Genomic DNA, 40,874 nt, shown 5'->3' with positions numbered 1-40,874 from the left:
CACCACCCATTCAATAAATCTGAGTGGTGTTGGCAGATTTAGTTCCGGGAGCTTAAAAACTCTTTGGAATAAGCCCGCTCCCACATTCCCTCATTAATGCGCTTCATCCCAGTTGTTGCCCACGCCTACTTCAACCACTAGCGGCACATCCAGCTTCGCCGCTTCGCTCATGTGTATCCGCACTTCATCACGCACCTGGTCCACCAGGTCTTCGCGCACTTCTAGCACCAGTTCATCGTGTACCTGCAGGATGACGCGGGCATCGAGGCCTGAGGCGCTGAGCCAGTTATCCACAGACACCATGGCTTTTTTGATGATATCGGCTGCCGTGCCCTGCATCGGTGCGTTGATTGCCGTGCGTTCGGCGCCTTTGCGCAGCGCCGGGTTTTTCGCGTTGATTTCCGGCAGGTACAAGCGACGACCGAAAATGGTCTCGACATAGCCTTGCTCGGCAGCCTGGGTGCGCGTGCGCTCCATGTAGTCCAGCACGCCCGGGTAACGTGCGAAATAACGGTCGATATAGGCTTGCGACTGTTTGCGGTCGACGCCGATCTGTTTGGCCAGGCCAAAGGCGCTCATGCCGTAGATCAGGCCGAAGTTGATGGCCTTGGCACTGCGGCGCTGGTCGGTGGTGACGTCCGCCAGATCAACCCCGAACACCTCGGCAGCGGTGGCGCTGTGCACGTCCAGATTGTTGCGGAAGGCATGCAGCAAACCTTCGTCCTTGGCCAGGTGGGCCATGATCCGCAGCTCGATTTGCGAGTAGTCGGCCGCCAGCAGTTTGTAGCCTTTAGGGGCCACAAAGGCCTGACGGATCCGACGACCTTCGGCGGTACGGATCGGAATGTTCTGCAAGTTTGGATCACTTGAAGACAAACGACCGGTCGCCGTGACGGCCTGGTGGTAGGAGGTGTGGATACGGCCCGTACGCGGGTTGATCTGCTCAGGCAGGCGATCGGTGTAGGTGCTTTTCAGCTTGCTCATGGAGCGGTACTGCATCAGCACCTTGGGCAGCGGGAAGTCCTGCTCGGCCAGTTCCGCCAGCACGGCTTCGGCAGTCGAAGGCTGGCCTTTGGCCGTTTTGCTGATGATTGGCAGACCGAGTTTTTCATACAGGATCACACCCAGTTGCTTGGGTGAGCTCAGGTTGAACTCCTCACCGGCAATGGCAAAAGCCTCACGCTCCAGCGCAACCAGCTTGTCACCCAGCTCAACACTCTGGATACCCAGCAGGTTGGCATCCACCAGCGCGCCCTGGCGTTCAATACGCGCCAGTACCGGCACCAGCGGCATCTCGATGTCCGTCAATACGCTGTTGAGGCTAGGGATCGCTGCGAGTTTTTCGTGCAGTACATGGTGCAGGCGCAAGGTCACGTCGGCATCTTCGGCCGCATACGGGCCGGCCTGCTCCAGGGAAATCTGGTCGAAGGTCAGTTGCTTGACGCCCTTGCCGGCAATGTCCTGGAAGCTGGTGGTGGTGTGGCCCAGGTATTTGAGGGCCAGGCTGTCCATATCGTGGCGGCTGCCCGTGGAGTCGAGCACATAGGACTCAAGCATGGTGTCGAAGGCAACGCCCTGAACCATGATCCCGCAGGATTGATCGCCACCGATGGCGCAGTTGGCCAGAATATTCATGTCGTACTTGGCGTGTTGTCCGACCTTGGCTTTGCTCGGGTCTTCCAGCAGCGGCTTGAGGGCACGCAATACCGTGTCGCGATCCAGTTGCTCGGGTACGCCCATGTAGGAATGGGTCAATGGAATGTAAGCCGCTTCGCCAGGCTTGACCGCGAACGACAGGCCCACCAGCTGCGCTTGCTGCGCGTCCAGGCCGGTGGTTTCGGTATCAAAGGCAATCAATTTGGCGTCGTTGAGTTTTTTTAGCCACACATCAAAGCGAGCCTGATCGAGGATGGTCTCGTACTGTTGCTCCGCTTCGGCGGGCGCTTCAGGAGCCTCATGCACAATCACCTGCCCGGCACGCTTGGCCTCGCGCTCAACTTCGGCAATCCAGCTTTTGAACTCAAGTTCGGTGTACAGCTCAATCAACTTTTCGCAGTCAGGCGCCTTGAGGTGCAAGTCTTCCAGGCCGATATCCAGCGGCACATCGATCTTGATCGTCGCCAATTGATAGGACAAAAACGCCATTTCGCGATGTTCTTCGAGTTTGGCAGGCAAGTTTTTGGCGCCGCGAATGGGCAGGGTCGGCACGATATCGAGCTTTTCGTACAGATCGACCAAACCACCGCCTACACCCACCAGCAAGCCGGACGCTGTCTTGGGACCAATACCAGGTACGCCTGGAATGTTGTCAGACGAATCGCCCATCAGCGCGAGGTAGTCGATGATCTGCTCGGGCGATACGCCAAATTTCTCTTTAACGCCCTCAATGTCCATCACGCTGCCGGTCATGGTGTTAACCAGCGTGATGTGGCCATCAACCAGCTGGGCCATGTCCTTGTCACCGGTGGAGATGACCACTGGTCGGTCTGCCGCGGCGCTGCTGCGGGCCAGCGTGCCGATGACATCATCGGCCTCCACGCCTTCAACGCACAGCAAGGGGAAACCCAGCGCAATCACACTGGCGTGCAATGGCTCGATTTGCACCCGCATGTCATCGGGCATGCTCGGGCGGTTGGCCTTGTACTCGGCGTACATGTCATCGCGAAATGTCCCGCCCTTGGCATCGAAAACCACCGCGAACGGGCTGTCCGGATACTGCTTGCGCAGGCTTTTGAGCATGTTCAATACGCCCTTCACGGCGCCTGTCGGCAGCCCTTTGGACGTAGTCAGCGGCGGCAGCGCGTGGAAGGCGCGGTACAGATATGAAGAACCGTCCACCAGGACGAGGGGAGCTTGGCTCATGAGCAGGATCAACCTTTTCGGCGAGTCCGGCGCTAGAATGTCCGGACCAATGACGACAAAGGGACAAGGTTATCATGCGCACACTCAATCGCCTGTTGCTGACCGGTTTGTTTGCATTCACTCCGCTGGTAACCTTCGCAGCAGATGAAGCAGTCACCGCCGATCCAGATGTAACCATTCGCACGGAAGGCGATAAAACCATTCAGGAGTACCGTCAAAACGGTTTCCTGTACGCCATCAAGGTCACCCCAAAAGGGGGCAAACCGTACTTCCTGGTACGGGCTGATGGTACTGATGCCAATTACATCCGTTCCGACCAGCCGGATATGCTGATTCCTTCGTGGAAAATCTTCGAATGGAAGTAGCGTCTTAACTTTAATTGGCGCCGCCTTGCGCGGCGCCCGTACTGGCAATTTAAATCATGTCTGTATTCACCCCACTGACTCGCAGCGAGTTGGAAACCTTCCTTGCGCCTTATGAACTCGGCCGTTTGCTCGATTTCCAGGGGATTGCTGCGGGCAGCGAAAATACCAACTACTTCATCAGCCTGGAGCGCGGTGAATTTGTCCTGACCCTGGTTGAGCGTGGGCCGGTCAAAGAGATGCCGTTCTTTATCGAGCTGCTGGATGTGCTGCATGACGCCGACCTGCCGGTGCCATTCGCCTTGCGCACCGTTGACGGCCAGGCCCTGCGCGAACTCAAGGGCAAGCCGGCGCTGCTGCAGCCGCGCCTGGCGGGCAAGCATATTCGTGAGGCCAACGCCCAGCATTGCGCCCAGGTTGGGGAACTGCTCGGCCACTTGCATACCGCGACCCGCAACAACGTACTGGAACGCAAGACAGACCGCGGCCTGGACTGGATGCTGGCTGAAGGTCCTGCCTTGATGGCTGGTTTGTCGCCTGATTCAGCAGATTTGCTGCAAAAGGCGCTGCAGGAAATTACTGCGCGTAAGGCGCAGATTCTGGCACTGCCCCGGGCGAACCTGCATGGCGACCTGTTTCGTGATAACGCGATGTTTGAAGGCACTCATCTGACCGGGCTGATCGATTTTTACAACGCCTGCTCGGGCCCGATGCTGTACGACGTGGCCATTGCCCTGAATGACTGGTGTGCAGACGAAGACGGTCAGATCGATGCTCCCCGCGCCCGTGCGCTGCTGGGTGCCTATGCCGCCCTGCGTCCGTTCACTGCCGCCGAGGCCGAGTTGTGGCCGACCCTGTTGCGCGTTGCTTGCGTGCGGTTCTGGCTGTCGCGCCTGATCGCAGCCCAGACCTTTGCCGGTCAGGACGTGCTGATTCATGATCCGGGCGAGTTTGAAAAACGCCTGGCTTTGCGTCAGACGGTGACCGTACAGCTGCCGTTCGCGTTGTAACAAACACTGAAATCAATTGTGGGAGCGGGCTTGCTCGCGATTGTAGCGACGCGGTGTATCTGAACAACCGCGTCGATCCAATCGCGAGCAAGCCCGCTCCCACAGAGGTTCTGGCAAGCCGCAACTTTTGTGAATGTCACACAATCTGTGGGAGTCGGCTTACAAGCTTTCCAGACACCCCGCCAGGTCATTGCCGAGTTTTTCCAGCAACTGCTCATACCCCTGCGCCGTCGCCGGGGTGTAGCCACCCAGGGCATCCAGCTCCGCCAACTTGACCGGCAACCCGGCCGTCAGGGTGTCAGCCAGGCGCGGACGCAGCGGCGGATCGCTGAATACACAGGTCTTGCCCACTTCCTGCAGACGCTTGCGCATGGCGGCTACGTGCTGGGCGCCCGGCTGAACTTCCGAAGCCACACTGAAGGTGCCCGTGTGCTTGATGCCGTAAGCGCTTTCAAAATAGTCGTAGCCTTCGTGGAAGACGAAGAACGGTTTGTCGGCAATCCCGGCCAGTCGCGTTTTGAGGCGCGCATTCAACGCATCCAGGCGTTCATTGAAGGCCTTGAGATTGCTTTGATACCTGGTCGCATTGGCAGGGTCTTTTTCACTCAGGTCCGCCGCCATTTTCGCGGCGATCACCCGCGCATTGTCCGGAGCCAGCCACAAGTGTGCATCCAGGGTGCCGGGACGATGATCGTGATCATGTTCGGCGGCATCTTCTTCGTGCGAATGGCTATCTTCGGCGAAATGACGCAATTTCAAGCCCGGCAGGGTTTGTACCGTAACCGATGGCAGGGTGCGGCCCTTGATCACTCGTGGCAGAAACCCTTCCATGTCCGGACCGATCCAGTACAAAAGATCCGCCGACTGCACGCGCCGTACGTCGGATGGGCGCAGCGCATAGTTATGTGGTGAGGCATTGGGCGGTAAAAGCACCTCCGGATGCCCCACGCCGTCCTGCACGGCAGCGGCAATCAGTTGCAGGGGCTTGATGCTGGTCAGCACGTTGACCTCGGCCCGGGCCGGGCTGATCACAAGCAAACTGGCGCTTAGAGCAAGAAAAAGGGAAAAAAGACGGGGCACGATAAGCACTCATGATGGCTGAAACAGGTAACATAATAACGTCTCTCTCAATAATCGTCGCCGCCCATGCCTATAACACCGCTTGCCAGCCGTCCCCACGACCATTCTCATTGTGTCCATAGCGCCCTGACCGAGGCCGATGCCTTGTGTGCGCAAAAGGGCCTGCGCCTGACCGCCTTGCGTCGACGGGTGCTTGAGCTGGTGTGGCAAAGCCACAAGCCGCTGGGTGCCTACGACATTCTTGCAGTACTGAGCGAGCAGGATGGCCGTCGCGCTGCGCCGCCTACCGTTTATCGGGCTTTGGACTTCCTGCTCGACAATGGCCTGGTGCACCGCATTTCCTCACTCAACGCTTTTGTTGGCTGCAGCCACCCCGAGCACCCGCACCAGGGCCAGTTCCTGATTTGCCGCAACTGCCACGCCGCCATCGAGCTTGAGCAAAAGTCCATCAGCGACGCAATTATCAATAGCGCCCGGGATGTCGGCTTTACTGTCGAAGGCCAGACTGTCGAAGTGGTCGGTTTGTGTTCGGGTTGCCGGGAGGCCTGATGAGCGCTGCACTGATTCGCCTGCAACATGTCACTGTGACCTATGCCGGGCAAAACGTACTCGACAATATCGAGCTGAGCGTTGAACCGGGCCAGATCGTGACTCTGATCGGCCCCAACGGCGCCGGCAAGACCACGCTGGTCAAAGCCGTGCTCGGCCTGCTCAAGCCCACCAGCGGCAGCGTATGGCGCAAGCCCAAGCTGCGCGTGGGCTATATGCCGCAAAAGCTTCACGTTGACCCGACACTGCCATTGTCCGTGTTGCGCTTTTTGCGCCTGGTGCCCGGTGTAGACCGTGCCCAGGCCCTTGAGGCGCTAAAGGAAGTCGGTGCTGAAAAGGTCATCGATAGCCCGGTGCAAAGCGTGTCCGGTGGTGAAATGCAGCGCGTGCTGCTGGCCCGCGCCCTGCTGCGCAAGCCCGAATTGCTGGTGCTCGACGAGCCGGTGCAAGGCGTGGACGTGGCCGGTCAATCGGAGCTGTATGCCCTCATCACCCGCCTGCGCGACCGCCACGGCTGCGGCGTGCTGATGGTCTCCCACGATTTGCATCTGGTGATGAGCACCACCGATCAGGTGGTATGCCTCAACCGCCACGTCTGTTGTTCGGGCCATCCCGAGCAGGTGAGTGGTGACCCGGCTTTCGTTGAGCTATTTGGCAAAAACGCACAAAGCCTGGCGATTTATCACCACCATCACGACCATGCTCATGACTTGCATGGCTCAGTGGTTAGCGAAAATAACCCGGCGGCATCCGCCCACGTTCATGGAGAAGGCTGCAAGCATGGCTGATTTTCTGCTTTACGCCCTGCTGGCAGGTCTGGCTTTGGCAATAGTTGCAGGCCCTTTGGGGTCATTCGTGGTGTGGCGGCGCATGGCCTACTTCGGCGACACGTTATCGCACGCAGCCCTGTTGGGCGTAGCCCTGGGGTTCCTGCTGGATATCAGCCCGACCATTGCCGTGACCGTGGGCTGCCTGTTGCTGGCGGTGCTGTTGGTCACGCTGCAGCAGCGACAGTCGCTGGCATCCGACACACTGCTCGGAATTCTCGCCCCCAGCACCTTGTCCCTCGGGCTGGTCGTACTAAGCTTCATGCATGAAGTGCGGATCGACCTGATGGCGTATTTGTTTGGTGACCTGCTGGCCATCAGCCCAACCGACCTGATGTGGATCCTGGGTGGCAGCGCGACGGTTCTGGCCTTGCTGGTTGCACTGTGGCGACCATTGCTGGCGATCACCGTGCATGAAGAGCTGGCCATGGTTGAAGGCCTGCCCGTGGCGGCGTTACGATTGGCCCTGATGCTGTTGATTGCGGTGGTGATTGCCGTGGCGATGAAAATCGTCGGCGTGTTGCTGATTACCTCCTTGCTGATTATTCCGGCGGCCGCGGCCCAGCGTCATGCTCGCTCGCCGGAGCAAATGGCACTGGGCGCCAGCGCACTGGGCATACTGGCCGTAGTGGGTGGCCTTGTGCTGTCATGGTTTAAGGACACGCCAGCAGGCCCGTCGATTGTGGTGTGTGCCGCAGCACTGTTTTTGTTGAGTTTTGTTCTACCCCGTCGAGGGGTGTAGACTTGCTTGTTTTTTGCGCACTTAGAGAGCCGCAGGAATGAAGCTGTTCAACTCCCGTTACTTGCTCCTGGCCGCATTTTCCCTGCTGCTGGGCGCCTGCCAAAGCACGCCGTCGGCCGACACTACTGCCGCCGCCGCACGCGCTACGGCCATCGCACAGCTGGAGCAAAACCTGGCCAGCAGTGAACTCGCGACCGCTGAAGATCAATTGAGCGCCTTGCAGGCGCAAACCCCGGATGATCCGCAATTGGTGCAATACCAGCGCCAACTGGCCGAGGCCTACCTGCAACGCAGCCAGATCGTCCTGCAAAAGGGTGATGTCAACGCGGCAGCTACCGCCCTGAGCCGTGCCCGCGCCCTGATGCCCAAGGCCCCTGCACTGACCGGTGGGGTCAATAGCGCCATTGCCCAGGCCCGCAAGGCCGAGCTGGACAAGGCTGAAGCCGCCCTCAAGGCTGCCGAGGCCCGACCACCGGCCAAGGTGATCGACCCGGCAGCCGAGAGCACCACTGTTGCACTGAATATCAACGATATTGCCAAACTTCGCCATCAACTGGATTTGATCGCGCAAGATATCGTCAATTATCAGTGCGCCGTCAGCCTGCAGGTTCCGCGTACGGCGGATTATCCATGGCTGGCCACACTGATCAGCAAGCGGGTTAAAAAGATCGACCCCGGGTTTGACCTCAAGCTGAACCGTCAAGTCATTCGCCACGTACCCGCACAAATGGTGCTGATCCCCAGCAAACCGGAATAAAACATCCGGGCATGAAAAACCCGTAGCAGCCAAAGGCTGCTACGGGTTTTTTGTTTTCGGCTAGGCCGGTATTGCCTTGGCCCTGGCCTCCCGTGACCACACGCGGTGTTGCCCGATGGCTGCAAAAAAGGCTTTTAGATCCTGGGCATCCTTGATCGCCAGCAACCCTTCATCTGCCTGTAGGTGCAGCACGTCCAGCAGTTGTCTGGCATCACCCTGCAAGGCGATGGCCTTGAGGTGCTTGTACGCTTCCAGCAGGTAGTGCAAGGCCACTCCGTCGCCGCTCAGTGCCTTGATCGACGCCGCGCCACCCGGTACGTACACCGCGTCGAACGCCACCGAAGGCAAGCCTTCCATCGACGCATCCACAGCCAGCAATGTGCCGTCAGCGGTTTTCACCGGGGCTGACGTCGGCCCCAGCAATTTGGCGTGGGCACCCTCTGCTGCAAGCGCCTGTTTCAGCGCATCGATCGCTTTGCCATCCACCCCGTTGGCCGCCAGGATCGCCACTTTGCGGGTTTTGATATTCCCCGCCAGCAGATTGGCCTGGCTCAGGGCCGGCGACTGGGTAAAGCGAGTCTTGCGCTCAGCTACCGTACCGGCCTTGGGTGCGGGCAAGCCCAGATTTTCGGCGACGCGCCTGGCCAGGCCCAAATCAATATTGGCCAGAATCTCATTCACCTGCCGCGCACGGATAGACTCGCGCTCAACTTTACCCAGCTCAAAGCTGTAGGCAGCAATGATGTGCTCTTGCTCATGGTTGCTCATGCTGTTGAAGAACAGCCGCGCCTGGGAGAAATGGTCACCGAATGATTCGCTGCGCTGACGGATTTTGTTGGCGTCGATGCGTTCCGGGTAACTCTCAAAACCGCCGTCACTGGCCGCCGGTGGGGTTTCTTTTGGCCAGCCGCCATCGATCGAGTTGGGTTCGTAGGCTGCACGCCCCTTGTGGAGGGTGCTGCGGTGCTGGGCATCACGCTGGTTGTTGTGGAATGGCGCCACCGGACGGTTGATCGGGATCTCATGAAAATTCGGCCCGCCAAGGCGACTGATCTGCGTATCCGTATAGGAAAACAGGCGCCCTTGCAGCAACGGGTCATTGGAAAAGTCTATCCCTGGAACAATGTGGCCAGGGCAGAAGGCGACTTGTTCGGTTTCTGCGAAAAAATTGTCCGGGTTGCGGTTGAGGACCATTTTTCCCAATGGCGTAATCGGTATCAGTTCTTCCGGGATCAGCTTGGTCGGGTCAAGGATATCGAAATCAAACTTATGCTCATCTTCCTCCGGGATGATCTGGACACCGAACTCCCACTCCGGGTAATCGCCCGTCTCAATGGCGTCCCACAGGTCACGGCGATGGAAGTCCGTGTCTTTGCCTGCGAGCTTCTGCGCTTCGTCCCACACCAACGAGCAAGTGCCTACACTTGGGCGCCAGTGAAATTTGACGAAGTTAGACTGGCCTTGCGCGTTGATGAAACGAAAGGTGTGCACGCCAAAGCCCTGCATGCTTCTCAGGCTTTTCGGAATGGCCCGGTCGGACATGGCCCAAATGACCATGTGAGCGGATTCCGGAACCAGTGAGACAAAGTCCCAGAAGGTGTCATGGGCCGAGCCGCCAGTAGGGATTTCATTGTGTGGCTCAGGTTTTACAGCATGTACAAAGTCTGGAAACTTCACCGCATCCTGTATGAAAAATACCGGCATATTGTTCCCGACCAGATCGAAGTTACCTTCGTCGGTGAAAAACTTGACCGCGAAACCGCGAACATCACGCACCGTATCCCCGGAGCCCCGCGGGCCTTGCACGGTGGAGAAACGCACGAATACGGGGGTTTGCTTGCCGGGGTCCTGCAAGAATCCTGCTTTGGTCAGTGCGCTGTGGGACTTGTACGCCTGAAAATAGCCATGAGCACCAGTGCCTCGCGCATGCACGATGCGCTCGGGAATACGTTCATGGTCAAAATGCGTGATCTTCTCGCGCATGATGAAGTCTTCGAGCAGCGACGGCCCGCGCGAACCGGCCTTGAGGGTGTTCTGATTGTCAGCAATCTTCACCCCTTGGTTGGTTCGTAAGGCCTGATCGGTGGCGTCGTCGCGAAAGGTTTCAAGGCTTTCCAGTTTGACGTTGGTGTTACCACGATCCAGGGTGTCGGTGCCGGCCATCTGGCTCTTGTTGGAAGACGGTTTTTTGCTGCTCATCAGACTAAACTCCTTGTATGCGAAAGCCCTGTGATAAGGGCTTTGTAGACAAATACCGCCCAAGCGGATGCGAGTTGCCTAAGTACTGACGTCTGGCCGTTACCGTCGTTCCTTTTTTCTGACCTTTAGTCGTCTTATTGCCAAATCAAAGGTTTGTGCGCAAATAAATGCTAAGTGCATCTATACGGACAGGCTAAAATGCGCGCCCGGCTTACCGCTGAACTTCTATTTACGCGCCCACAAGGTTCGCTACGTGATTGAGTTTCATAACGTTCATAAAACTTACCGGGTTGCCGGTAAGGACATCCCCGCGCTGCACTCCACCACTTTGCGTGTTGAGAGCGGCCAGGTGTTCGGCCTGATAGGCCACTCCGGTGCGGGTAAAAGTACATTGCTGCGCCTGATCAACCGCCTCGAAACGCCGAGCGGCGGCAAAATCATCGTCGATAACGAAGACGTAACCGCGATGGACGCCAACGGCCTGCGCCGTTTCCGTCAGCAGGTAGGCATGATTTTCCAGCACTTCAACCTGCTGGCTTCCAAGACCGTGGCCGATAACGTCGCGATGCCTCTGACACTGGCCGGTGAATTGTCCCGCAGTGCCATTGATAAGCGCGTTGCAGAGTTGCTCGAGCGCGTGGGCCTGTCTGATCACGCCAAAAAATACCCGGCGCAACTTTCAGGCGGCCAGAAACAGCGTGTGGGCATTGCCCGTGCGCTGGCCACCAAGCCAAAAGTGTTGCTGTGCGACGAAGCCACCAGCGCCCTCGACCCGCAAACCACCGCCTCGGTGCTGCAATTGCTGGCCGAGATCAACCGTGAGCTGAAGTTGACCATCGTGCTGATCACCCACGAGATGGATGTTATCCGTCGCGTGTGTGACGAAGTGGCAGTGATGGACGCGGGGGTGATCGTTGAGCAAGGCCCGGTGGCCGATGTATTCCTGCACCCCAAGCACCCGACCACCAAGCGTTTTGTGCAGGAAGACGAGCAGATCGACGAGAGTGAGCAGCGCGACGATTTCGCTCATGTACCTGGTCGCATCGTACGCCTGACCTTCCAGGGCGAAGCTACCTACGCACCACTGCTGGGCACCATCGCCCGCGAAACAGGTGTGGACTACAGCATCCTGGCCGGTCGTATTGACCGCATCAAAGACACCCCTTATGGGCAATTGACCCTCGCCATCACCGGTGGCGATATGAAAGCGGCGTTCGCCCGCTTCGTTGCCGCTGACGTTCATATGGAGGTGCTGCGCTAATGGACGCTTTCTTGAGTTTTTTCTCCAATATCGACTGGCTGGAAATCTGGCTGGCTACCGGCGACACCCTGATGATGCTCGGCGGTTCGCTGCTGTTTACCATCGTGTTGGGCCTGCCGCTGGGCGTGCTGCTGTTTTTGTGCAGCCCGCGCCAACTGTTTGAGCAAAAGGCGGTGTATGCCTTTCTGTCGCTGGCGGTGAATATTCTGCGTTCGCTGCCGTTCATCATCCTGCTGATTGTGATGATCCCCTTCACGGTACTGATTACCGGCACCTCGCTGGGCGTTGCCGGCGCCATCCCACCACTGGTGGTCGGCGCCACGCCGTTCTTCGCCCGTCTGGTGGAGACTGCCTTGCGTGAAGTGGACCGCGGCATCATCGAGGCGACCCAGGCCATGGGCGCCAGCACGCGGCAGATCATCACCAGCGCCCTGTTGCCTGAGGCGCGCCCTGGTATCTTTGCGGCGATCACCGTGACCGCCATTACCCTGGTGAGCTACACCGCGATGGCCGGTGTGGTGGGCGCAGGTGGTCTGGGCGATCTGGCGATCCGCTTCGGTTATCAGCGCTTCCAGACCGACGTGATGATCGTCACGGTGGTGCTGCTGCTGATTCTGGTGCAGATTCTGCAAACCGTTGGCGACAGGCTGGTGGTGCATTTTTCGCGCAAGTAAGTACGCCCCGGATTAATAAACGTAACCGCCAGCCTGTGGCTGGCAGATACCTGATTTCAGGTATTCCCAAGGAGTTGCTGCATGAAGAAGTTATTTGCTGCTGTGGCCGCTGTTGCGGCGTTCTCGGCCCACGCGGGCGATCTGTCGGTTGCGGCCACCCCAGTGCCTCACGCCGAAATCCTGGAGTTCGTGAAACCTGCACTGGCCAAAGAGGGTGTAAACCTCAAGGTCAAGGTGTTCACCGACTACATCCAGCCAAACGTGCAGGTGGCCGAAAAGCGCCTGGACGCCAACTTCTTCCAGCACCAACCGTACCTGGATGAGTTCAACAAGGCCAAGGGCACCCACCTGATCAACGTTGCAGCCGTTCACCTGGAGCCGCTGGGCGCTTACTCGAGCAAGTACAAAAAGCTGGATGAAATCAAAGACGGTTCTACCGTGGTGATCCCGAATGACGCCACCAACGGCGGCCGTGCGCTGTTGTTGCTGGATAAGGCCGGGCTGATTACGCTCAAGGACAAGACCAACATCCTGTCGACACCCAAAGACATTACCGCCAACCCCAAGAAGCTGAAGTTCCGCGAGTTGGAAGCAGCCACCATTCCACGGGTGCTGACCCAGGTTGATCTGGCGCTGATCAACACCAACTACGCGCTGGAAGCCAAGCTGAACCCGGAAACAGACGCACTGGTCATCGAAGGCAGCGACTCGCCTTACGTGAATATTCTGGTAGCTCGCCCGGATGACAAGGACTCGGCTGACATGCAAAAGCTGGTTGCAGCCCTGCACAGCCCGGAAGTGAAAGCGTTCATTCTTGAGAAGTACAAAGGCGCCATCGTTCCGGCGTTCTGACACCCACTGTCGGAGCAATCCCGCCCCTCTGTGGGAGCGGGCTTGCTCGCGATGGCATCATTGCGGTTTGTCTGAAAGACCGTGTCGCCTGCATCGCAGGCAAGCCAGCGCCCACCCAGTAACCTGCAGCCCCCCTCCTTACTTGCGTTCAACCAATCCCGGCAACTGGGCAACCATCTTCTGGTTGTTGAACGGTGCGCGGATAAACCCTCGCTGAGTGCCGTCCGGCCCGATCAGCGCAAGATTGCCACTGTGATCCACCGTGTAGTTCGCCTTGCTGGTATCGGCGGGAATAAACGGGATGCTCACCGCGTTGGCGAGTGTCTGCAGCTCTTCAATGGAGCCCGGCGTCAGCCCCACAAACTGCGGGTCAAAGTAGCCCAGGTATTGCTTGAGCTGCTGCGGCGTGTCGCGATGGGGATCAACGCTGACCAGCACGATCTGCAGCTTGTCCTGTACCTCTTTGGGCAGCTCGCTTTTGATCTGGCGCAGCTGGGCGAGGGTGGTCGGGCAGATGTCCGGGCAGAAGGTGTAGCCAAAAAACAGCATGCTCCACTTGCCTTTCAGTTCATTCATCACCACCGGCTGACCATCCTGGTTGGTCATCGTCACGTCCGGCAGTTGGCGGCTTTGCGGCAGCAAAATGATCCCGGCATCGATCAGCGACGTGTTATCGCCCTGGTTTTTACCCGACATCATTTTGTTAAACGTCAGGCCCATGACCAAGGCCACCAGCGCAACGAGAATAAAGACGGTCTTTTGAATTTTAGTCATAGGTTCAACATCAGATAGTGGTCGACAAGCAGCGCGATAAACAGCAGGAACAGGTAGTAGATAGAGTACTTGAACGTGTTGATCGCCGCGTGCGGCTGGGTGCCACGGTACAGCACCCACGCCCAATGCAGAAAGCGTGCGCCCAACCCTAGCGCACAGCCCAGATAGAGCAAGCCGCTCATATGGATCACAAACGGCAGCAGACTCACTGCCAGCAGGGCACAGGTGTACAGCAGGATATGCACCTTGGTGTAGTGTTCGCCGTGAGTGACCGGCAGCATCGGAATATCGGCCTTGGCGTATTCTTCCTTGCGATGAATGGCCAGGGCCCAGAAATGCGGCGGGGTCCAGGCGAAGATGATCAACACCAGCAGCAACGGCTCGGCGGTGACCTGCCCGGTAACCGCCACCCAGCCCAGCAGCGGTGGGGCAGCCCCGGCGAGCCCCCCGATAACGATATTTTGCGGTGTGGCCCGTTTCAAAAAACCGGTGTAGATCACCGCATAGCCGAGCAACGACGCCAGCGTCAGCCAGGCTGTCAGCGGATTGGTAAACACCAGCAGCAATCCCATGCCCGCCAGCGCCAGCAACAGAGCGAAGGTCAGCGCAGCAACCGGCGACACTCGCCCCTGTGCCAGCGGGCGCTTGTGGGTGCGGGCCATGACGGCGTCAATGCGCCGGTCCACTACATGATTGACCGCGGCCGCAGCACCGGCACACAGGCTGATGCCCAGATTGCCGAAGATCAGCACCGGCCAGGGCACGCCGGCGCGGGTCGCCAGGAACATGCCCACCAACGACGTAATCAGCATCAAGACCAGCACCTTGGGCTTGGTCAGCTCCAGATAATCGCGCCACAACGCCCGCTGTGCCTGCTCGCCCATCAAGGTCGCCACGGTTGTTCTCCTTTGAGGCTGTAGGTCCAGCGGGAAAATCGTGGCGCCCGGGCCCGTACCAGCACTGCGCGTGCGTGGTAATTGACCAGCACCAGGGTCAGCAGCAAAGCCGCCCCCCCGGCGTTGTGGGCCACCGCCACTGCCAGCGGCAAGCCAAACAGCACATTGCTCAGGCCCAGGCCGATCTGTGCCGCCAGCGCCACCAGCAGTAACCCCGCAAGACGGCTCATGCCGACCTTGCGCAATTGCCAGGCCAGACCCAGCAGCACGCCGGTCAGCAGCATGGCGCCCAAACGATGGGTGAGGTGAATCGCCGTACGGGCTTCGCTGTCCAGTTGCCCACCCAGATAGTTGGGGCCAATGTGCTGAGTCAGATGAAAACCATTGGCGAAATCGGCTTCAGGCCACCATTGGCCATGGCAGGTCGGCACATCAACACACGCCACGGCGGCATAGTTGGAGCTGACCCATCCCCCCAATGCGATCTGCAGGATTGCCAGCATCAGCCCGGCGCTGGCCCAACGTTGCAAACGCCGCGGTACCGCCAGCGCGGGCAATACGCCAGAGAGGCGCAAGGTCAGCAAAAACAGCAAACTCAAGGTGGCAAAGCCGCCGAGCAGATGCCCGGTGACAACCTGCGGCCATAGTTTGAGCGTCACCGTCCACATGCCAAAGGCCGCCTGGGCGATCACCACCAGCAGGATAAACAGCGGCAGCTTGAGCGGCTGATCGGGCAAGTGCCGCTGCCGCCATGCACGGGCTGCCAGGAGTACGATCATCAGGCCCAGGGTGCCCGCGAAGTAACGATGGGTCATCTCACTCCAACCTTTATCGGCCTCCACCGGGGTATCGGGAAAATGCAGCTCGGCATGGGCCAGTTGCGCCTCGGTCTTGGGCACGCTGATAAAACCGTAGCAGCCCGGCCAGTCAGGGCAGCCCAGCCCTGCATGGGTCAGGCGGGTGTAGGCGCCGAGCAGCACCACCACCAGCGCCAGCAAGGTGGCAAGCAAGGCGAGACGAAATCCGGCTTTGGCCATGGCGTAGCCCTCTATCCGATATTGGACAGCTTCAGCAGCAGGCGCAGGTCGTTGAGCACGTCCTTGCCGATCACCCCGTAGGCGTAGCGCAGCACCAGATTGCCGTGGGGGTCGATGATCCACAGTTGCGCTGCACCGTTGCCCTCGGCACCCTGCGTATAAGTTGGCAGGTCCAGGGCGTAGCGCTGCAGTTGCGGGTATTCGAGTTGCAGCTTGGCCGCGTAGGCCGCATCTACGGGGTGTGCCGCTGCCAGTGCGTGGGTTGCGCGGGAGGCATCGCGACCCAGGCCGATCTGCAGCTGGCGGGCCAGGTACACCAGTTGCTGGCAATCCGTAGCGCAACCCTGAGGCGCGGTCACCAGCAGCTGCCAGCGTTGTTCATCGGCCGTCACCCCAAGGGCAGCGCGGCTTTGCCCGTTGCCGATTAGCTCGCCGTGGTAGCTGCGGCTTTCGGGCAGCCAGAATTTGAGTTGGTACATGCACGTGGCCAGCACCATGGGGCCGATAGTGAGCAGCAGGATAAGGATCAGTTGCAAGCGCCCGCGCCGTCGTGTGGTCGGGGGCAGGGTGCGTGTGCTTTCAGGCGGATTGATGGCCGTTCCCATGGCGTTTCTCCTGAGCAGTGTGCCAGCCGAGATACAGATAAAGACCGAGTAACGCCAGTGCCATGGCGAACCATTGCACGGCATAGGCAGTGTGTTTTTCCGGGCCCATGCCCGTGGAGATCAGTGGCCAGTCGGCCAGATACGCTGCGGGCCCGGGGGCGATGCGCACCTCGTCGGCAAAGCCTTCACGGCCCAGTTCGGCCCACAGTTTGGCTGGCATCACAGCCGTCACCAGCCGTGGCCAGGGCGCGCCCAGCGGGTCGGGGTGCAGCTGGAAGGGCGCTCCCGGTGATTCGTAGACCCAGGCCTGAATATCCAGTATCTGCTCCGGGGTGCTGAACTCGGGTGGCTTAAGGCGGCTCGGCCATGGCAACCAGCCGCGATTAAGCCACAGCCACTGGCCGCTGGCCTGATCCTGAAAGGGTTGCAGCAACTCCACACCGACCTTGCCATCGCGCATGCGGTTGTCCAGGAGCAGGCTGTGTTGACCGTCGAAATGGCCGCGCAGCTGCACGCGGCGAAAGGCCGGATCATCGAAGGTGAGTAATTGCCCGACGGTCACCGGTGCAGCCACCTGACGCTCGGCGTAGTGGTTGAGCAACTCACGCTTTTGCTCGCCCCGGTCAAGCTGCCAGAAGCCCAGAAACACCAGCAGCGGCAGCACCGCCAACACCACCAGCGTGGGGGCAAAACCAGGGCGAAAGCGCGTCATAGCACGTAAACAAACAAGAACAGGCCGAGCCACACAACATCAACAAAATGCCAGTACCAGGTTGCGGCCTGGAATCCGAACTGGTGCTCGGCATTGAAGTGACCGCGCACAATACGGATCAGCATGATCAGCAAAATCAGCGCGCCGATGGTCACGTGGGCACCGTGAAAACCGGTGAGCATAAAGAAGGTCGCACCATAGATGCCTGAGCCCAGAGTCAACCCCAGCTCTTTGTAGGCGTGAACATATTCCTCGGCCTGGAACCCCAGGAAGCCTGCACCCAGCAACACCGTCAGCCCCAGCCAGAACTTCAGCGCGCCGCGATGGCCTTTGTTCAATGCATGGTGGGCGATGGTCAGGGTGACGCTGGAACTGACCAGCAATACGGTGTTGAGCAGCGGCAAGCCCCACGGGCTGATGGTCCCTTTGGGGGGCGGGTACAGGGCAGGGTCGGGGGTGTGCAGCAGTGGCCAGGTGAACTGAAAGTCGGGCCACAGCATATGTGCCACTGCCTTGCTGCCTTCGCCCCCCAACCACGGGCCGGCAAAGTGGCGTACATAAAACAGCGCACCAAAAAAGGCGAGAAAGAACATCACCTCGGAAAAAATAAACCAGGTCATGCCCCAGCGAAAGGAGCGGTCGAGCTGCGAGCTGTAAAGCCCGGCGCGACTCTCTTTGATCACCGCGCCAAACCAGCCGAACATCATGTAGGCAACGATCAGACCGCCGACGAAAAAGATCAGCGGCCCGTGGGATTCAGGCCGCGCCGCCTTCAGATCGTTGAACCATGTCCCCAGTCCGTACACCGTGACCAGCAAGCCAATGGTGGCAATGATCGGCCACTTGCTTTGCGCCGGGACGTAGTACTGATCGTGAGTTGCCATGGGGCGTTCTCCTTATCGGGAAGGCTGGTCAGCGGCCTTGCCGGCGATGGCGGCGACGGGCGGATGGCGAGCGGTGATATCGAACAGCGTGTAAGCCAGCGTCAGGTGTTTCACATCCTTGGGCATGGCCTGATCGACGATAAAGCGCATGGGCATTTCGATCCGTTCACCCGGTTGCAGCACCTGTTGGGTAAAGCAAAAGCACTCGGTCTTGTGGAAGTACCGGGCCGCTTCGGCGGGCGAAATGCTCGGCACTGCCTGCGCCGACATCGGTTGACCGGTAGGGTTGTAGGCAACAAAGACCATCTCGTTGACCGCGCCCGGATTGACCACCAGTTGATCGCCCTTGGGGTAGAACTCCCACACCATGTCGATGGCATTGGTAGACAGGAATTGCACCCGTACCTGACGGCTCGGGTCGACCACTTGCTCCCCTTCGTACTGCCCGGCGGTCTTGCCATTGATGCCAAAGGCCCTGCACATCACGTCGTAAATCGGCACCAGGGCAAAGCCGAAGGCAAACATCACCACCACCAGCAGCGACAGGCGCAGGACCAGGCGTTTGATGGGGGTTGAGTTGTTCACGCTTGATCTCCTTGGAGCAAAAGCCCCTCTCCCAAAGGGAGAGGAGACTGACCGCACGCGGCCTCAAGAGCACCGCCAATCTGCTCCCTCTGCCTCTGGGAGAGGGTTGGGGTGAGGGGCCTTTGGCCTTTCACTTGATTTCCGGCGGCGTGGTAAAGGTGTGGTACGGCGCGGGCGAAGGCACGCTCCATTCCAGACCTTCGGCGCCGTCCCACGGCTTGGCCGGTGCTGGCGGCCCACCGCGGATGCATTTGATGACAATAAACAGGAACAAAAACTGCGTCGCTCCAAACATGAACCCACCAATCGACGACACCATGTTGAAATCGGCAAATTGCAGGTTGTAGTCCGGAATCCGCCGCGGCATACCCGCCAGTCCGACAAAGTGCATCGGGAAGAACGTCAGGTTCATGCCCACAAAGGACAGCCAGAAGTGCAGCTTGCCCAGGGTTTCGTCGTACATGTGACCGGTCCATTTCGGCAGCCAGTAGTAGGTCGAAGCGAAGATGCCAAAGATTGCCCCCGGCACCAGCACATAGTGGAAATGCGCCACCACAAAATAGGTGTCGTGGTACTGAAAGTCCGCCGGGGCAATGGCCAGCATCAACCCGGAAAACCCGCCGATGGTGAACAGAATCACAAAGGCCACGGCAAACAGCATCGGCGTTTCAAAGGTCAGTGAGCCTTGCCACATGGTGCTGGCCCAGTTGAACACCTTGACCCCGGTGGGCACCGCGATCAGCAGCGTGGCGTACATGAAGAACAGCTCGCCCACCAGCGGAATGCCCACCACAAACATATGGTGCGCCCATACGATAAACGACAGGAAGGCGATGCTGGCCGTGGCGTAGACCATCGAGGTGTAGCCAAACAGCGGCTTGCGCGAGAAGGTTGGAATGATCGCGCTGACGGCACCGAAGGCCGGCAGGATCATGATGTACACCTCGGGATGGCCGAAAAACCAGAACACATGCTGGAACAGCACAGGGTCACCGCCACCTGCGGCGCTGAAAAAGCTGGTGCCGAAGTGGATATCCATCAGCATCATCGTCACCACACCCGCGAGCACCGGCATTACCGCAATCAGCAGAAAGGCGGTGATTAACCAGGTCCAGACAAACAGGGGCATTTTCATCAGGGTCATGCCGGGGGCGCGCAGGTTGAGGATGGTGGCGATCACGTTTATCGCGCCCATGATCGAGCTGATGCCCATCAAATGGATTGCAAAAATGAAAAAGGTCACGCTTTCGGGTGCGTAGGTCGTGGACAGCGGCGCGTAGAACGTCCAGCCGAAGTTGGGCCCACCCCCGGCGGTGAATAGCGTCGAAATCAGCAGTAAAAATGCGGCGGGCAACAGCCAGAAGCTGAAGTTGTTCATCCGTGGCAAGGCCATGTCCGGTGCGCCGATCATCAGCGGGATCATCCAGTTGGCCAGGCCGACAAACGCCGGCATCACCGCGCCGAAGACCATGATCAGACCGTGCATGGTGGTCATCTGGTTGAAAAAGGCCGGGGCCACGATCTGCAGGCCGGGCTGGAACAGCTCGGCGCGAATCACCATGGCAAACGAGCCGCCAAGCAGAAACATGCAGAAGCTGAACCACAGGTACAAGGTGCCGATGTCCTTGTGGTTGGTGGTCAGCACCCAGCGCATCAGGCCTTTGGCCGGGCCATGGGCCTGACCGTCTGCATGGCCGTGGTCATCGATAACAGCACTCATGTCCTGACTCCTGCAAACAGCTGGACCAAGAAGCCAGTGGCAGATTGCCCCCGACCGTTACGTGCACACATCCCCGGGCGGCTCATTTGCCTTGTTCCTGCTTGAGCGCCAGCACGTCTTTTGGTGTCACCATGTCGCCCTTGTTGTTGCCCCAGGCATTGCGCTCGTAAGTCACCACCGCAGCGATGTCGACTTCCGACAGTTGCTTGCCGAAAGCGGCCATGGCGGTCCCCGGTTTGCCGAAGAACACGCGGTGCAGGTGGTCGGCGGCAGGGCCGGTGGCAACAGGAGAACCCTTGAGTGCCGGGAACATCGGCGGCAGGCCCTGGCCCTGAGCCTGGTGACAGGCCACGCAGGCGGTGTGATAGACCTTGTCGCCACGCGCCACCAACTCCTCGAGGGTCCACTCTTTACTGGTCAATTCCTTGAGTTGCGCGGCCTGGGCCTTGCGTTCGGTCAACCAGGCGTCGTAATCGGCCCTGGTTTTGACATCAACCACTATCGGCATAAAGCCGTGGTCCTTGCCACACAGTTCGGCGCACTGGCCGCGGTAAAGGCCAGGCTTCTCGACGCGGGTCCAGGCCTCGTTGATAAACCCCGGAATGGCGTCACGTTTGACTGCAAAAGCCGGCACCCACCAGGAATGGATGACATCGGCCGAGGTCACCAAAAACCGCACCTTGGCGCCTATGGGCAAAACCAGCGGTTCATCGACCTCGAGCAGGTAATGCTCGCCCTTGGGGGCCTGGTTGTGGATCTGGTCGGCGGGGGTGGCCAGGTTGCTGAAAAACTCGACGTCCTGGCCCAGGTATTTGTAATGCCATTTCCACTGATAGCCAGTGACCTGGATATCCACATCCGATTCACTGCTGTCATAGATATGGATCAGGGTGCGGGTCGCTGGCACCGCCATGGCGATCAGGATCAGCAGGGGGATGACTGTCCACAGGATTTCGACTCTGGTGCTCTCATGAAACTTGGCCGGTTCCTGGCCGGTGGAGCGACGGTGAACGATCATCGACCAGAACATGGCCCCGAAGACGATGATGCCGATCACCACACAGATCCAGAAGATGGTCATGTGCAGGTCGAAGACCGCATGACTGACTTCGGTTGCACCTGGCGTCATATTCACGGTCCAGGCCGCTTGTGCCTGGCTGAACACTGACCACAACAGCAGGCCCATCCATAACTGTGGATGTCGCATCGCGGTGTTCCCCTTTATTTTTCTTGTTATTGCGCCGGTCTGCATCTGTACACGGGCAGCGCTACAAGGGGGCGGTGTTCCAACCAGCTGTTCCTTACCGCCGAGCCTCGTCTGCTCAAGCAGTCGGGCGTCATCGAATAACGGTTACAAAAACGAGTATAGACACAGGGCCCGGCCCCGCAATATAAGGGGCCAAAACAATGAAATAAGGGGCCATCGACAAATGGCACTCACTGCCCGGTCACAAAATGAATGACAATACTCCCCCTGAAAAACCCCTCTCCTTGACCTGAGAGGGCTACTTTTTTAAAAGTACCCCCCTGTCTAGCACCCCCCTGGAGTTCCCATGAACACCGCCGCCATCCGCGTGCAGATCTCGCGTGCCCAAGACCATGAGGCTGAAACGGGCCTGCTCGCCAAGCATCTGGCCGCTCAATTGCCACACCTTCACACCGCCATCCAATTGCCTGAAGTCGACCGTAATGTGGTGATGACGCGTTTCGTCAGCGCCTATATCGACCAGGTGCCCGACTTGCTCGATGCGGCCAATGAAGTCGCTCGCGAGGCCGGTATCGAGTCGCAGATCAAGCCGATCCTGAAAATCGCCGAGCAATTCTTTGCCCAGCCATTGCCGCTGCTCGTTGGCCACGAAGGGCTGGAGGGTTTGCTGGACGAAGCGTACCTGGCGCACCGCCTGGTCGAAGAGGTCAACGACCTCTATATCAAGCACTTCCAGCAGCCGTTGATTCCGCTGGACATGACCGTGGCCAACCTGATCGCCCACCAGTTGATTGGCGAAGACTTTGCCAACCAGCTGGATGCCGCCGTGCATCATGCGGTTGACCTGATGCTCAACGAAGAGAGCTTTGCCCTGGAGTCGGTCGAAGCCTATCGCGAGCGCCTGACCAGCCCTGAAACGGGCGCAGCCTGGAAGCGCTGGCCGTGCCTGTCCAAGCAATTGGGCGTTGGCCTGGCGTTGTAAGATTTTTGCAGGCTTTTTGTGGGAGCTGGCTTGCCTGCGATGCAGACGCTGCGGTTTAACTGACATACCGCGCTGATGCAATCGCGAGCAAGCCCGCTCCCACCGCTCATGCGCGTTTAAAACCGCGCTTTGGGCGTCGCGCTCGGGATCGGGCTGGTGCCGTCCAGTGGCAGGAATTCGCCCTTGTCGGCGTCGTAGGCCTTGATTGCGCTGGTTTCGATGTCGTAGACCCAGCCATGGATAAACAGATGCCCATTGGCCATACGCGACGCTACCGACGGGTGCGTGCGCAAGTGCTGCAGTTGGGCAATCACGTTCTCTTCCGTCAGCACGTGCATGCTTTCAGATTCATTGGCGCAGTTGCAGTTGTCCTGCACCATGGTCTTGGCCACTTCCACGTGGTGCAACCAGGCCTTTACCGTCGGCATTTTTTTCAGGCTGGCGGGGTTGAGCACGGCGCGCATCGCGCCACAATCGGAATGCCCGCAAATGATGATGTGCTGCACGCCCAGTGCCAGTACCGCGTACTCGATCGCCGTGGAAACACCACCGTTCATCTGACCGTAAGGCGGTACAACGTTGCCGACGTTACGGGTCACGAACAGATCGCCCGGTGCGCTCTGGGTGATCAGCTCCGGCACGATGCGCGAATCGGCACAGGCAATAAACATCGCACGGGGGTTTTGCGCCGTGGCCAGCTTTTTGAAAAAGGCTTCTTGTTCAGGGAAGATTTCGTGATGAAAGTGCAAAAAACCATCAACGATATGGTGCAGTGCTGAATCGGCACTTTCAGCTGCGGCCGAGGGCTGCGATTTAGGCTTGTCAGTCATCGTTGTATCCCTGGGCAATGTGATGACGGATATTACCTGAACTCATTTCTGCGTCAAAACACCCAGTGCTTTGGCCGCTTCTTCGAGCTCCAGCTCACTGAATACCTGCACCCCTGCACGGGTCAGCAAGGCTGCAGTCACGCCCTGCCCCTCGACTTTGACACCCCTAAAGCTGCCGTCATAGGTCAGTCGATTGCCGCAGGACGGGCTGTTGGCCTTGAGAATGGCAATGCGGATGCCGTGGCGCTCAACCAGCGCCAGTGCCTGACGCGCGCCGGACACAAACGCCTCGGTTACGTCTTCGCCTTCAGTGGTAATGACTGCAGCCTTGCCCGCGAGCACCTCGACCCCTTGGCCGCCGGGGATCTCTGCTGCAGCGCGTGGCGTGGGCAAGCCGCCCGCCACTTCCGGGCACAAGGCAATCACCCGGCCTTCGGCCTGCCATTGCGCCAGTAGTGCATAGGGGCCGCTGGCGCCGCCGTCGTAGCGTACGCGATGCCCCAGCAGGCAGCGACTGACCAGTACTTTGGGGCTCATACAAACACCTCGGTGGCACGGCGGCGAAACCAACCGGTCAACGACAGACGGTCACGGGTCGCAGGCATGACTTCATGAGGGATTTCGCCCGAGAGAAAGACCACCAGACACCCGCCGGTCGGCAACACGTCATAGTCGATATCGCCGTCCAGGTACATGCGCAAATGCCCACCATGCTCGGGCAGCCAGCCCTGGTTGAGATAGACCACGGCCGAAACCATGCGCCGGTCATCATCCCGAAAGCGGTCCAGATGCTTGAGGTAAAACGCACCGGGCGGGTAGAGCGCAAAGTGGCTTTCAAAGTCCTCCAGGCCCAAAAAAAGCCTGCGATTCATGGCGATTCGCAGGCTTTCCATTAACCCCAGGTAACTGTCGCAAGCCAGCGCCTCTCCCGGCTCCAGCCATTGGATATGGTCACCGCGTATTCCCTCGCGTACCTCCTGAGTCACACCGCGGCCGACCGCTGCCGGGGTCAGTTCGCCTTCAGCTGAACGTTTATGGCACTCAGCCGCCAGTTCGAGGGTCAGAGCCTCGGGCAGGAAAATATTTTGCTGTGACCATCCCTGCGTATACAGGTCGTCGACGATGCGTAGCAACAGCGGGTGATCAGAGGGTATTTGCATGGCGCGCATAGTATCGAGCCGCCTCAAAATCTGACAGCTCCGTCTGGCTGGCAATGTCGAAATAAATCACCTGCACGCTTTAATGCCCATATGAGCGAGACGAATTCTCGACAAGTCCTACGCCACACCCGGACAATAGCGCCCTGCAGACAGGAGCCCCTCATGCGCCGCTTGTTTTTACTGTTAATGATGTTTTGTACGTTACCCGCATGGGCAGACAACCTTGATGATCTGTTTACGGTCGCCGGCTGGCCGCAACAACGTGAGCACTTCAATGATGCGCTGGGCGCTGCTCAGGAGCGTTATCGCAACAATTTGCCGCCAGCGGTCTACCAGGCGTTGGTCAACAACAGTAGCCAGCGTTTTGCACCTGCGGCGATGGATAAGCGGGCCAAGGAACAGATGCGTAGCAACTTGCCTGATCCGAAGCCGGCGCTGGTGTTTTTCCGCTCGCCATTGGGCGGCAAAATTGTCGCCGCCGAGCTGTTGGCCACGCGCCGCGATCAATTGGCCATGCATGCGCAGGGCCTGCCGCGCATGGACGCCGACGCTACCCGCCAGTTGCTGATCAATCATTTGTCTCGCGCACTGCCTGCCCGTGAAGCCGGGGCCGAAGTCAGCCTGGCGATTGCCGGTGTTGCCGCGGACAGCTTGAGTTCGATGATCCCGGGGCTACTGGGTGGCGGGCAAGCGCAGAGCATGTTGAACGGGCAGCGCCAGCGGTTGATGGATCAGATCGGCGGCGAGCTGGATAACACCTTGCTCTACGTGTATCGCGATCTGTCTGACCCGGAGCTGGAAGAGTTCGTTACCTTTGCGCAATCGCCTGAAGGCAAGACCTATTATCAAGCAGCCCTGGCAGCGGTTCGCGCCGGGCTGGCAGTGGGGCAAAGCACTGCCAACCTGAACCCATAGGACAGCGCCCTTCAGGGTCTCAGAAATACTTGTCCAGAAAAGCGAAATATCGCTCACGTATCTCGGGCGTTTCATTCGCCAGATGGTGCCGGGCTTCAGGCAACAGCAGTGTCTGCGGCTGATTGAACTTGGCCTTGAGCACCTCAAGGTTATGCTGCCAATCCACCGTTTTATCGTCCTGACCCTGAATCACCAGCGGCTGACGCGCACTTGGTGCCGCGCCTTCAATTCGCGGGATCCAGCGCGCCAGGGCACCCACCCAGGCCGTCGGCAAGCGCACCGGTTGCAGAGGGTCGGCTTGCAGAAACGGCAAAAAAGCCGGGTCGTTGGAGTTTTCGCTAAAACGCCGGGCAATGCCTTTGACGAACGGGCGCAGCAGGTAGTAGCTGAGTTTCGACCAGCTCCAGCCCTTGGGTCGCACCAGGGGCGAAAGCAGTATTGCCTGGCCCTGTGCCGGGCTTTGCGCACCGCAGCGCAACAGGTGATCGAGCACAATCGCTCCCCCCGTGCTTTGCCCGCACAGATGCCAGGGCTGCGGCAACTGCAATGATTGCGCTTCGATAAACAGGCCTTGCAGCACCGCCTGGTACCGCGCGAAATCGTCGATACTGGCCCGCTCGCCACTGGACAGCCCGTGCCCCGGCAGATCACAGGCGATCACTACAAAACCGCGGTCCAGCCCCCATTCGATCACATGCCGGTAAAGCCCCATATGATCGTAAAACCCGTGAATCACAAACAAGGTCGCCACGGGTGACGAGGCTGGCCACCACACCTGACTGACGATCTCGTAACCCCCCGCAGTGAAGCGCCCCAACTGACGTTTGACTGGCGCCTGACGATGGGGAAAATCCAGACCGTAATAACGCTGATACGCCAGGGCTTCACTCGATAATGGCTGGCCCGCCGCCAGCGGCTGCAGGCTGGCGCGCAAGGAATCGGGAGAAAACAGGGCAGGCATAGAGGCTTCCAGACAGGGCGCAGGCGCGCAAAACAGGCTTTATAGACCTTCAATATTCATCTGTCAGGTCAAGCATGGCAAGCTACGCGGCCTTCAAGGAGCTTTCCAATGCCGGTGCCCCCGTTCAAAACCCTGTTGGCCTGCCTGCTGACGCTGATCTGCGCGGTGGGGTTGTGGACGGCCTACGACTGGTTCCAGGGCCGCTATATCCGTGCCTTCAGTGATCAGGCCGCTTTGTTCTCCGGAGATGTACTGAGCCTGCCCGCCGAACTGTCGGGTCCGGGTGCCATTCGCGTGGTGCACTTCTGGGACCCGGCGTGCCCCTGCAACGTTGGCAACCAGCAGCACCTCAGCGAGCTGCTGGCTCATTACGCGCCCCAAGGCGTCGAATTCTACTCACTGCAAAAGCCCGGCACTCACGGTCAATTACCCGCCACCCTGGGCGCGATCAAGGCGCTGGCCAGCCTGCCCGGCGCCGAGCATCTGAGTGCCAGCCCGGCCGTGGCCATCTGGGACCGCAGTGGCCAACTGGCCTACTTTGGCCCCTACAGCGAAGGGGCCACCTGCAACGCCAGCAACAGTTTCATAGAACCCATCCTGCAAGCCCTGAGCGAAGGTCGCCCGGTCAAGGCCACCCATACCATGGCGGTGGGCTGTTACTGCTCCTGGCAAGATAAAAGCGCCGCCCACTGATATCGCCCCGGCGCGTACGACCAGAACAAGGAGTTGCTTCATGAATCGCAGCCTGACCGTTATCGCCGTTGCCATTGTCGTCCTTGCAGGCGGCGGGGCCTGGTACGTGCAGAGCAAACTGCCCGTACGCCAGGGGCAAGTGGCGCTTGCAGCGTTGCAGGGGCCGGTCACGGTGCGTTATGACGAGCGCGGTGTGCCGCATATTCGTGCAGGCAACCAGGCGGATATGTACCGGGCCCTGGGCTACGTTCAGGCACAAGACCGGCTGTTTCAGATGGAGATCATGCGCCGCCTCGCCCGGGGCGAACTGGCCGAGGTGCTGGGCCCCAAGCTGGTCGATACCGACAAGCTTTTTCGCAGCCTGCGCATCCGTGAGCGGGCTGCGAGTTACTTGACTGAGCTGGATCACCAGTCCCCGTCATTTCTGGCCTTGCAGGCGTACCTGGACGGGATCAATCAATACCAGGCCAACAACCCCAAACCCGTGGAGTTCGACCTGCTGGGCATCGCCCCCCGGCCCTTTACCGGCGAAGATACCATCAGTGTCGCCGGCTACATGGCTTACAGCTTTGCCGCCGGCTTTCGTACCGAACCGCTGCTGACCTATATACGTGACCAACTGGGCAGCGATTACCTGAAAATCTTCGACCTCGACTGGCAGCCCGAGGGCGTATTGTCTCCTGCACTGGCGGCCAGCGACTGGGAAACCCTGGGGGCGCTGGCCCAACTGAGCGATCAGGCCCTGAGCCAGGCGGGCTTGCCGCAGTTTGAAGGCAGCAACGCCTGGGTGGTGTCAGGCAAACGCACACAAAGTGGCAAGCCACTGCTGGCGGGTGACCCGCATATCCGTTTTGCGGCACCGTCTGTGTGGTACGAAGCGCAGCTGTCGGCACCGGATTTCGACCTGTATGGCTACCATCAGGCGCTGGTGCCGTTCGCTTTTCTGGGCAACAACCCCGATTTTGGCTGGAGCCTGACCATGTTCCAGAACGACGATCTGGACCTGATCGCCGAGAAGACCAACCCCGATAACCCCAATCAGGTCTGGTATCACGGCCAATGGGTCGACATGACCCGCAGCGAACAGCAGATTGCCGTCAAGGGCGAGGCGCCGGTGACCCTCACTCTGCGCCAGTCGCCCCACGGGCCGATTATCAATGACGTGTTGGGCGCTACCGCGGGCAACACGCCGATTGCCATGTGGTGGGGCTTCCTGGAGAGCAAGAACCCGATCCTCGAAGGCTTCTACCAGCTCAACCGTGCTGACAGCCTGAGCAAGGCGCGTACCGCTGCGACCTATATTCAGGCGCCCGGTCTGAATCTGGTGTGGGCAAACGCCAAAGGTGATATCGGCTGGTGGGCAGCGGCGCAACTGCCCAAGCGCCCGGCCGGAGTCAATCCGGCGTTTATCCTCGACGGCGGCACAGCACAGGCCGACAAAGACGGTTTTTACCCGTTCAGCGCCAACCCCCAGGAAGAAAACCCGGCGCGGGGCTATATCGTGTCGGCCAACTTTCAGCCGCTGTCGCCTGCCGGCATCGAGATTCCCGGTTATTACAACCTGGCCGATCGCGGCCAGCAGCTTGATCGCCAGCTCAGCGATGCCAGCGTGAAGTGGAACCTGAAAAACAGCCAGGCCTTGCAGTTGGGGACTGCCACGGGCTACGCGCAGCGTGTGCTCAAGCCCCTGTTGCCGGTGCTGCGCGAAGTGGTCACGGACCCGGGCGAACGCAAACTGGTGGAGCAACTGGCACAGTGGAAGGGCGATTATCCGCTGGACTCAACTGCGGCGACCTTGTTCAACCAGTTTTTGTACAGCCTCACAGAGGCCACCATGCGCGACAAACTGGGCGACAGTTTTTTTGATGCCATGCTGACTACGCGTGTGATCGATGCTGCCTTGCCGCGCCTTGCGGCCAGCCCGGATTCACTGTGGTGGGACAACCGCAGCACCGCGCGCACAGAAACCCGCGCCGATACGGTCAAGGTGGCGTGGCAGGCCAGCATCGCCCATTTGAAGGCCACCCTGGGTGACGACCCCGGGCAATGGCGCTGGGGCGTGGCCCACACCCTGACCCATGAACACCCGCTGGGGCGGCAAAAGCCCCTGGACTGGCTGCTCAACGTCGGCCCCTTCGCCGCCCCCGGCGGCCACGAAGTGCCCAACAACCTCAGCGCCAAACTGGGCAATGCCCCGTGGCCAGTGAGCTACGGCCCGTCTACCCGGCGCCTGATCGACTTTGCCGAGCCGTCCCACGGGCTGACCATCAACCCGGTCGGGCAAAGTGGCGTGCCGTTCGACAAGCACTACCGCGACCAGGCCGAGTCCTACATCGAGGGTGATTACGACAAACCGCATATGGACGAAAACGAAATCCAGCTCAATACCCGCAGCACCTTGCGGCTGGTGCCAGCGGGGTAAGGCCGATGTGGGAGCGGGCTTGCTCGCGACTGGATCGTCGCGGTCTTGCAGCGCCACCGCGCTGTCCGCATCGCGAGCAAGCCCGCTCCCACAGGGGTTGGGTCAGCGTTGAAAAAACTCGCGGGGCAGGGGCTCAAGCCACCGCATAATTGAGCACGATCCCCACAAAAATCGCCAACCCTGCCCAGTGGTTGTGCAGGAAGGCCTTGAAGCAGCGCTGCGGATCACGGTCGCGGGTGTACCAGAATTCCCACACAAAACAGCCCGCCGCCGCCAGCAGGCCAAGGTGGAACCAGCCGCCCAGCTCAAAGTGCGACCCTGCCAGCAGCAGGCAACCCAGGGCCAGACCCTGCAGGCTGAGGATGATCACGCGGTCGGCATCGCCAAACAGGATGGCGGTGGATTTAACCCCGATCTTGAGATCATCTTCGCGGTCGGTCATGGCGTAGTAGGTGTCGTAGGCCACTGTCCACAGCAGGTTGGCGATGTACAGCAGCCAGGCCGCAGCCGGCAGGCTGCCGGTCTCGGCCGTAAAGGCCATCGGTATGCCCCACGAGAACGCTGCGCCCAGCACCACTTGCGGGTAGTAGGTGTAGCGCTTCATGAACGGGTAAGTGGCCGCCAGTGCCAGCGCGCCAAATGAAAGCCAGATGGTCGGAGCATTGGTGCACAGCACCAGCAGGAAGCTGACCCCCATCAACAGCGCAAAGAACACCAGGGCTTCTTTGCTGCTGATTTTGCCACTGGCCATAGGCCGTTGTTCTGTTCGTTTGACATGACCATCCACCTTGCGGTCGGCAAAGTCGTTGATCACGCAGCCGGCAGCACGGGTCAATACCACGCCTAAGACAAAAATCAGCAGGTTACCCAGCGAGGGTACGCCTTTGGCGGCCACCCACAATGCCCACAAGGTCGGCCACAGCAGCAGGTAGATGCCGATGGGCTTGTCCATGCGGGTCAGCTGGATAAAGTCCCAGGCACGGGGGTTGAAACGGTTGAGTGATTTGAGCAGGCGCGTGTACATCAATTGTTCTCCGACCGGGCACCGAGGGCGGCCCACAGTTTGGGTAAAAACACTTCGGCCACCAGCACGCTCAGTTTGCCACGCACAAAGCGCGAGCGGCGTGCCCACAGGTGATCGACCTGATCAGCCTGCGGCAACCAGTTACGCGGGTAGTGGCACACCTGCAGGGCTCCGCGCTCAAAGGCCTGGTCGCTGAACAGCAACTCCCCCAGCGAGCGGTTGCCCAGTTCGTCCATGTTCAGGCCACCCTCTTGCAGTGAGCTTTTACCCGCGACACTGCGTGCAAACACCCAAGGCTCACCGTGCCCGCGCAAATACACTTCGCGCACCCAGCCCTGAACGCCTTCAGGCAGGTCCAACGCAGCGCATTCATCCGGGCGCAGTACTTGCCAACCTTCATAAAGTGGAAGCACGCTGAAGGCATTATCTGAAATTGCAGTGAGACGCCGAGTCAGAGAGCCCTCGTCAAATAGCCAGTCCAGGGTCTGTGTGTCAGGCAGCGCAGGAAGTTGGCCTTGTTCAAGCCAGACAGGGGGGATAAGCGGAGAAGTTATGTGCGGCACGGTGGGTCATAATTGGCAGCCATTGAGGTCGGCGAGCTTATCACGCGGATCCTCGAATGAGCGTCCAAGGGACTTTTGCCCGTATTGGTGCTTGCATCTGCGGGTGGTCATCAGTACAAAACGCCCTGAATTTGACGAGTAACACGGCGCCTGTTGATAAGTCCGTGGCCTTGTCCAAGCCTGAACCTTTAGGAAATACCCAGATGAAGAAGTGGCAATGCATTGTATGTGGACTGATTTATAACGAAGCCGACGGCTGGCCGGATGATGGCATCGCCCCCGGTACCCTGTGGCAGGACGTACCTGAAGACTGGCTGTGCCCGGATTGTGGCGTCGGTAAAATGGATTTCGAGATGATTGAAATCAACTGATCAACCCTTTTAAAACCTGATTCAACTTCTGGAGATTGGCATGAACGCACCTGTCGTGATCGTTGGCACCGGGCTGGCCGGCTATAACCTGGCCCGTGAGTTTCGCAAGCTGGACAGCGAAACCCCGCTGCTGTTGATCACCTCCGATGACGGGCGCTCTTACTCCAAGCCAATGCTGTCTACCGGCTTTGGCAAAAACAAAGAGGCTGACGGCCTGAGCATGGCCACGCCCGAGGCGATGGCCGAGCAGCTCAAGGCCCAGGTGCGTATCCATACCCGCATCAGCGGTATCGACCCGGGCCACAAGCAATTGTGGATCGGTGAAGAGGCGGTGCCCTATCGTGACCTGGTGCTGGCCTGGGGTGCGCAAACGGTGCAGGTCCCGGTGGAGGGCGACGCCCAGGATGCGATCTTCCCGATCAATGACCTGGAAGACTACGCGCGTTTTCGCGCAGCTGCCGCAGGTAAACGCCGCGTCCTGATCCTGGGCGCGGGGCTGATCGGCTGCGAATTTGCCAACGATCTGATCGCAGGCGGTTATGAGGTCGATCTGGTCGCGCCCTGCGAGCAAGTGATGCCTACCCTTTTACACCCCGCTGCTGCAGCGGCGGTGCAGGCTGGCCTCGAAAGCCTGGGCGCACGCTTTCATCTGGGCCCGGTGTTGACCCGCCTGCAACGTACCGACAGCGGCCTCGAGGCGCATTTGTCGGATGGCAGTGTCGTTCCGTGCGATGTGGTGGTGTCCGCCATCGGTTTGCGCCCTCGCATTGATATGGCCGCCGCTGCGGGGATCAAGGTCAATCGCGGGGTTGAGGTGGATCGTCAGCTTAAAACCTCTCACTCCCATATCTACGCGCTGGGCGATTGTGCCGAGGTCGACGGCCTTAACCTGCTGTATGTGATGCCGTTGATGAGTTGCGCCCGGGCGCTGGCGCAAACCCTGGCAGGCAACCCGACCGCGGTCAGTTACGGAGCCATGCCCATTACGGTGAAAACCCCGGTTTGCCCGCTGGTGGTGTCACCTGTGCCGCGTGGCTACGAGGGTGTGTGGACCGTGGAAGGCCAGGGCGCCGATATCAAGGCGCTGTGCCGCGACGCAGACGGCAAGTTGCTCGGTTATGCGCTGACGGGTGAGGCTGTTCGAGAAAAACTCGCGCTAAACAAAGAGCTGCCTGCACTTTTGGCGTAAAAGCGGCTCATTCTGTCGCATATGCCATTGCCTTGACTCAACAAAGCCTGTGCAGAGGCTGGCGCCGACCTTGGTCGCGTGCCATTCTCACACGGGTCTGCCGCAGTTTAGAGCCTGCGGCGCCTTGGGCGCTGTTCCGTAGAGAGCAGCACGGACATAACAACAAAAAACCGTCAATGAGGCTTCATCATGCGTAAACCCGATCTCGCCGCAGCTATCGCTGAAAAGGCTGACCTAACCAAAGAACAAGCCAACCGCGTTCTCAATGCGGTGCTGGAAGAAATCACCCAGGCCCTGCATCGCAAGGACAGCGTCACGCTGGTCGGCTTTGGCACCTTTATCCAGCGCCACCGCGGTGCCCGTACGGGGCAAAACCCGCAAACCGGCCAGCCGGTCACCATCAAGGCCAGCAACACGGTGGCGTTCAAACCGGGCAAATTCCTCAAGGACAGCGTGAATCCTTAAGGCACGGGCTACATGAAGAATGGGCAAGCTGGCCTTGCCAGCGGCCCGTTCTTGAGAAAACACGGGCCGATTGTGCGGCCATAAGTGGCAAAACCTAGCCCATCTACGCCTAACTCTGCAGAAATATGGCGTTCTTCGCTCAAATCGTTACACTGCGCCGGCCATTTTTTATTTCCCCGAGGCCGCGTACATGAAATTTCGTTTTCTGCTCTGGATGCTGGGCTTTTTGATGGGCAAAGCCAGCCGCAACAATCCTGCTTTCCAGCAACAATTGGTGGACAAGGATCTGGTGTTCCAGCTGCAAACCCTCGACGGCAAAGTGGCCCGTCATTTCAAGGTCAAAGACCAGCGCATCACCAGCCACGGCGGCCTGTACCCCGAGCCGGCGTTTGCCATCGCCTTTAAAGATGCCGCCTACGGCTTCGCTACGCTGCAGGCGAAGAACAAGCAACTGGCGTTCATGACAGGGATTCAGGACAAGTCGATTCAGATCAAGGGCAACCCGGCGCTGGTGATCTGGTTCCAGGGCCTGACCAAGTACCTCAAGCCGCGTAAAAAGGCCAAGGCTTAAGATCAAGAGCCCCTCACCCTAGCCCTCTCCGAGAGGGAGAGGGATGGGGCTTGTGCTTTTAGCTATTCAAGCCTGACCGAACTGCGCTGCCATCTCGCGCAGCAACACTTCAGCCTCCAATACTTTGCCCACCACCGCCTCAGCCTTTTCTCGTGGCACGCCAAGACGCTCGAACAACGCATCCGGCAACGGCGCACACGCACCGTGACCGACTCCGCGGCTGCGCAGCAAGCCCAGCGCCACACACACCAGGTTCGGATACTGCGCATCCACCCCCACATAAGCCGGGTCGTGTTGATAGCGTACGGCAATCGCCAACTCATCCGGCATCCCCCAAAAGCGCATCAGCCAGGCGCCCATCTGTTCACGGCTGATACCCAACAGGTGCTGCTCGATCAGGCTGTGGCTGACGTGGGGGTTTACCTCAAGATGCCGGCAGATCAGCGAAAAATGCGGCGGAAATACATGGGCCAGCAGCAGGTAACCAAAATTGTGCAGCAACCCGCCCAGGTAAGTCATGCCGACTTCGGGGCGCTGCTCCCGAGGCATGGCCCGGGTCAGCCCTTCAATCACCGCCGCGGTGTAGATCGACTGCTGCCAGTAAGGAGTGCTCGATTGCGGATGGTCCTTGGGCAGGCTCAGGGTTTTGCCCAGCGACAGGCTGAGTGCCAGGTTGATCACCAGATCAACCCCCAGCACGCGCACAATGGCGTCTTCGACCGAGCGAATCTTGCTCTGCGAGGCGTAAAACGATGACGAGGCCCAGCTCATGACCTGCGCCGCCAGCGCCGGGTCAGTTTCCACCACGCTGGTGATTTCATCGATGGTTACGTCAGGGGCGGAGCGCAGCCGCATGATTCTGCGCACGCTCTCGGACAGCGGTGGCAGTTCGATGGTGGCCTCCAGCCGCTGCTGGATGCGCCGCGCCGTGAAGGCCTGCACTGCCCGGGTGATGGCCTCGCCATCGTCCCCGCCGAGATCAGGTGTGATGGCGCCCAAGGGCTCGCCAAAACGGCCGGCGCTGGCGTTTTTGAGCAGGGGCTTGAAGTCTTGCTGGGCAATCTCCAGCCACAGGCCCGGTTCACCCGTGCTGATTAGCAGCGAGGGTTGTTGCAGCAAGTGTTCTTCGTACAGGCAGGGCGAGTTGACCAGCGCCGGCAAGCCCGGCAGCTGGCTCAGGCCATGCTTGTCCAGCAAGACCTGCAGGCGCTCCGGCGCAACGGCGGTCATGCGCCGCCCGGTCAAGTCGGCCAGACGGTTCAGATCAAGTAAATGATTCTGGGTGAACAGCACCAGCAGGGGACCGATCGAATCGTCGAGCAGTACGGCGTGCACCTTGCGCGCAGGGTCGAGCCCCGGGTGATCCGGGACTTTGCGATAGGCAACAGCCAGGTCACCGAGCAAGCGCCCGATAACGGACGGCGTGCTCGCAGCAACAAGGGCACTGGCAACTTCAGTCATGGTCTGCATCCGTTCTGTACAACTTGATTTTGATTAGCTCTTGATCGGCCGCCGGGCCATTTACTGAATGGTCTTTTACACCTGACCATATTGCTGACCGTGGCGCAGCCAGCGATCAAGCAGGGGGCTGACATGGCTCGGCCAGCGTTCGATCAACGCCTGGGCGGCCTCGCGCACGGCGGGCAGCAGGTCGGCATCGCGCATCAGGTCGGCGACCTTGAATTGCAGAAGACCGGTCTGGCGGGTGCCGAGCATTTCGCCGGGGCCGCGCAGTTCGAGGTCTTTTTCGGCGATCACAAAGCCATCGTTGGTCTCGCGCATGATGCCCAGGCGCTGACGGCCGATTTGTGACAGCGGCGGGTGATACAGCAGCACGCAATGGCTGACGGCGCTGCCCCGGCCCACGCGACCGCGCAACTGGTGCAGCTGGGACAGGCCGAGGCGCTCGGGGTTTTCGATGATCATCAAGCTTGAGTTGGGCACGTCGACGCCCACCTCAATCACCGTGGTGGCCACGAGCAATTGCAGCTCGCCAGCCTTGAAGCGCGCCATGACTTCAGCTTTTTCAGCGGGCTTCATTCGCCCGTGAATCAACCCGACGCGCAGCTCACCCAAGGCGCTGGAGAGGTCTTCAAAGGTGGTTTCGGCAGCCTGGCAGGTCATTTCTTCAGACTCTTCGATCAGGGTGCACACCCAATACGCCTGGCGCCCTTCAGCGCAGGCGGCGCGCACCCGCTCGATCACTTCGAGACGCCGCGTATCGACCACCAGTACCGTATTAACCGGAGTACGGCCCGGCGGCAGCTCGTCGAGGATCGAGGTGTCGAGGTCGGCATAGGCGCTCATGGCCAGGGTGCGCGGGATCGGCGTGGCAGTCATGATCAGCTGGTGCGGGCACATCACCCCGCCCACGCCCTTGTTGCGCAGGGCCAGACGTTGCTGCACGCCAAAGCGGTGCTGTTCGTCGATGATCACCAGCGCCAGGTTTTTGAACTGCACGTTGTCCTGGAACAGAGCATGGGTACCGACCACCATCGGTACGCCGCTGGCGATTTGCTCCAGCGCACTGACCCGGGCCTTGCCCTTGAGCTTGCCGGCCAGCCACGCCACTTCAAGGCCCAAAGGCTCGAGCCAGCGCTTGAAGTTGATGAAGTGCTGCTCGGCGAGGATTTCCGTGGGGGCCATCAGGGCAACCTGATAACCCGCCTCAAGTGCTTGTAACGCTGCCATCGCCGCAACCACGGTCTTGCCGGAGCCCACGTCGCCCTGAATCAGGCGCAACATGGGTTCGGGCTGACTGAGGTCGTAGGCAATCTCGTTGCCAACCCGGGTCTGCGCGCCCGTCGGCGGGAAACCCAGATTGGCGAGGAACTGCACTGGCAGTTTTTTCGCCTTGGGCAACGCCGGGGCTTGTTGTGAACGCAGGCTCTCGCGCAGTCGCTGTTGCGACAGCTGGTGAGTCAGCAGCTCCTCAAAGGCCAGGCGGTGCTGGGCCCAGTGATGGCCCAGGGCGAGTTCTTCAACATCAGCATTGGCAGGCGGCTGATGCAGATAGCGAATGGCTTCATCCAGCGGGGCCAGTTGATAGTCCTTGGCCAGCTCCGGCGGCAACCAGTCGGGCAGGCTGCGCGGGCCGAGCATGGCCAGGCTTTGCTGGCTGAGCTGACGCAGGCGCTGTTGGGTCAGGCCTTCGGTGGTGGGGTAGATGGGCGTCAGCGTGGTGTCGACAGGTGGCGGTTCGTCGCCGGTAATGGCGCGGTATTCGGGATGGTAGATCTCCAGTCCCGAAGCGCCGGGGCGGGCTTCGCCATAGCAGCGCACTTCGGTGCCACGTTTGAGGCTTTCCTTCTGCGCATTGCTGAAGTGGTAGAAGCGCAGACTCAGGCCGCCGGTGCCATCGTTGATGCGCACCAGCAAGCTGCGGCGCTTGCCCATGACCACGTCGGCGCCAATGACCCGGCCCTCGACAACGGCATCCTGACCGGGGCGCAAAGCGCCAATCGGGACAACGCGGGTGCGGTCCTGATAGCGCAACGGCAAATGGAACAGCACGTCCTGGACGTTTTCCAGTCCGACCTTGGCCAATTTTTCGGCCATGGCCTCACCGACGCCCTTGAGCGCGGTGACCGACACTTTCGACAACTCGGTCATTGCAGTGGCACTTAGGTCGCGGCAGGCGGCTTGGCCACCGAGCACAGGCGGATCGAGTCTGCGAGGATTTCAATCGCCTTTGGCCGCGGGAAGCTGGCGCGCCAGGCGATGGCAACGGTGCGGAACGGTACCGGCGGGGTCAGCGGACGCACAGCCAGGATGCCCGGGGCATAGTGATGACTGTCGACAGCCGACAACGGCAGGATCGAGATACCCAGGCCGGAAGCGACCATGTGGCGGATGGTTTCCAGCGAGCTGGATTCGACCGTGGTGTGCATGGCGCCATCATTGCCTTTGGCCACAGTCGGGCAGGCTTCCAGCACCTGATCGCGGAAGCAGTGACCTTCGCCCAGCAACAGCAGGCTCTTGTCGTTGAGCAGGCTGGCGTCGATGGTGTCTTTTTTGGTCCACGGGTGCTCGCTGGGCATGAGCACGTAAAACGGCTCGTCATACAGCGGCATGGTCAGCACGTCGGCTTCCTGGAACGGCAGGGCGATGATGATTGCATCCAGCTCGCCGTTGCGCAGTTTGTCGCGCAGCACATGGGTGAAGTTTTCTTCGATATACAACGGCATCTGCGGGGCAACCCGGTGCAGTTGCGGGATCAGATGCGGGAACAGATACGGACCCACGGTATAGATCGCGCCTACTTTAAGCGGAGCGGTCAGCTGGTTCTTGCCGGCCTGAGCCAGTTCGCGAATGCCCTGGGCCTGCTCCAGCACCTTTTGCGCCTGGGCCACGATGGCTTCGCCCACGGGGGTTACACGCACGGCACTTTTGCTGCGCTCGAAAATCAGCACACCGAGTTCGTCTTCCAGTTTTTTCACACCCACCGACAGGGTCGGCTGGCTGACATGGCAGCGCTCGGCGGCGTGGCCGAAGTGCTGCTCTTGGGCGAGGGTAACGATGTAGCGTAATTCTGTAAGCGTCATAGCGTGCGTCCCTGTGGTTGCGGGCCAAGCATAGCGGCTGCAATCGATAGACGCACGTTATCAGACATTACCCTCAGAGCTACAGTAGCCAATCAAGGTATGACTGGTTTTTTATCCAGACCGCAGATGCACAAAGGGCACCCTGAGGTGCCCTTTGTGGTGTTAGCGCCGACGTTTATCGATGGAATAAACGAAGGGTGCCACGATCTCGATGCTGCCATTGGTCAGCATTTCAGGCGGCGGCTTGGGCAAGGGTTGTGCCCGGCGAATCATTTCCAGGGTGGCCCGGTCCAGATCGGCGTTGCCAGAGCGCCCTACCAGTTCGTAGGACAGTACCTTGCCTTCGGCGTCTACCACGAAGCGCAGACGGTTCAAGCCTTCCTTGCCACGGGATTGCGCAGCAGGCGGGTACTTTTTGTACTTGCCCAGGTGACTGAGCAAAGTGCCTTCCCAACTGGCCTTGGCCGCCAGTTGTTGCGCCGACGGCCCCGGTGCCGGTGCAGCGGATTTCTCGCTGGTATTTTTGGTCGGCGTTGCGTCGCTCGGTTTCTCTTCTGAAGGTTTCTCTTTGACCGGGTCCGGTTTTTCCACAGGCTTGGGCGGTTGAGGCTTTTGCTTGGGCTTGACCGGTTTGGGTACAGAAATCTTCGGCTTGGGCGCTTCGGCCAGCTTGGGTATCGGCAACTCTTCCACCGGCGCCGGGGGTTGTGGCGGTGTCACCACTTTGGGCGGTGCTGGCGGTGGCGGTGCTGGCAACGGCGCCAGGTCAACCATCATCGCTTGCGGCGGAAGTTCGATAGCGCGCGGGTTGGACCATTGCAGGGCCAGAATCACGGCCACTGCATGGATGGCCAACACCGCGGCCAGGCTGATTGCGTAACGCGTCATCTTTTGGCGCGCTATGGTCATTTCTTGGCTGCCGTCTCAAGTCCGACCAGACCCACCTTCAAATAACCCGCTGCGCGCAAAGCATCCATCACGCTCATCAGGTCACCGTAGTCCACGCCCTTGTCGGCCTGGAAGAAGATCGTCGTGTCTTTGTTGTTGTGGGTCCTGGCATCCAGGGTCGGGCCCAGGGCTTCAACCGTGACCGGCTCTTCGCCCAGGTACAGGCGCTGATCAGCCTTGACGCTGAGGAACACCGGTTTCTCAGGGCGAGGCGCCGGTTTGGCGCTGGAAGCAGGCAAGTCAACCTTGATATCCACAGTGGCCAGCGGTGCTGCCACCATAAAGATGATCAGCAGTACCAGCATCACGTCAATAAAGGGGGTGACGTTGATTTCATGGTTTTCGGCGAGATCGTCATCGCCTTCTTTTAAATGCAGGCCCATGGCCGATTACCCCACTTTCACCATGTGCGGTTGCGAGCTGCGCTCGGGCGGCAGGTGATCGAGGTCACGGCTAACCAACAGCAACACTTCCGCAGACGCATCCGCCACCTGGGCCTTGTAGCCGGTGATGGAGCGGGCGAAGACGTTGTAAATCACTACCGCAGGGATCGCTGCGACCAGACCCAGTGCCGTGGCCAGCAGGGCTTCGGCAATACCCGGCGCAACAACTGCCAGGTTGGTGGTCTGGGTTTTGGCGATGCCGATAAAGCTGTTCATGATGCCCCATACGGTACCGAACAGACCGACGAACGGTGCTGTGGAACCGATGGTGGCGAGTACGCCAGTGCCGCTGCTCATGTTGCGACCGCACGCTGCAACCAGACGCTCAAGACGGAAGCTTACACGCTCCTTGATGCCTTCTTTTTCACGGCTGTTGGCCGACAGGCGCATTTCTTCAAGGGCGTCCTGCACCAGCAAGTGGGCCAGGGTGCCTTCTTTGCCAGCCGTCTCGCTGGCTTCTTTCAAGGTGCGAGCTTTTTTCAGTTGGGCAATTTCACTGCGCAGACGACGCTTGGCACCCAGGACTTCAAAGCCTTTGGCAATCCAGATCGTCCAGGTGATGATCGAAGCAATAGCCAGGCCGATCATTACGATTTTGACGATGATGTCTGCGTTTTTGTACATGCCCCAAGGCGACAGGTCATGGGCCATGCCCAGGCTGTTGTCTTCTTCGGCGACTATTTGCGGCGCGTTATCGGCTGGCGCAGCAGCGCCTTCAACCAGTGTAGGATCAGTCGTACCCGGTGCAGCAACAGGTGCCGGGGCAGCTGCTTCAGTGGCCGCGTGCACGGCCGGGGCAGCAGGCTCGTCGGCAAATGCCGCAACAGGTGCCAACATCAAGCTGAACATCAGCGCCGCAACCCCACGCCAGACGCGTGCAGGGCTCGAAGGCTGGGTTGGCGAAGCGGTGGGATGATTGCGTGTCATGCTAGCCGGACCTGAGAAAAGTAATGAGGTAATGCCCTACAACGCGTTGTAAGACCAAGGGCAAAATGATGGGTTATTATTGCAAGTAATTCTTGTTAACAAAAGCAATAGCATCTGTTTTTTTCGGAAGTCACGACTTTGGTCGTGCCAAATTACGTCTTTTTGTAACTTTTCATTAGGATTTTTGCGATGCCCAAAGCCTCTGTATTGATCGTCGGATGCGGTGATGTCGGCAGCCGTCTGGCGACTCAACTGCTCGACCAGGATTGGC

The 40,874-nt window shown here is 59.7% G+C and carries 42 protein-coding genes (1 of these 42 cut by a window edge); 18 read left to right on the top strand and 24 right to left on the bottom strand.

Features of this window, described 5'->3' with window-relative positions:
• Positions 1 to 93 precede the first annotated feature (93 nt).
• Positions 94 to 2,862, bottom strand: a complete 2,769-nt coding sequence (polA, locus tag QN377_RS02670; RefSeq protein ID WP_094999676.1) for a DNA polymerase I — start codon at positions 2,860 to 2,862, stop codon at positions 94 to 96.
• 74 nt (positions 2,863 to 2,936) lie between these two features.
• On the opposite strand from polA, the gene QN377_RS02665 reads away from it, so the two are divergent.
• Together QN377_RS02665 and QN377_RS02660 are read left to right on the top strand one after the other, a co-directional pair.
• Complete coding sequence (locus tag QN377_RS02665) at positions 2,937 to 3,227, top strand: DUF2782 domain-containing protein (protein ID WP_019828138.1); 291 nt, start codon at positions 2,937 to 2,939, stop codon at positions 3,225 to 3,227.
• A 56-nt stretch (positions 3,228 to 3,283) separates the two neighbouring features.
• Positions 3,284 to 4,234: a homoserine kinase gene (locus tag QN377_RS02660; RefSeq protein ID WP_322213859.1), complete on the top strand. Its 951-nt coding sequence runs from the start codon at positions 3,284 to 3,286 to the stop codon at positions 4,232 to 4,234.
• Positions 4,235 to 4,393: 159 nt separating this feature from the next.
• Here QN377_RS02660 and QN377_RS02655 read toward each other — a convergent pair whose 3' ends face one another.
• Positions 4,394 to 5,314, bottom strand: coding sequence for a zinc ABC transporter substrate-binding protein ZnuA (locus QN377_RS02655; RefSeq protein ID WP_095017886.1), 921 nt, complete (start codon positions 5,312 to 5,314; stop codon positions 4,394 to 4,396).
• Positions 5,315 to 5,380: 66 nt separating this feature from the next.
• Between QN377_RS02655 and QN377_RS02650 the strand changes: the two genes are divergently transcribed.
• From QN377_RS02650 to QN377_RS02635, 4 genes are read left to right on the top strand one after another with little or no spacing between them, the layout of a single operon-like run.
• Positions 5,381 to 5,863: a Fur family transcriptional regulator gene (locus tag QN377_RS02650; protein WP_094999679.1), complete on the top strand. Its 483-nt coding sequence runs from the start codon at positions 5,381 to 5,383 to the stop codon at positions 5,861 to 5,863.
• Positions 5,863 to 6,651: a zinc ABC transporter ATP-binding protein ZnuC gene (gene znuC, locus QN377_RS02645; protein WP_094999680.1), complete on the top strand. Its 789-nt coding sequence runs from the start codon at positions 5,863 to 5,865 to the stop codon at positions 6,649 to 6,651. Before QN377_RS02650 ends, znuC begins: the two co-directional genes overlap by 1 nt.
• Entirely contained in the window at positions 6,644 to 7,432 is a 789-nt protein-coding gene (znuB, locus tag QN377_RS02640; RefSeq protein ID WP_322213856.1) for a zinc ABC transporter permease subunit ZnuB, read from the top strand. The genes znuC and znuB overlap by 8 nt, the downstream gene beginning before the upstream one ends.
• A 37-nt stretch (positions 7,433 to 7,469) precedes the next feature.
• Entirely contained in the window at positions 7,470 to 8,189 is a 720-nt protein-coding gene (locus QN377_RS02635; RefSeq protein ID WP_094999682.1) for a PA5502 family lipoprotein, read from the top strand.
• 60 nt (positions 8,190 to 8,249) lie between these two features.
• Here the strand turns inward: QN377_RS02635 and katE are convergent, their stop codons facing one another.
• Complete coding sequence (katE, locus tag QN377_RS02630) at positions 8,250 to 10,442, bottom strand: catalase HPII (RefSeq protein WP_254925214.1); 2,193 nt, start codon at positions 10,440 to 10,442, stop codon at positions 8,250 to 8,252.
• A 199-nt stretch (positions 10,443 to 10,641) separates the two neighbouring features.
• On the opposite strand from katE, the gene QN377_RS02625 reads away from it, so the two are divergent.
• The 3 genes from QN377_RS02625 (at position 10,642) to QN377_RS02615 (ending at position 13,175) form a co-directional block, all read left to right on the top strand.
• Positions 10,642 to 11,649 carry a methionine ABC transporter ATP-binding protein gene (locus QN377_RS02625; protein ID WP_094999684.1) on the top strand — a complete coding sequence of 336 codons (1,008 nt, stop codon included), beginning with the start codon at positions 10,642 to 10,644 and terminating at the stop codon, positions 11,647 to 11,649.
• Positions 11,649 to 12,323 (top strand): methionine ABC transporter permease, encoded by a 675-nt coding sequence (locus QN377_RS02620; protein WP_094999685.1) that lies wholly within the window; start codon positions 11,649 to 11,651, stop codon positions 12,321 to 12,323. Before QN377_RS02625 ends, QN377_RS02620 begins: the two co-directional genes overlap by 1 nt.
• Before the next feature lie 81 nt (positions 12,324 to 12,404).
• Positions 12,405 to 13,175 carry a MetQ/NlpA family ABC transporter substrate-binding protein gene (locus QN377_RS02615; protein ID WP_094999686.1) on the top strand — a complete coding sequence of 257 codons (771 nt, stop codon included), beginning with the start codon at positions 12,405 to 12,407 and terminating at the stop codon, positions 13,173 to 13,175.
• 138 nt (positions 13,176 to 13,313) lie between these two features.
• Here the strand turns inward: QN377_RS02615 and QN377_RS02610 are convergent, their stop codons facing one another.
• The 9 genes from QN377_RS02610 to coxB form a co-directional block, all read right to left on the bottom strand.
• Positions 13,314 to 13,949 carry an SCO family protein gene (locus QN377_RS02610; protein WP_094999687.1) on the bottom strand — a complete coding sequence of 212 codons (636 nt, stop codon included), beginning with the start codon at positions 13,947 to 13,949 and terminating at the stop codon, positions 13,314 to 13,316.
• Positions 13,946 to 14,833 (bottom strand): heme o synthase, encoded by an 888-nt coding sequence (cyoE, locus tag QN377_RS02605; protein WP_153326762.1) that lies wholly within the window; start codon positions 14,831 to 14,833, stop codon positions 13,946 to 13,948. Before cyoE ends, QN377_RS02610 begins: the two co-directional genes overlap by 4 nt.
• Positions 14,833 to 15,882 (bottom strand): COX15/CtaA family protein, encoded by a 1,050-nt coding sequence (locus QN377_RS02600; RefSeq protein ID WP_404824650.1) that lies wholly within the window; start codon positions 15,880 to 15,882, stop codon positions 14,833 to 14,835. The genes cyoE and QN377_RS02600 overlap by 1 nt, the downstream gene beginning before the upstream one ends.
• Positions 15,883 to 15,893: 11 nt before the next feature.
• Positions 15,894 to 16,487 (bottom strand): hypothetical protein, encoded by a 594-nt coding sequence (locus QN377_RS02595; protein WP_094999690.1) that lies wholly within the window; start codon positions 16,485 to 16,487, stop codon positions 15,894 to 15,896.
• Positions 16,462 to 17,199, bottom strand: a complete 738-nt coding sequence (locus QN377_RS02590) for an SURF1 family protein (RefSeq protein WP_094999691.1) — start codon at positions 17,197 to 17,199, stop codon at positions 16,462 to 16,464. Before QN377_RS02590 ends, QN377_RS02595 begins: the two co-directional genes overlap by 26 nt.
• Entirely contained in the window at positions 17,196 to 18,083 is an 888-nt protein-coding gene (locus tag QN377_RS02585) for a cytochrome c oxidase subunit 3 (protein ID WP_094999692.1), read from the bottom strand. Before QN377_RS02585 ends, QN377_RS02590 begins: the two co-directional genes overlap by 4 nt.
• Positions 18,084 to 18,095: 12 nt before the next feature.
• Positions 18,096 to 18,668 (bottom strand): cytochrome c oxidase assembly protein, encoded by a 573-nt coding sequence (locus QN377_RS02580; RefSeq protein WP_095017881.1) that lies wholly within the window; start codon positions 18,666 to 18,668, stop codon positions 18,096 to 18,098.
• 130 nt (positions 18,669 to 18,798) lie between these two features.
• Positions 18,799 to 20,388 (bottom strand): cytochrome c oxidase subunit I, encoded by a 1,590-nt coding sequence (ctaD, locus tag QN377_RS02575; protein WP_094999694.1) that lies wholly within the window; start codon positions 20,386 to 20,388, stop codon positions 18,799 to 18,801.
• Positions 20,389 to 20,470: 82 nt separating this feature from the next.
• The gene (coxB, locus tag QN377_RS02570) at positions 20,471 to 21,595 is read right to left on the bottom strand and encodes a cytochrome c oxidase subunit II (protein WP_322213851.1); all 1,125 of its coding nucleotides are present in this window, start codon (positions 21,593 to 21,595) and stop codon (positions 20,471 to 20,473) included.
• Positions 21,596 to 21,941: 346 nt separating this feature from the next.
• Between coxB and QN377_RS02565 the strand changes: the two genes are divergently transcribed.
• The gene (locus QN377_RS02565; RefSeq protein WP_094999696.1) at positions 21,942 to 22,577 is read left to right on the top strand and encodes a hypothetical protein; all 636 of its coding nucleotides are present in this window, start codon (positions 21,942 to 21,944) and stop codon (positions 22,575 to 22,577) included.
• Between the two features lie 116 nt (positions 22,578 to 22,693).
• On the opposite strand, the gene QN377_RS02560 is transcribed toward QN377_RS02565, so the two are convergent.
• Genes QN377_RS02560 through QN377_RS02550 form a run of 3 tightly spaced genes read right to left on the bottom strand, consistent with a single transcriptional unit; the run spans position 22,694 to position 24,576 of the window.
• Positions 22,694 to 23,407, bottom strand: coding sequence for a carbonic anhydrase (locus tag QN377_RS02560; protein WP_094999697.1), 714 nt, complete (start codon positions 23,405 to 23,407; stop codon positions 22,694 to 22,696).
• Positions 23,408 to 23,449: 42 nt separating this feature from the next.
• On the bottom strand, positions 23,450 to 23,944 hold the full coding sequence (locus QN377_RS02555) for a DUF523 domain-containing protein (RefSeq protein ID WP_094999698.1): 495 nt from the start codon (positions 23,942 to 23,944) through the stop codon (positions 23,450 to 23,452).
• A complete protein-coding gene (locus tag QN377_RS02550; protein ID WP_094999699.1) occupies positions 23,941 to 24,576 on the bottom strand; it encodes a 2OG-Fe(II) oxygenase in 636 nt (211 codons plus the stop codon). Before QN377_RS02550 ends, QN377_RS02555 begins: the two co-directional genes overlap by 4 nt.
• A gap of 153 nt (positions 24,577 to 24,729) precedes the next feature.
• On the opposite strand from QN377_RS02550, the gene QN377_RS02545 reads away from it, so the two are divergent.
• Entirely contained in the window at positions 24,730 to 25,482 is a 753-nt protein-coding gene (locus QN377_RS02545) for a hypothetical protein (RefSeq protein WP_094999700.1), read from the top strand.
• A gap of 19 nt (positions 25,483 to 25,501) precedes the next feature.
• Here QN377_RS02545 and QN377_RS02540 read toward each other — a convergent pair whose 3' ends face one another.
• Complete coding sequence (locus tag QN377_RS02540) at positions 25,502 to 26,443, bottom strand: alpha/beta hydrolase (protein WP_095038481.1); 942 nt, start codon at positions 26,441 to 26,443, stop codon at positions 25,502 to 25,504.
• A 108-nt stretch (positions 26,444 to 26,551) separates the two neighbouring features.
• Between QN377_RS02540 and QN377_RS02535 the strand changes: the two genes are divergently transcribed.
• Entirely contained in the window at positions 26,552 to 27,136 is a 585-nt protein-coding gene (locus tag QN377_RS02535) for a DUF6436 domain-containing protein (RefSeq protein ID WP_095017876.1), read from the top strand.
• Positions 27,137 to 27,176: 40 nt separating this feature from the next.
• Entirely contained in the window at positions 27,177 to 29,558 is a 2,382-nt protein-coding gene (locus tag QN377_RS02530; RefSeq protein WP_322213850.1) for a penicillin acylase family protein, read from the top strand.
• A 133-nt stretch (positions 29,559 to 29,691) separates the two neighbouring features.
• Here QN377_RS02530 and ubiA read toward each other — a convergent pair whose 3' ends face one another.
• Both ubiA and QN377_RS02520 read right to left on the bottom strand, forming a co-directional pair.
• Complete coding sequence (gene ubiA / locus QN377_RS02525) at positions 29,692 to 30,582, bottom strand: 4-hydroxybenzoate octaprenyltransferase (protein ID WP_095017874.1); 891 nt, start codon at positions 30,580 to 30,582, stop codon at positions 29,692 to 29,694.
• On the bottom strand, positions 30,582 to 31,145 hold the full coding sequence (locus QN377_RS02520) for a chorismate--pyruvate lyase family protein (RefSeq protein ID WP_094999706.1): 564 nt from the start codon (positions 31,143 to 31,145) through the stop codon (positions 30,582 to 30,584). The genes ubiA and QN377_RS02520 overlap by 1 nt, the downstream gene beginning before the upstream one ends.
• A 203-nt stretch (positions 31,146 to 31,348) precedes the next feature.
• Between QN377_RS02520 and QN377_RS02515 the strand changes: the two genes are divergently transcribed.
• The 4 genes from QN377_RS02515 to QN377_RS02500 all read left to right on the top strand — a co-directional run bounded on the left by QN377_RS02515 (position 31,349) and on the right by QN377_RS02500 (position 33,741).
• Positions 31,349 to 31,516 (top strand): rubredoxin, encoded by a 168-nt coding sequence (locus QN377_RS02515; protein WP_003437744.1) that lies wholly within the window; start codon positions 31,349 to 31,351, stop codon positions 31,514 to 31,516.
• A gap of 40 nt (positions 31,517 to 31,556) precedes the next feature.
• On the top strand, positions 31,557 to 32,705 hold the full coding sequence (locus tag QN377_RS02510; RefSeq protein ID WP_094999707.1) for an NAD(P)/FAD-dependent oxidoreductase: 1,149 nt from the start codon (positions 31,557 to 31,559) through the stop codon (positions 32,703 to 32,705).
• A 189-nt stretch (positions 32,706 to 32,894) separates the two neighbouring features.
• On the top strand, positions 32,895 to 33,170 hold the full coding sequence (locus QN377_RS02505) for an HU family DNA-binding protein (RefSeq protein WP_016782719.1): 276 nt from the start codon (positions 32,895 to 32,897) through the stop codon (positions 33,168 to 33,170).
• Positions 33,171 to 33,360: 190 nt separating this feature from the next.
• Positions 33,361 to 33,741 (top strand): helicase, encoded by a 381-nt coding sequence (locus QN377_RS02500; RefSeq protein ID WP_094999708.1) that lies wholly within the window; start codon positions 33,361 to 33,363, stop codon positions 33,739 to 33,741.
• Positions 33,742 to 33,807: 66 nt separating this feature from the next.
• On the opposite strand, the gene QN377_RS02495 is transcribed toward QN377_RS02500, so the two are convergent.
• The 6 genes from QN377_RS02495 to exbB all read right to left on the bottom strand — a co-directional run bounded on the left by QN377_RS02495 (position 33,808) and on the right by exbB (position 40,603).
• Complete coding sequence (locus tag QN377_RS02495; protein WP_176464259.1) at positions 33,808 to 35,202, bottom strand: aminoacyl-tRNA deacylase and HDOD domain-containing protein; 1,395 nt, start codon at positions 35,200 to 35,202, stop codon at positions 33,808 to 33,810.
• A gap of 75 nt (positions 35,203 to 35,277) precedes the next feature.
• On the bottom strand, positions 35,278 to 37,353 hold the full coding sequence (gene recG / locus QN377_RS02490) for an ATP-dependent DNA helicase RecG (RefSeq protein WP_094999710.1): 2,076 nt from the start codon (positions 37,351 to 37,353) through the stop codon (positions 35,278 to 35,280).
• A gap of 11 nt (positions 37,354 to 37,364) precedes the next feature.
• Entirely contained in the window at positions 37,365 to 38,285 is a 921-nt protein-coding gene (locus QN377_RS02485; RefSeq protein ID WP_094999711.1) for a hydrogen peroxide-inducible genes activator, read from the bottom strand.
• Between the two features lie 162 nt (positions 38,286 to 38,447).
• Positions 38,448 to 39,194, bottom strand: a complete 747-nt coding sequence (locus tag QN377_RS02480) for a TonB family protein (protein WP_094999712.1) — start codon at positions 39,192 to 39,194, stop codon at positions 38,448 to 38,450.
• Entirely contained in the window at positions 39,191 to 39,616 is a 426-nt protein-coding gene (gene exbD / locus QN377_RS02475) for a TonB system transport protein ExbD (RefSeq protein WP_016782713.1), read from the bottom strand. The genes QN377_RS02480 and exbD overlap by 4 nt, the downstream gene beginning before the upstream one ends.
• A gap of 6 nt (positions 39,617 to 39,622) precedes the next feature.
• Positions 39,623 to 40,603: a tonB-system energizer ExbB gene (gene exbB, locus QN377_RS02470; protein WP_094999713.1), complete on the bottom strand. Its 981-nt coding sequence runs from the start codon at positions 40,601 to 40,603 to the stop codon at positions 39,623 to 39,625.
• A 189-nt stretch (positions 40,604 to 40,792) separates the two neighbouring features.
• Between exbB and QN377_RS02465 the strand changes: the two genes are divergently transcribed.
• Positions 40,793 to 40,874, top strand: partial view of an NAD-dependent epimerase/dehydratase family protein gene (locus QN377_RS02465; RefSeq protein ID WP_095017872.1) — the 5' portion only. 776 nt of this gene lie beyond the right edge of the window; the window shows 82 of its 858 coding nt (coding positions 1-82); its start codon is at positions 40,793 to 40,795; its stop codon lies beyond the right edge, outside the window.

This window comes from Pseudomonas sp. CCC4.1, from assembly GCF_035019225.1.
GTDB lineage: Bacteria > Pseudomonadota > Gammaproteobacteria > Pseudomonadales > Pseudomonadaceae > Aquipseudomonas > Aquipseudomonas bubulae.
This window is presented reverse-complemented; position numbering and strand designations above follow the sequence as displayed.

Bases quoted from the DNA above. Each gene is read 5' to 3' on its own strand.
- polA (WP_094999676.1), bottom strand. From the start codon at position 2,862: ATGAGCCAAGCTCCCCTCGTCCTGGTGGACGGTTCTTCATATCTGTAC.
- QN377_RS02665 (WP_019828138.1), top strand. From the start codon at position 2,937: ATGCGCACACTCAATCGCCTGTTGCTGACCGGTTTGTTTGCATTCACT.
- QN377_RS02660 (WP_322213859.1), top strand. From the start codon at position 3,284: ATGTCTGTATTCACCCCACTGACTCGCAGCGAGTTGGAAACCTTCCTT.
- QN377_RS02650 (WP_094999679.1), top strand. From the start codon at position 5,381: ATGCCTATAACACCGCTTGCCAGCCGTCCCCACGACCATTCTCATTGT.
- znuC (WP_094999680.1), top strand. From the start codon at position 5,863: ATGAGCGCTGCACTGATTCGCCTGCAACATGTCACTGTGACCTATGCC.
- znuB (WP_322213856.1), top strand. From the start codon at position 6,644: ATGGCTGATTTTCTGCTTTACGCCCTGCTGGCAGGTCTGGCTTTGGCA.
- QN377_RS02635 (WP_094999682.1), top strand. From the start codon at position 7,470: ATGAAGCTGTTCAACTCCCGTTACTTGCTCCTGGCCGCATTTTCCCTG.
- QN377_RS02620 (WP_094999685.1), top strand. From the start codon at position 11,649: ATGGACGCTTTCTTGAGTTTTTTCTCCAATATCGACTGGCTGGAAATC.
- QN377_RS02615 (WP_094999686.1), top strand. From the start codon at position 12,405: ATGAAGAAGTTATTTGCTGCTGTGGCCGCTGTTGCGGCGTTCTCGGCC.
- QN377_RS02610 (WP_094999687.1), bottom strand. From the start codon at position 13,949: ATGACTAAAATTCAAAAGACCGTCTTTATTCTCGTTGCGCTGGTGGCC.
- cyoE (WP_153326762.1), bottom strand. From the start codon at position 14,833: ATGGGCGAGCAGGCACAGCGGGCGTTGTGGCGCGATTATCTGGAGCTG.
- QN377_RS02600 (WP_404824650.1), bottom strand. From the start codon at position 15,882: ATGGCCAAAGCCGGATTTCGTCTCGCCTTGCTTGCCACCTTGCTGGCG.
- QN377_RS02595 (WP_094999690.1), bottom strand. From the start codon at position 16,487: ATGGGAACGGCCATCAATCCGCCTGAAAGCACACGCACCCTGCCCCCG.
- QN377_RS02590 (WP_094999691.1), bottom strand. From the start codon at position 17,199: ATGACGCGCTTTCGCCCTGGTTTTGCCCCCACGCTGGTGGTGTTGGCG.
- QN377_RS02585 (WP_094999692.1), bottom strand. From the start codon at position 18,083: ATGGCAACTCACGATCAGTACTACGTCCCGGCGCAAAGCAAGTGGCCG.
- ctaD (WP_094999694.1), bottom strand. From the start codon at position 20,388: ATGAGTGCTGTTATCGATGACCACGGCCATGCAGACGGTCAGGCCCAT.
- coxB (WP_322213851.1), bottom strand. From the start codon at position 21,595: ATGCGACATCCACAGTTATGGATGGGCCTGCTGTTGTGGTCAGTGTTC.
- QN377_RS02565 (WP_094999696.1), top strand. From the start codon at position 21,942: ATGAACACCGCCGCCATCCGCGTGCAGATCTCGCGTGCCCAAGACCAT.
- QN377_RS02560 (WP_094999697.1), bottom strand. From the start codon at position 23,407: ATGACTGACAAGCCTAAATCGCAGCCCTCGGCCGCAGCTGAAAGTGCC.
- QN377_RS02555 (WP_094999698.1), bottom strand. From the start codon at position 23,944: ATGAGCCCCAAAGTACTGGTCAGTCGCTGCCTGCTGGGGCATCGCGTA.
- QN377_RS02550 (WP_094999699.1), bottom strand. From the start codon at position 24,576: ATGCGCGCCATGCAAATACCCTCTGATCACCCGCTGTTGCTACGCATC.
- QN377_RS02545 (WP_094999700.1), top strand. From the start codon at position 24,730: ATGCGCCGCTTGTTTTTACTGTTAATGATGTTTTGTACGTTACCCGCA.
- QN377_RS02540 (WP_095038481.1), bottom strand. From the start codon at position 26,443: ATGCCTGCCCTGTTTTCTCCCGATTCCTTGCGCGCCAGCCTGCAGCCG.
- QN377_RS02535 (WP_095017876.1), top strand. From the start codon at position 26,552: ATGCCGGTGCCCCCGTTCAAAACCCTGTTGGCCTGCCTGCTGACGCTG.
- QN377_RS02530 (WP_322213850.1), top strand. From the start codon at position 27,177: ATGAATCGCAGCCTGACCGTTATCGCCGTTGCCATTGTCGTCCTTGCA.
- ubiA (WP_095017874.1), bottom strand. From the start codon at position 30,582: ATGTACACGCGCCTGCTCAAATCACTCAACCGTTTCAACCCCCGTGCC.
- QN377_RS02515 (WP_003437744.1), top strand. From the start codon at position 31,349: ATGAAGAAGTGGCAATGCATTGTATGTGGACTGATTTATAACGAAGCC.
- QN377_RS02510 (WP_094999707.1), top strand. From the start codon at position 31,557: ATGAACGCACCTGTCGTGATCGTTGGCACCGGGCTGGCCGGCTATAAC.
- QN377_RS02505 (WP_016782719.1), top strand. From the start codon at position 32,895: ATGCGTAAACCCGATCTCGCCGCAGCTATCGCTGAAAAGGCTGACCTA.
- QN377_RS02500 (WP_094999708.1), top strand. From the start codon at position 33,361: ATGAAATTTCGTTTTCTGCTCTGGATGCTGGGCTTTTTGATGGGCAAA.
- QN377_RS02495 (WP_176464259.1), bottom strand. From the start codon at position 35,202: ATGACTGAAGTTGCCAGTGCCCTTGTTGCTGCGAGCACGCCGTCCGTT.
- recG (WP_094999710.1), bottom strand. From the start codon at position 37,353: ATGACCGAGTTGTCGAAAGTGTCGGTCACCGCGCTCAAGGGCGTCGGT.
- QN377_RS02485 (WP_094999711.1), bottom strand. From the start codon at position 38,285: ATGACGCTTACAGAATTACGCTACATCGTTACCCTCGCCCAAGAGCAG.
- QN377_RS02480 (WP_094999712.1), bottom strand. From the start codon at position 39,194: ATGACCATAGCGCGCCAAAAGATGACGCGTTACGCAATCAGCCTGGCC.
- exbD (WP_016782713.1), bottom strand. From the start codon at position 39,616: ATGGGCCTGCATTTAAAAGAAGGCGATGACGATCTCGCCGAAAACCAT.
- exbB (WP_094999713.1), bottom strand. From the start codon at position 40,603: ATGACACGCAATCATCCCACCGCTTCGCCAACCCAGCCTTCGAGCCCT.